Below are 56317 nucleotides of genomic sequence, written 5' to 3'. Positions count from 1 at the left end.
CGCGGTTCCGGAACCGCTCCAGCCGCACGGACACGCTCCACTCGTCGATGCCGTCCCGGTCCCCCACGCCGCTCACCGGTTCCCGGAGGTGGTACTCCGGCCACAACCGCCCCGGTTCACCCGGCAGTTCCTCGATCGGACATCTGTACGGTCCCATGCCGCCGCACGGTAGCCGCGACCCCCGCCTCACCTGCTGAGACGCTGGAACCTCCGCACCGCGAGCGGCAGGAAGACCGCCGTCAGGATCACCGGCCACACCCCGGCCATCAGCAGCGCGTGCTGCTCCACCCACGAGTCGCCGCCGCCCACCGGCGTGCCGAACAGCTCACGGGTCGCCGCGGCCGTGGAGGAGATCGGGTTCCAGGCGGCCACCCAGCCCAGCCAGTCGGGCATGAGCTGCGGGGCGACGAAGATGCTGGAGATCATCGTCAGCGGGAACGCCACCGCGAACAGGCCTCCCGCCGCCTCCGGGTTGGGCACCATCAGCCCCAGCCAGACCCCGAGCCAGATCAGCGCGAACCGCAGCCACAGCAGCAGCCCGAACGCGGCGAGGAACTCCCAGCCGCCGTCCGGCCGCCAGCCCATGACCAGCGCGGTCAGCATCAGAATGGCCAACTCGGCGCAGGCGACGATCAGATCGGTCACCCCGCGTCCGGCCACCACCGCCGACGACGCCATCGGCATCGAGCGGAAGCGGTCGATGACGCCCTTGGTGGAGTCGTAGACCACGACGGTCGCGGTGTTGATGAAGCCGAAGGCCATGGTCATCACGAACATGCCCGGCATCAGGAAGTCCTTGTAGTCCCCGCCGCCCGGCACCCGCATCGCGCTGCCGAAGACATAGCCGTACAGCAGCACCGACAGGATGGGGAAGCCGAGCTGCCAGGCGATGTTGACGGGCTGGCGCTGGTAGTGGGTCAGACCCCGGCGGACGACGTTCCAGCAGTCCGCGAGCGCCCAGTACACCCGGCCGCGGCCGTCCGGTCCGGTCAGGTCGAGCGCGCTCATGCCGCCGCCTCCTTCTCCGTGCGGTGTCCGGTCAGGCGCAGGAACACGTCGTCGAGGCTGGGCCTGCGCAGCCCGATGTCCTCGACCCGCACGCCCTCGTCCTGGAGGGTGCGTGCCACGTCCGTGAGCGCGGCCACCCGGTCGGTCACGGGCGCGTGCACCCGCAACTCGGTCTCGTCCGCCTCGGGTTCGCCGTCGGCGACCCGGGCGACCACCTTCACCACGCGCGGGATGTCCGAGCGTTCGGCCACCACGACCTCGACGCGGTCGCCGCCGACGCGGTTCTTCAGCCCGTCCGGGGTGTCGTCGGCGATGGCCCGGCCCCGGTCGATGACGGTGATCCGGGAGGCCAGCCGGTCGGCCTCCTCCAGGTACTGCGTGGTCAGCAGCACGGTCGTGCCGCCGGCCACCAACGCCCGTACCGAGTCCCAGACTTCGCCCCGGCTGCGGGGATCGAGCCCCGTCGTCGGCTCGTCCAGGAACAGCACGGCCGGCGTGAGGATCATCGACGCCGCCAGGTCCAGCCGGCGCCGCATGCCGCCGCTGTAGTCGCCGACGCCCTTGTCGGCGGCGTCGGTCAGGTCGAACTGCTCCAGCAGCTCCGCCGCCCGCGCCTTGGCGCGCCGGCCGCCGAGGTGGAACAGCCTGCCGAACATCTCCAGGTTCTGCCGCCCGGTGAGCACCTCGTCCACCGCCGCGTACTGCCCGGTGAGGCCGATCCGCGCCCGCACCTCGCGCGCCCGGTGCGCCACGTCGAGCCCGGCCACCCTCGCCCGCCCCCCGTCGAGCCGGATCAGCGTCGACAGGATCCGTACGGCGGTGGTCTTGCCCGCGCCGTTCGGTCCCAGCAGTCCGTGCACCGTGCCCGGCCGCACGGCGAGGTCGAAGCCGTCCAGGGCGCGCTTCTCGCCGTACCGCTTCTTCAGCCCTTCGGCCAGGACCGCGTACCCGTCGTCCTTCATGGGTCCCCCTTCCAGAAACCGGGTACACCGTACCCGATGACGCGTACGACGTACTCAGTTTTTTCGCGCGGACCTAGACTGCCTGCATGAGCAGCGGCGGAAGCGGTACGGAGACCAGCGGCAGCGGCGACCTCGCGCGCACCCTCGACCTGCTGTGGGGCACCGGACAGCGGCCCAGCCGGGGCCCGAAGCCGGGGCTGACCCTGGAGCGGATCGTGGAGGCGGCGATCGAGGTCGCCGACCGGGACGGCATCGGCGCGCTGTCGATGCGCCGGATCGCCTCGGAACTGGGCACCGGCACGATGTCCCTCTACCGCTACGTCCCCGGCAAGGCCGAACTGCTCGACCTGATGCTGGAGCGGGTGCAGCACCCGCACGACCCCGGGGACCTGGGCGACGGCGACTGGCGGTCGGCCCTGGAGGCGCTGGGCCGGGCCACCCTCGCCCTCTACCGGCGGCACCCCTGGCTCCTGGAGGTCAACCAGTCCCGCCCGGTTCTCGGCCCGAACGCCCTGGACGGCCTGGAGACGGTGCTCTCCCGGATCAAGCCGATGGGCCTGTCCGACCCCGAACTGATGTCGGCGATCATGATGATCGACGGATACGTGGCCGGGGCCGCCCGCACCCAGCGCTACCAGGAGGAGGCCGAGCGCAGCTCGGGGCTCACGGACGCGCAGTTCTGGGACGCCCAGCACCCCTACCTGGAGCGGGCCATGAACAGCGGGCGCTATCCCGTTCTGGCCGGGCTCTCCGAGGACACCTTCGGCACCGACTTCGACCACTTCGAGTTCGGCCTCCAGCGCATCCTGGACGGCCTGGAGGAGTTCGTCGCCCGGCGCGCGGCCGGACAGGGGCGCTGAGGCCCCGGGTTCAGCCCTTCCGCCGGCGCCTGCTCAGCCCGAAGAAGGCCGCCACGACGAGGGCGGCCACCACGGCGCCCCCGACCTTCACCGAGTCGCCGGTCCCGTCGCCGGCGGCGCCGCCGCCGTCCGCACGGGAGCCGGGGCCGCCGCTCGCCCCGTCCCCGTCCGCGCCGGGCGCGGGACGGCTCACCACCCCGCTCCGCTCCCCCTCGCTGCCGAACAGCAGCCGGGAACCGTCGGCGGAGAAGGTCACCGACTCGCCCTGGACCTGGAGCGGCACGCTCAGCCGCCCCTTGCGCTCGATCCTCCCGCCGTTCCAGGCGTAGTGGATGCCCCCGAAGTAGCCGCGCACGGCGAGGTGCCGCCCGTCGGGGGAGAGCGCCGCGTCGGTGGTCCACAGCTCGACCGGGGCGATCGGCTCGAACACGTTGTCACCGGACGGCGAGAGCTTCTCCGGCCCCTCGTAGAGGTGCCCGCCGTCCTCGTGCTTGTCGATGATGTAGACCCGCCCGGTCCTCGGGTGCACGACCATCGCCTCGGCGTCGCGCGGACCGTCGGCGTACTTCACGACGTACTGGGTGGCCCGCACGGTGGCGTCCTCCAGCCGCTCGGGCTCGGGGAGTTCGTAGATCCACACGTACGGCCAGGTGCCGCCGAGGTTGTCGCCGATGTCGGCGACGAAGAGGCGGTCGCCGGGGCCCACCGCGATCGCCTCCACGTCCCGGGGGCTGCCGATGCCGGTGAGGGTGAGGCGGGCGACCGTGTCGCCGGAGCCGCCGTCGACGGCGTAGAGGTAGGGGCCGTCGTCGCTGTCGTTGTGGGTCCAGTACACGCCGGGGTGGAGACGGGAGGCGGCGAGCCCGCTGGACTCGGTGATGCGCGGGTCGTTGACGGTGAACCCCTCGTCGTCGGTGTCGGCGGCGGAGGCGGGCACGGCGAGCGCGGCCGTCAGCAGGGCCGCGGCGAGCAGGGCGAAGGGTCGGCGCATGACCCAAGACTGCCATCAGCCGGAGCCCCCGAGTGCGGGTGTCGGGGCTCACATCGCGGTGAACGCACCGATCCACCATGATGATCGGGTGCTCAGGTTCATGCCCGTAGGTGACTCGATGACGATCGGGAGCGCGGGTGAACACACCTGGCGCTACCGGCTGTGGCAGCACCTGTGCACCGCGTACGGCGGCCCCTTCACCCTGGTCGGCCCGCGCGAGACGCTGCACGACCCGTCGACGGACGCCCCCACCTCGTACGCCTACGCCGACCCGGAGTTCCCCCGGGCCCACCTGGCGGGCTGGGGCGAGGGCTGGTGCCACATGGCCCCGCTGGTCGGCGACGCGGTGCGCTCCTGCCGCGCGGACGTGCTGCTGGTGTCGCTCGGCCTGATCGACCTGGGCTTCTACACCAACGCCGAGCAGACCGCGGACAACGTGCGCGCCTTCGTCGCCGCGGCGCGCGCGGCCCGCCCGAAGGTGCGGATGGCGGTGATGCCGGTGATCCGCAACATCCGGGTGGAGGCGGACGAGACCTTCGCGGGGCAGGTCGGCCGGTTCAACGCCCTGCTGGCCGGGACGGTCGCCGACCTGGACACACCGCGCTCCCCGATGCTGCTCGTCCCGCCCCCGGCGACGTACGACTTCCACGTGGACACCTACGACGGCACGCACCCCAACGAGAGCGGCGAGCACAAGATCGCGGGCGCGTTCGCCGAGGCGATGTGGCACGAGTGGTCCCTGGGCGGCCCGTACAAGCCGTCCTGACGCGACGCGCGTGCAGCACTTGCGTCGAGCGCACTCCAAGACGTTGGCTTGACGTCCATGAGGTACACGCAGCTCGGACGCACAGGACTCAAGGTCAGCCGGCTCGTCCTCGGGACGATGAACTTCGGTCCGCAGACCGACGAGGCCGACAGTCACGCCATCATGGACGCGGCGCTGGACGCCGGCATCAACTTCTTCGACACGGCCAACGTCTATGGCTGGGGCGAGAACAAGGGCCGCACCGAGGAGATCATCGGCAGCTGGTTCGCCCAGGGCGGCGGCCGCCGGGACAAGGTCGTCCTCGCGACCAAGGTGTACGGCAACATGGGCCCGGACGGGGAGGCGTGGCCCAACCACGACAAGCTGTCCGCGGTGAACATCCGGCGCGCGGTGGACGCCTCGCTGAAGCGGCTGGGGACCGACCACATCGATCTCTACCAGTTCCACCACGTCGACCGGGCCACCCCGTTCGAGGAGATCTGGCAGGCGGTCGACGTCCTGATCCAGCAGGGCAAGATCCTCTACGTCGGTTCCTCCAACTTCCCCGGCTACAAGATCGCCCAGGCCAACGAGATCGCCGCCCGGCGCGGCGGCACCATCGGCCTGGTCAGCGAGCAGTGCCTGTACAACCTCGCCGAGCGGCGCGCCGAGATGGAGGTCGTCCCGGCCGCGCGGGACTACGGGCTCGGGGTCATCCCCTGGTCGCCGCTGCACGGCGGGCTGCTGGGCGGGGTCATCAAGAAGGAGGCCGAGGGCGGCCGCCGCGCCTCCGGGCGGGCCGCGGAGACCCTGGCCGACCCGGCGGCCCGCAAGCGGATCCAGGCGTACGAGGACCTGCTGGAGAAGCACGGGTCGGAGCCGGGCGAGACGGCGCTGGCCTGGCTGCTCACCCGTCCCGGCGTGACCGGCCCGATCGTCGGCCCCCGTACGCGCGAGCAGCTCGACTCGGCGCTGCGGGCGGTGGAGCTGGAGCTGAGCGAGGAGCTGCTGGCCTCGCTCGACGAGATCTTCCCGGGTCCGGGGCCGTCGCCGGAGGCGTTCGCCTGGTGACGGCGGGCGAGCCCTGACGGACCGGCGGCGGCGCTACCTCCCGAGCGCCGCCGCCAGGGCCACCACGACGAACATCAGCACGAGCGCACCGGCCATGATCCGGTTCCGGGTCTTCGGGTCCACGCGTCGAGCCTAACGGGCCGCGCCGAGTGCCCGGCGGGCGACCGCCTCGTAACGGGGCTGCTCACCGGGAACGCCCGACCGGGGCAGATGGCTGCGCACCAGCACCAGCTCCTGCACGGTCCAGGTGCGGCTGCGGAAGTCCTCCAGCGCCGCGAGGTACGGCCGTACGTCGACGGCGTCCCGGCTGCGGGCCACGGTCAGGTGGGCCTGGTAACGCCGGTGCGTGTCCATGTCCACGCCCGCCTTGCGTCCGGCCGCCTCGGACCGTTCGGCCAGCAGTCGCATCGTCCGCAGGTCGCCCGCGGCCCCGGCCCACAGGGCGCGTCCCCGGCCGAACTGGCCGCCGCCGGAGAGCGCCAGCCGGAACGGCTCGGTCCGCGCCGCGGCCCGTTCCAGCCGCGCGGTCAGCCCGGGCACGGTCTCCTCGTCCACCTCGCCGTAGAACGCGAGCGTGAAGTGCCACCCGGCCCGCTCGGTCCACCGCAGCCCGCCGGCCCCGGGCAGCTCCCGCAGCCCGCCCACCTCGGCGGCCAGCGTTCCGATCACGTCCTCGGGCGGCAGCACGGCGGCGAAGAGTCTCATGCCTCCAGTGTCCCGCGCGTCCTGGTCACCGTGCGTATCGTTGTACCGCGCGGCTGTACGCATCGAGCGTCGGCCGGGGAGGAGCGCCACGAGGACCGTCCTCGAAGACAGGATGGGGATGGCCGAGAGCGGCGACGAACTCACGCTCGACATGATGTTCGAGTGGCTGGAGAAGACGCCCGTCCCCGAGGGTTACAAGGCCGAGATCGTCGGGGGGCACATCTTCATGACGCCGCAGCGGGACACCCACTGGGACATCATCGCGGACCTCTACGATCAACTGCGCGCGAAGTACCCGCGCAAGCGCCTGAAGTCCGGCGTCCGCATCGATCACCCGGGACACCTCAACGGTTTCGCCTCCGACGTGACCCTGCTGGCCGAGGGCGCCACCCGGAACAGCAAGGGACGGTGGCGTTGCGAGGATGTCGTCTTCATCGCCGAAGTGATCTCGCAGAGGACCGCGGACAACGACTACGGGCCGAAGAAGGACGCATACGCCGCCGCCGGTGTGCCCGTGTACCTGATCGTCGATCCGTACACCGGCGAGTGGCACCTGCACACGCTGCCGAAGGACGGGAAGTACCACGGCAGTGTGTGCTTCGGGCTTCGGCACCGAGATCGACCTGACCGGGACGGTCGTCGGTCTCGTGCTCGGGACCGGCGAGTTCCCCCGCGGCTGACCGCGGCCCGGGGCCCGGCGGCGGTCACGCCGCCGGGGCCAGGGTCCTCCGGTGTTCGCGGGGGACCACGCGGACGCTGGGGTGGCCGTGGTTCCAGCCGACCGCGAGGCGCAGGCCTCCGACGCGGGCCAGGATCAGGCCGATGACGGCCGCCGCGGCCATCGCGACGGCGCCGCCGGCCGCGAAGCCGACGCGGGCGCCGTAGGTGTCGGTGATCCAGCCGACGATCGGCGCGCCGACGGGGGCGCCGCCGAGGAAGACCATCATGTAGAGGGCCATGACCCGGCCCCGCACCGACGGGTCGGTGGACATCTGCAGGCTGGTGTTGGTGGTGACGTTGACCGTCATGGAGACCAGCCCCAGCGGGACCATGATCAGCGCGAACATCCACAGCTCGGGCGACGCGGCGGCGAGGATCTCCAGTGCGCCGAAGGCCAGCGCGGCCGTGATCAGCAGCCGCAGCCGGGCCGTGCCGCGCCGGGCGGCGAGCAGGGCGCCGGAGACGGAGCCGATCGCCATCAGCGTGTTGAACATGCTGTAGACGCCCGCGTCCCCCTGGAACACGTCGTCGGCGAAGGCCGACAGGTAGACCGGGAAGTTGAAGGCGAACGTGCCCATGAAGCCGACCAGCACGATCGGCCAGAGCAGGTCGGGCCGTCCGGCCACGTAGCGCAGGCCCTCGCGGAGCTGTCCCTTGCCGCGCGGGGCGCGCTCGACGGGGTGCAGCTCGCGGGTGCGCATCAGCATCAGGCCGGTCAGCGGCGCGACGAAGGACAGGCCGTTCAGCAGGAACGCCCATCCGGTGCCGACACCGGTGATCAGCAGGCCCGCGACCGCGGGGCCGACCAGCCGGGCGGACTGGAAGTTCGCGGAGTTCAGGCTGACCGCGTTCTGCAGCTGTCCGGGGCCGACCAGCTCGGAGACGAAGGACTGGCGGGCCGGGTTGTCGACGACGGTCGCGAGGCCGAGGGCGAAGGCGGCGACGTAGATGTGCCACACCTCGACGGCGCCGGTCAGGGTGAGGGCGGCGAGCGCGAGCGCCGTGAGGGCCATCGCGGACTGGGTGACCAGCAGGGTGGGCCGCTTGCGCAGCCGGTCGACGAGGACTCCTCCGTACAGGCCGAACAACAGCATCGGCAGGAACTGCAGGGCCGTGGTGATGCCGACGGCGGCCGAGGAGCCGGTGAGGCTGAGCACCAGCCAGTCCTGGGCGATGCGCTGCATCCAGGTGCCGATGTTGGAGACGACCTGACCGAGGAAGAACAGGCGGTAGTTCCTGATCCTCAGCGAGGAGAACATGGAGTTCCTGCGGGCGGGGGCGTCGAGGGCGGTCTTGGTGTCGTGGGGGTCAGGTGCGGGGGCGGAAGCTGCTCCGGGTCCCGTACTCAAAGGGTTCGCCTCCTGTGGCTGCCGGGGGTCGTTCAGAGGTGCGCCAGTTTCTCCAGCACGGGGGCGGCGGCGCGCAGGGTCGCCCACTCGTCCTCGTCGAGTTCCTCGACCAGCGTGGCGAGGAACGCGTTCCGCTTGCGCCGGCTCTCCTCGAGCATCGCCTCGGCCCGCTCGGTCCGCGTGACGACCTTCTGACGCCGGTCGTCGGGGTGCGGCTCGAGCCTGACCAGTCCTTTGGTCTCCAGCAGCGCCACGATGCGGGTCATCGACGGCGGCTGGACGTGTTCCTTGCGGGCGAGCTCGCCCGGGGTGGCGCTGCCGCAGCGGGCCAGGGTGCCGAGCACCGACATCTCGGTGGGGCTGAGCGACTCGTCGACCCGCTGGTGCTTGAGCCGACGGGACAGCCGCATCACGGCGGAGCGGAGGGCGTTCACGGCGGCTGCGTCGTCGCCATGGCTGAGGTCCGGCATGTTTTTAGCGTAACTCATTACCTTTACTAAGGAACACTGGAGGTGCGGGATCCCGGCGTGAGTCCCGCCACCCTCGTCCCGCCGTTCCCGTCCCGCCCCGCCGCTCCCGTCCCGCTTCTTCCGCCCCGTCGGTCCGGACCCGCCGGTCCGTCCCCGACGGGTGCCCGGAATCGGGACAGCCTGGGCCTGAGATCACCCATACGAGTGATCGAGGCGTGAAACGCCACGCGCCGCACCCGGAGGTGCGGCGACGCTCGTCCGCATGGGGACCGACGTGCTCAGCCTGCGGATGGACCACGAACTGCTCGAACGGCTCCGCGGCCATGCCGCCAAACGCGGCATGAGCGTCCAGGACTACGTCGTCCGGACGCTCATGCGCGATGACTTCGACCAGCGGTTCCGCACCGCCGTCGAGGAGACGGAGAAGTTCTACGGGGTCACCTGACCCCGCGCTCCCCCGGCGTGGATCAGGTCAGGCCCAGCGCCGGCATCAGGTAGTAGAAGGCGAAGACCGCCGCCACCACGTACATCGCCGGCGGGACCTCCCGGCCGCGGCCGGCCGCGAGGCGCAGCGCGACGAAGGTCAGGAAGCCCATCCCGATGCCGTTGGTGATCGAGTAGGTGAACGGCATCATCACCATCGTCACGAAGGCGGGGATGGCGATGGTGTGGTCGGCCCAGTCGATCTCCTTGATCCCGTTGGCCAGGATCAGGAAGCCGACCGCGAGCAGCGCCGGGGTGGCCGCCTGGGACGGGACCATGGTGGCGACCGGCGTCAGGAAGAGCGCCACGGCGAACAGACCGCCGGTGACGACGTTGGCGAAGCCGGTCCGCGCGCCCTCGCCGACGCCGGCGGTGGACTCCACGAACGCGGTGGTGGCGGAGGCGGAGCTGGCCCCGCCCGCGGCGACCGCGACGCCGTCGATGAACAGCACCTTGTTGATGCCGGGCATCTGGCCCTCGCCGTCGGTGAGCTTGGCCTCGTCCGAGACGCCCATGATCGTGCCCATCGCGTCGAAGAAGCACGACAGCAGCACGGTGAAGACGAACAGGACGCCGGTCAGCACGCCGACCTCGGAGAATCCGCCGAACAGGCTGACCTGGCCGATCAGGCCGAAGTCGGGGGTGGCGACCGGGTTGCCGGGCCACTCGGGCGAGGTGAGGCCCCAGGACGGCACGTCGGCGACGGCGTGGATGACGACCGCGACGACGGTCATCACGACGATCGAGATGAGGATCGCGCCGGGCACCTTGCGCACGATCAGCGCCAGCGTGAGCAGCGCGCCGAGCACGAACACCAGGACCGGCCAGCCGTTGAGGTGGCCGTCGGCGCCGAGCTGGAGCGGAACGGTGGTCTGGGCGGCGTCCGGCATGCGGGAGACGAAGCCGGAGTCGACCAGCCCGATCAGCATGATGAACAGGCCGATGCCGATGGCGATGGCCTTGCGCAGGCCGTAGGGCACGGCGTTCATCACGCGCTCGCGCAGGCCGGTGGCGACCAGGAGCATCACCACGAAACCGGCCAGCACCACCATGCCCATGGCGTCGGGCCAGGACATGCGGGGCGCGAGCTGGAGCGCGACCACCGAGTTCACGCCGAGGCCGGCGGCCAGGGCGATCGGGACGTTGCCGATGACGCCCATGAGCAGCGTGGTGAACGCCGCGGTCAGGGCGGTCGCGGTGACCAGCTGGCCGTTGTCCAGCTGGTTGCCGTACATGTCTTTCGCGCTGCCCAGGATGATCGGGTTCAGCACGATGATGTAGGCCATCGCGAAGAAGGTGGCGAAACCGCCGCGGATCTCGCGCGGCAGCGTGCTGCCGCGCTCGGAGATCCGGAAGTAGCGGTCGAGGGCGCCGGACGCGCCACCGGACCCCGGCTGCTCGGGGACGGGCGCCTTGGCGGGGGCCGACGTGGACATGGGCAGGGACCTCATCACCGGCGGGCTCCCCCCGGAGCCGGGCCTTTGGTGTTTTCTACGAAGGAAAGTGGTCAGAAGCAAACGGATTCAGTATGAACATATAACGTCGCGGACTCCATCTCCGCGCGTAGACCCCTGACGGCCGGTGTGATTCCCGCTCCATCTCCGGGCCGTCCGGTGCGGGGCGTCGCCCCGCCGGCGCTCCTCGTAAGCTGTCCGCATGGCGAAGTGGACCCCCAAGCACGAGGCGCCGGAGCCCCTGGAGGGCCCCGTGGTCGCCACCATCACCGGCGGCACCGTCCTCTGGTTCGTCCTCTTCCTGGCGCAGCTCCCGTTCTACGGCTGGTTCGACGAGCACGGACACACCTGGTGGGTGTGGACCTGCCTGGCCGGCGGCGGCCTCGGCCTCATCGGCATCTGGTACGTCCGCAGGCGCGACGCCGCGATCAAGCGGGCGCGGGCCGAGAAGTCCGGCGCCGAGCCCGGCCGCGGCCCGGCCGCGCGCACCGACTGATTCCGGCCGACCGGCCCCTCCGGCACGGAGCTGACGCGACCACCCCGGCAGTGGGACCCCGGTACGACGGCCGTCCTCCCCTGGTCGGATCTTCCCCACCCCGGTGGGTACGGCACATGATCCGCACGTACTGTCGATTCCATGACGCATCTCGACGCGGGCGACCGGACCGATGCCGTCCGGCCCGCCACGGCCACGTCGCCGGTGACCGGACTGACCTCTGCGGAAGTGGCCGAGCGGGTGGCGCGCGGACAGGTCAACGACGTACCCGTGCGCAGCAGCCGGTCGATCACGGAGATCGTCCGCGCGAACGTCTTCACCCGGTTCAACGCGATCATCGGCGTGCTCTGGGTGATCATGCTGATCGTCGCGCCGTTCCAGGACAGCCTGTTCGGCTATGTGATCCTCGCCAACACCGGCATCGGGATCGTCCAGGAGTGGCGGGCGAAGAAGACGCTGGACTCGCTCGCGCTGATCGGCGAGGTGCGGCCGACCGTGCGCCGGGACGGGGCGGCCGCCGAGATCAGCACCTCCGAGATCGTGCTGGACGACCTCATCGAGACCGGCCCGGGGGACAAGGTCGTCGTCGACGGAGTGGTCGTCGAGGCGGACGGCCTGGAGATCGACGAGTCGCTGCTCACCGGTGAGGCCGACCCGGTGGTGAAGCGGCCCGGGGACCGGGTGATGTCCGGCAGCTTCGTCGTCGCGGGCGGCGGCTCCTTCCAGGCGACCCGGGTGGGCCGCGAGGCCTACGCGGCGCAGCTCGCCGAGGAGGCGTCCCGCTTCACCCTGGTCCACTCCGAACTGCGCAGCGGCATCTCCACCATCCTCAAGTACGTCACGTGGATGATGGTGCCGACCGCGATCGGCCTGGTCATCAGCCAGCTCGTGGTCAAGGACAACGAGCTGAAGAACTCCATCGCCCGGACGGTCGGCGGGATCGTGCCGATGGTGCCCGAGGGGCTGGTGCTGCTCACCTCCGTCGCCTTCGCGATCGGGGTGATCCGGCTGGGCCGCAAGCAGTGCCTGGTGCAGGAGCTGCCCGCGATCGAGGGCCTGGCCCGCGTCGACACGGTGTGCCTGGACAAGACCGGCACGCTCACCGAGGGCGGCATGGACGTCACCGAGCTGCGGGTGCTGGGCGACGCCGACGAGAGGTACGTACGGAAGGTGCTCGGCGAGCTGGGCTCGGCGGACCCCCGTCCGAACGCCTCCCTGCAGGCGATCATCGAGGCGTACCCGGACGCCACCGACTGGCGGCTCACCGACACGCTGCCCTTCTCCTCGGTCCGCAAGTACAGCGGCGCGACCCTCGACGAGGGCGACGGCCGGCCCGTCACCTGGCTGCTCGGGGCGCCGGACGTGCTGCTCGGCCACGACGACCCGGCGCTGGCCGAGACCGAGCGGATGAACCGCGAGGGCCTGCGGGTGCTGCTGCTGGCCCGCGCCCGGGAGGGCGTGGACGTCGACGACCCGGCCGCCGTGGACGGCGTACGGGCGGTGGCGCTGGTGGTGCTGGAGCAGCGGCTGCGGCCCGACGCCGCCGACACCCTGCGCTACTTCGCGGAGCAGGACGTCCGGGCCAAGGTGATCTCCGGCGACAACGCGGTGTCGGTCGGGGCGGTCGCCGCCAAGCTGGGCCTGTCCGGCACGGCGGTGGACGCGCGCCGGCTGCCCGCCGAGCCGGAGGCCATGGCCGGCGAGCTGGAGGCGGGCACGGTCTTCGGGCGGGTCACCCCCCAGCAGAAGCGGACCATGGTGGGCGCGCTCCAGTCGAAGGGCCACACCGTCGCGATGACCGGCGACGGCGTGAACGACGTGCTGGCGCTGAAGGACGCGGACATCGGCGTGGCGATGGGCTCCGGCTCGGAGGCCACCCGGGCGGTGGCGCAGATCGTGCTGCTGAACAACAGCTTCGCCACGCTGCCGTCGGTGGTGGCCGAGGGCCGCCGGGTGATCGGCAACATCACGCGGGTCGCCACGCTGTTCCTGGTGAAGACGGTGTACTCGGTGCTGCTGGCGGTGCTGGTGGTGCTGTCGCAGGTGGAGTACCCGTTCCTGCCGCGCCACCTGACCCTGCTGTCCACGCTGACCATCGGCGTCCCCGCCTTCTTCCTCGCCCTCGCCCCCAACAAGGAGCGGGCGCGACCGCACTTCGTCCGGCGGGTCATGCGGTACGCGGTCCCGGGCGGGGTGCTGGCCGCGCTGGCCACCTTCGCCACGTACCTGCTGGCCCGCAGCCACTACAGCGGCCCGGGCGCGCTGGGCGCGGAGACCAGCGCGGCGACGCTGACGCTGTTCCTGATCTCCCTGTGGGTGCTGGCGATCATCGCCCGCCCCTACACCTGGTGGCGGATCGCCCTGGTCGCCACGATGGCCGGCGGCTTCCTCCTGGTCCTCGTGGTCCCCTGGCTGCAGGAGTTCTTCGCCCTGCGCCTGGTCGGCATGACGATGCCGTGGACCGCGGTCGCCGTCGCGGCGGTCACGGCGGCGGTCCTGGAGGTCCTGTGGCGGTGGGTGGACCGCCGGTTCCCCGTCTGAACCGGACCGGGCGGTCCGGGGGCGACCGAGGGAGACAGCCGGGGGGACGAGATACGCCACTTGTGTGAACAGTGAGGGGGAACGCGGGGAAAGGAAGGAAATGCGGCTCGGGTGACCGGGCGGTATGTCCGGGATGTGGGTGACCATGGAGTCTGCCGCCGCAGGTGATCGGAGACGGAAGACCTCATGAAACTGCCCGGGAAGAAGTCCGCGGAAGCGCAGTCCCGGTCGCGCAGGGGCGAACTGGCGGCCCAGCTGGCCGCTCCGGTGCGCTCCTTCCTGGCGACCGAGGCGGGCAGCTCCGGCCTGCTGCTGATCGCGGTCGCGGTGGCCCTCCTCTGGGCGAACTCCCCCTGGTCGGAGTCCTACTTCTCGCTCTGGCACACCGAGGCGTCCGTCGCGGTGGGCGACGCGCGGCTGTCGATGGACCTGGCGCACTGGGTCAACGACGGTCTGATGGCCCTGTTCTTCTTCGTCATCGGCCTGGAGGTCCGCTACGAGCTCTCCGTCGGCGCGCTGAACAGCCGCGAGCGGATCATGATCCCGGGCCTCGCCGGCCTCGGCGGCATGGTCGTGCCCGTTCTGTTCTACCTGGCGATCACGCAGGGGGGCGAGGCGGCCGGCGGCTGGGGCATCGTCATCGGCACCGACACGGCCTTCATGCTGGGGGCGCTGGCCGTGGTGGGCCCCCGGTTCGCCACCAGCCTGCGGATCTTCCTGCTGGCCATCGTGGTCATCGACGACATCGTCGCGGTCACCGTGATCGGGGTGGTGTACTCCGGGTCCATCCAGGTGCCGGAGCTGATCGCCGCCTTCGTGCTCGGCGTGATCCTGTCGTCGCTGTCCCGCTTCGACGTGTGGCGGGCCTCCCCGTACGTCCTGGTCGTCCTCGTCATGTGGCTGGCCACCCTGAACGCCGGGCTGCACGCCTCCATCGCCGGCATGCTCGGCGGCCTCCTCATCCCCGCCCGGGACCCGTCCCGCGAGGGGGTCGAGCAGGCCGCGCGGCTCTTCCGCGCCTTCCGCCAGTCGCCCCGCGCGGACGTGGGCAGGACGGCCCGCCGGGGGCTGCAGAAGGCCGTCTCGGTCAACGAGCGGCTCCAGATGTTCCTGCACCCCTGGTCGAGCTACCTCATCGTCCCGGTCTTCGCGCTGGCCAACGCGGGCGTCGACCTGCGGGACGGGGTCCTCACCGACGCGCTGGGCTCGGCCCTCACCTGGGCCGTGGTGGCCGGGCTCGTCGGCGGCAAGCTCATCGGCATCTGGGGCGGGGCCACGCTCGGCGCCCGGTTCGGGCTCGGCCGGCTGCCCACCGGAGTGGGGCACGGCCATGTGCTGGGCGGGGCCGCCCTGTCCGGCATCGGGTTCACCGTGTCCCTGCTGATCGCCGGCCTCGCCTTCGAGGACGAGCCGGAACTCCTCGCCCGGGCCACCGTCGGCGTGCTGCTCGCGGCGCTGGTCGCCGGCCTGGTCGGCTGGCTGGCGTTCCGGCTCTCCACCGTCCTCGGCGGGCAGGCGGACGCGGACCTGCCCCGCTACCTGGACCGCCTGGTCGACCCGGAGACCGATCACATCCTCGGTCCCGTCGACGCGCCCCTGACCCTGGTGGAGTACGGCGACTTCGAGTGTCCCTTCTGCGCCCGCGCCACGGGCGTCACCAAGGAGCTGCGGAACCGCTTCGGCGACCGGTTCCGCTACGTGTTCCGGCACCTGCCGCTGCCCGACGTGCACCCGCACGCCGAACTGGCCGCGCGGGCGGCCGTGGCCGCCGACGCCCAGGGCCGCTTCTGGGAGATGCACGACCTGCTCTACCAGCACCAGGACGAGATGGAGTACGAGGACACCGTCGTCTACGCCATCGAGCTCGGCCTCGACATGGAGAGGTTCCTGGAGGACCTCGACTCCGACTGGGCGGCCGAGCGGGTCCGCCGGGACGCCGCCAGCGCCGAGGCCAGCGGCGTCCAGGGCGCCCCGACGTTCTTCATCGGCAACCGCCGCCACACGGGCCCGTACGACGCGGAGACCCTGGCGCGCGAACTGGAACAGCTCCGGCACGAGGGCTCGGGCGCGACGCCCGCGGAGTCGTGACCGCCCCCGGGCTCCGCCCCGGACCCCGCTCCCCGCACGCCGGAGGGGCTGACCTCAGTCCCTCCGGCGTGCGAGGAGGAGGCCCGCCGGGGCCGGCAGGGGCATCCGGGCGGCGGGGCGGAACCCCTCAGTCGAACCAGCGGTCCCGGGCCAGTTCCTCCGTGCGGGACGGGTCCTCCAGCAGCGCCGCCACCTCGAAGCGGCGCGGCCACTGGCCCGCCGCCCAGGCGAGGCCCGCGGCGACGCCCTCCAGGGTCGCCGCGTGCGGCACCCCGTCGTCGGTGAGCCGCCAGTCGATCTCCACGCCGTCCACGACGAGTTCCTCGTGCTCCACGTAGGCGGCCGGCGTGCGCGGCCCCAGCAGCACCCGCACCGCCTCCGGCACCTCGTGCTCCGTCCCCTCGGAGTCCACCCGCCCGGTGACGGACTCGCTCAGCCGCCGCACCTGGAACAGCTCCGCCAGCTCGGCGGCCCGCGCCGGCCGCACCGGCAGCAGCGGCACGCCGGAGGTGAACGGCAGCAGGTCGGGCGAGTCGACGACCACCGCCTCGGAGGCGTCCACCACCTCCACCCGCCCGTCGACCACCGCGCGCAGGTCGTCCGGCAGGGTCACCTGCTCGGGGTCCAGCTCCGCCAGCGCCCCGTACAGGCCGTGCAGCTGGGCCGCCGTGACCGGCCGGCCGGGGTCGGCGAGGCGTTCCAGCAGCTCCGCCGCACCGCCCGGCTCGTCCAGCAGCGCGGCGACCGACGTGCGCACACCCAACGCGCGCAGCACCTGCTCGTCGTCGAAGCCGGTCGCGTCGGCCTCGTCGTACAGGCCGCGCAGCAGCGGGTCGCCGCCCGCCGCGCGCAGTCCGGCCGGGCGGCGACCGCCGAGCACGGGGTGCCCGCGCAGCCACCACGCGGTGTACGGCCGTACGAGCTCGTGGGTGCCGTCGTGCAGCAGGATCCGCACCGGCTGGACCAGCGCGTCCCGCAGCGGCGGCCGGGACAGCAGGGCGAGCGCCTGCGGCCAGCGGTCGTCGTCCACCAGGTCCAGGTCCCGCACGGCGACGACCTCCGTGGCGACGGGCGGGACGGGCGCGTCGGGGAAGCGGTCGAGGATGTCCTCGGCCCACACGTCGACGGCGTCCAGCAGCCCGGGGTCGTCCGGCTCGGCGTAGTCGCTCTCGCGCGGCTCCAGCTCGTCCGGGTCGAGGACGACGTCGGTGGCCCGCACCAGCGCGAAGTCCACCAGCACGCCGCACGCGGCCAGCGGCTGCTCGCCCCACCTCCCGGCCAGTTCCGCGTCCACGGCGGCCAGCTCGCCCTCCCGCATGACCTGCGCGAACGGCCCGCCGGGGAAGACGAGTTCGCAGGCCGGGGAGAGTTCGCCGTCCTCGTCGGGCAGGGCGAGCGCGCCCAGCCAGGGCTCGTCGCCCGGCTCCAGTCCGGCGTCGCGGACCAGGCCGAGCACGGTGTCGGCGAGTTCCTCCGCGTCCGGGGCGTCCTCCTCCCAGTTCACCCCGCCCTCGTCGTCGAGGGACGCGGCGACGGCGGCCCGCACCTGCGGGGTGGTGAGCACGGCGCGCGGGGTCGCGGGCAGCGCGCCCAGCTTCTCCAGCAGCGGGTGCGCGGCGTCCGGGTGGGCGATCTTCAGGCCGAGGCGGGCCAGCGGCCCGGCGTCCAGGCCCGCGTCCGGCGTGGGCAGCAGCACCTGCCGGGGGCCGATGGTGGTGCGTCCTCCCCCGGGGCCGGAGGCCCGGGAGGCGTCCCCGGCCAGCGGCACGGGCAGTCCGGTGAGCCGGTCGGGATCGACCCCGGCGAGGCTGTCGTAGAGCCGCCACCACCAGTCGGGGGACTTCTCCAGGCCGGCCAGCCGGTCGATCGCGTCGGTCAGCGGCACCCGCGCGACCCCGAGGGTGCGCAGCTCGGCGCGCCGCTCGAGACCGGCGGGCAGCAGCGTGGGCAGCACCTCGGCCAGCACCCGCACGGTGTCGGCGCCCGCGCCCTCGACGATCTCGGCGTCGCGCGGGCGCAGCGCCTCGGGCAGCCCGGAGTCGTCGTCGGCGACGGGCGTGGCGGCGGGCGGCAGGAAGGCGGTGCGCGGCAGCCGCTCGAGGACGGCCGCGCGCAGGGCGCCGTCCAGTTCGCCCTTGCCGAGCGGGCCGGGCACCAGGTCGAGGGCGCCGGTGGCCACCGGACGCCAGTCGGCGAGGAGTCCGGCGTAGGCGTCGGCGGCGCGCTGCACGAGGAAGTCGGTGAGCGGCCCGGGGGCCGCGTGCCGGCGGGTGGAGTCCAGCGGCAGGGAGGCGATGAGCAGGGCGGGCACGCCGAGCGGCTCGTCGCTGGGGGTGGGCGCGTGCACGACGGCGGCGGTGCGGGGCCGGGCGGGTCCGCCGTCGGCGCCGACGGGGACGGCCCAGGTGACCGACCAGTGGGGCCGCAGCCGCTCCTCGACGGGCCGGCCGGCGAGCAGGTCGGGGGTGAGCACGCCGTGCGCGGCGGCGGTGCGCCAGCGGGTGACGCCGTCACGGGAGTCGGTGACCACGGTCAGGTCGCCGTCGGTGCGGCGGCTCACCGTGCGGGGCGCGTCGCCGCCGGTGTCGACGACGACCTCCTCCAGGCCGGGCAGGGCGAGCAGCAGGGCGTCGTCGACGGCGTGCAGCAGCCGCTCCGCGAGGTCGGCGGCGGCGGTGTCGCGCAGCGGCAGGATGACGGCCGTGTCGTACGGGTCGGGGGCGGTGCCCTCGGCGGCGAACGGCAGCCGCAGCAGCGGTACGTGACCGTCGCGGCGGCGGATCTCGTCGCCGAGGCCGGGGCTGTGCCGGGCGGTGTCCCGCGCGAGGTCCCGCGCCTCGGCCAGCGACCAGCGCACCCCGCCGTGCCGGCCGACCACGGCGGGCTCGTCGGTGACGGCGAGCACGGCCGCGAAGCCGACGCCGAACCGTCCGACGGCCCGGTCGGGCGCGTCCCGCTTGGCGGAGGCCCGCAGCGTGGACAGCGACTCGACGCCGGCCGCGTCCAGCGGGGCCCCGGTGTTCGCGGCGACCAGCACCCCGTCCCGGAGGGTGAGCCGCAGGCGCCCCGGCACGCCGGCGCGGGCGGCGGCGTCGGCGGCGTTCTGCGCGAGCTCGACGACGAGCCGGTCCCGGTAACCGCCGAGGACGAGGTCCTCCTCGGCGTTGGCGTCCTCGCGGAAACGGGCGGGACTGGTGGCCCAGGCATCCAGGACCCCGCGCCGCAGACGCGCCGTGCCGAACGGGTCGGCACCTTCGGTGGCGGGCCGCACGAACTTGCTCACGTTGACTCTCCTCATCGGGCCCTGATCTGCGTGAGGTCGAAGGTACCGCTCCGCGACACCACGGGGACGCGGTGTCCGGGGCGCACCGCGCCCTGTGGATGATCAGCACTGTGCTGCTCGAAACGCTGTCCGTCGCCGCGCTGGCCGTGGTGCTGGTGTGTGCCGTCGTCCGTCCCTTCCGCTGGCCGGAGGCGGTGTTCGCGGTGCCCGCCGCCGGGGTCGTGGCCGTGACGGGCGCGATCACCACGGACGCGGTGCGGGAGGAGGCCGAGCGGCTCGGCCCGGTGATCGGTTTCCTCGCCGCCGTCCTGGTGCTCGCCAAGCTGTGCGACGAGGAGGGCCTCTTCCACGCCTGCGGGAGCTGGATGGCCCGCTGGTCGCGGCACCGGCCGCGCCGACTCCTCGGCGCGGTCTTCGCGCTCGCCTCGCTGATCACGGCGGTGCTCAGCCTGGACGCGACGGTGGTGCTGCTGACGCCGGTGGTGTTCGCGACCGCGACCCGCATGGGCGCGCGCCCCGCCCCGCACGTGTACGCGACCGCCCACCTGTCGAACACGGCGTCCCTGCTGCTGCCGGTGTCGAACCTGACGAACCTGCTCGCCGTCACCGCCACCGGCCTGACCTTCACCCGCTTCGCGCTGCTGATGCTGCTGCCGTGGCTGGCGGCGATCGCCGTGGAGTACGTGGTCTTCCGCCGCTTCTTCGCCGCCGACCTCGCGGCGGAGCCGGCCGCGCCGGGCACGGCGGACGAGCCGGTGGAGGTGCCGCTCTTCGCGCTGGTCACGGTGGCGGCCACGCTCGCCGGGTTCGCCGTGGCGTCCGCGGTGGGCGTCGACCCGGCGTGGGCGGCGGCGGCCGGGGCGGCCGTGATGGCGGTACGGGCCCTGACCCGCCGCCGCACCAGCGTCGTACGGCTGCTGCGCGCCGTCGACCTGCCGTTCCTGGCGTTCGTGCCGGCCCTGGGCGTGGTCGTCCGGGCGGTCCTGGACCACGGCCTCGGCGACGCACTCGACGCGCTCCTGCCCGACGGCACGGGCCTGCTCTCCCTGCTGGCCGTCGCCGGTCTCGCGGCCCTGCTGGCCAACCTGATCAACAACCTGCCCGCCGTGCTCGCCCTGGTCCCGCTGGCCGCGCCGTCCGGCCCCGGCGCGGTCCTCGCGGTCCTGCTCGGCGTGAACATCGGCCCCAACCTCACCTACGCGGGCTCCCTGGCCACCCTGCTGTGGCGCCGCATCGCCCACCACCACGACCACGAGGTGCGCCTGGTGCGCTTCACCCTCCTCGGGCTGGCCACGGTCCCGGCGGCGCTCGTGGCGTCGACGGCGGCCCTGTGGCTGTCGCTGGAGCTGCTCGGCACCTGAGGCCGGGGGAATCGCCGGAGACCCACGCCACATTCATGGGGGGTGCCCGGTGACATGCTCCACAGGGCCCGCTGGGTGTACTACGCGGAATAGTGAAGAAATGCCCGATTTGAAATCGGACATTTGCCGCACACGGCTGATCGATCAGCTTGAAATGGGGGGTTTCGCCGCGTACAGGGCGACCCGTCAAGAGACGTACATCTCACCCGTTATCTACGGCTTTTCATCGTAGGTCACACCTTTGCGGCTTTTGAGCGGTGGCGGTTACCAAGGAACAGCCAGCGCGGCACGGATCCGTTCCGCCGATGGCATCCCCCGCCCCCTCCCCCATGAGGTTTCGATGTTCGAGCGCGTCATCTCCCGTTTCCCCCGTACGACCGCCACCCGCACCCGCGCCGCCGTCCTGGCCGCCGGTCTGGGCTCCACGGCCGTCCTGGGAGCCGGGGTCGCGGTCGCCGCCTCCGGCACCTCCGCCGCGTCCGGCACCGCCACGACGGTCCAGGCGCAGGCCGCCGCACCGGCCGAGGCCGCGAAGACGCAGGCCGTGAAGGCCTCCACGGTGAAGAAGGCGACCGAGGCCGCCAAGAAGTCCACCGCGTCCTGGGTCTCCCCGGTCAAGAACTACAAGCTGTCCGCGAGCTTCGCGCAGAACGGCGGCATGTGGGCCTCCAAGCACTCCGGCCAGGACTACGCCGTCCCGACCGGCACCCCGGTCGTCGCCGCCCACGGCGGCACGGTCGTGAAGGCCGGCGGCAACGGCGCCGGCGACGGCCCCGCGTACGGCAACGCCGTCGTGATCAAGCACGGCAGCCAGACGTACTCCCAGTACGCCCACCTGTCCTCGGTGAACGTGAAGGTCGGCCAGGTCGTCAAGACCGGCCAGAAGATCGCCCTGTCCGGCAACACCGGCAACTCCAGCGGTCCCCACCTGCACTTCGAGATCCGCACCACCCCGAACTACGGCTCCGCCGTCAACCCGGCGACCTTCCTGCGCGCCCACGGCGTCACCCTCTGACGCAGGCCCGCAGCCTCCCGCTCACGACCCCCGAGACCGGCCCCAGGCCGCCTCGGGGGTCGTCGTGCGTTCAGCGGAGGGGATGCCCTGCCGACGCGATGCCGGGTCAGGCCTCGGATACGTACGGGACGAACTGCGTCCACGCGTCCGAGGCGAAGGAGAGGCGAGGTCCCGTGGCGTTCTTCGAGTCGCGGACGTGGACGGTGCCGGGGGCTGCGGCAATCTCGACACAGGACTCGCCATTGGTACCACCGCTGTAGCTGCTCTTGAACCACGCCAGTTCGGAGGTGTCCCCGGCGGATGCCTTGCGCATCATGTCTCTCCCAGCAGTCTCTCGATGAAGGCGGACGACTCCCGCGGCGGGAGGGCCTGCGCTCGGATGGTGCCATATTGCAGCTCCAAGATGCGGAGCTGCTTGAGGTCAGAGACTGGCCGGCCATTGAACAAGCCATCGGCACGCCCTACCGCCGTACCGTCCGGGAACTTCAGCAGCTCGATCCTGCCGTCCAACCCCGGGTGAGCCTCGGTGTTCGTCGGCATGACCTGAAGTGTGACGTTGTTCAGTCGCCCCATCTCCAGCAGGTGTTCGAGCTGTTGTCGCCACATCACTGTGCCCGCAATCTGTCGACGCAGCGGTGCCTCCTCCACCACGAAGTGGATGGAGGGAGCAGGGTCTCGTTCGAAAACCGATCGCCGGGCCAACCGAGCGGCGACCATGCGCTCCACGTCATCGGGCGTGTACGGGGGCTGTGCTGCCCTGATCAGGGCCCTTGCGTGTTCCGGCGTCTGCAACAACCCCGGGATGATGTTGCACTCGTACAGCCCGATCTCGACCGCCTTCGCCTCCATCTTCCCCAGCTCCCGCACCCTCTTCGGGTACCGGACCTTCTTCACGTCCTCCCAGGCCGCCGCGATGAGGCCGCCCGCGTTCAGGACCTCGTCCGCCTTGTCCAGGAACTCCTGGCGGGGGATCCGCTTGCCGCCCTCGATCTTGTAGACCATGTCCTCGCCGTACCCGACGACCCGGCCGAACTCGGCGGCCCGCATCCCCGCCGCCTCGCGCCGCAGCTTCAGTTGCCGTCCGACCGTCGTGATGACCGCGACGCCCCACTCGTCGTCCGGGTCCACCTCCCAACCGGGCTCGTCCGCCTCTTCCTTGAGCCGACCCGCCCCCGCCTCGACCGCCGTCATGCCGCACCTCTCCCTCGGAACCGTCCGTGACGCACCCGGCGCCTCACCCGTACCAACCGTCGGCACAGCCACGACAGCACCGGACAACCACCGGACAGTGACCGTACGCATGCGCTGGGTCACACTCCACGGTAGGCGGATCCGGCGACGCTGAGTGATGTGAATCAGCGAACTGCCGAACCCGCCGCCTCCATCAGGAACTTCAGCGTGCTGCTGTCCGCCACCCCGCGCAGTGCCCGCCTCGCCCGTCTCCTCACGGACGCCCACCTCCGCGACTGGGGATACGAATCGGAGGCCGCACGCCACGTCGTGGCCGAACTGGCCGCCAACGCCGTCACCCACGGCCGCGTGCCGGGCCGGGACTTCCGTCTTCGGTTCCACGTGGTGGACCACACGCTCCGTATCGAGGTCACCGACGCCCGGGGCGACCACGTGCCCCGGCGCCGACCGGCCTCCCCCGACGCCGAGTCGGGCCGCGGCCTGCTCCTCGTCGACGCACTCGCGGACCGCTGGGGCGTGTCCGAGGACCGTTTTCCGCGCAAGACCGTCTGGGCCGAACTGCGGCTCACACCGCCGGAATCCGGGGAGAAGGAGCACCACCAAGCCCCACCTCTCCGGCCCGAGGCACGCGATCACTCGGGCGGATGAACATCACCGGACCAGTTGGATTTTCGAACCCCGGACACCTCTGCGCTCAGCGCACACGGCCGAAAAGACCCCGGCACCCGCCGGAACGGCGATCCCCGTGCGAGGGCCTGACCACGGGCGGCGCCATCCACCGGAAGCACATGCGCCCCGCCCTCCGCACCCGCGACGGCCGTCACCGCGCCTTCGGCTCCCCGGTGACGGACCCCCACTGCCGCGACTGCCGAACGACCGGACCACTCACCCGACGAGCAAGAGAAAGACGCCGCGATGTTCGTGCACGAGCACCCCGGCCACCCTGGACGCCCCGAACACACCCCCGACGCCCTCCGGGCCGCGCTCGCCGTCGTCGCCCCGGAACGCCTGCCCGAGATGCAGCGGACGAAGGACCAGGCCTTCGCCAGGGCCGTGGAGCGGCACTCCCTCAGCCCGGTGCGGAGCTGGGTCCTGGCCTGGGCGCGGGACATCGAGATCGCCCGCCGCTCCGACCTCTCCACCCGTCACGCCCGCGCCCGGAGCGACCTGGAACACGAGGACGCCGCGACCGCCCGGGAGGCGCCGCGAGAGCTGAGCGCCGTCCTGGACGAGGCGATGAAGGCAATACGCGCTCGAGCTGGACCTGGGAGTACGCCTTCGGCGCGGAGGAGGCTGCCCGCGCCGCCCCACCCGCCTTCCTCGCCGAGGCCGAGCGATCCCGACGTGCTGCGCCACTGGCTCACCCGTGCCGTCACCGTCTCCGGATCCGAGGACATCTTCGGCGGCGCGTGACCGCACGAGCGCGGTGAGGGGCGGCACGCCTCCGAAGCGTGCCGCCCTCGGGTGACAACTACGAGTGCCCCAGCTCCGCCGACGACGCGTCCTCCGTGGCCGGGACCGAACCGGAGTCCGGGGACGGGCGGAGGGGGAAGGGGTCGACGCGGGTCTCGTCGATGACCGGCGGGGCCGGCTGCGGGGGCTTCGGCATGACCGCCGCCTCCGAGTGGCCGCCGCAGCCGTAGGCGAGGGAGACGACCCGGCCGTCGGCCGGGGAGAACTCGTTGGCGCACACGCCGAACGCCTGGCCCAGCGAGCCGCCGATCGGGGCGAGGAAACCGCAGGACACGCAGGAGGCGGGGGCCGCCTGCGCCATCGGGGTCTTCGCGCCGAACGCCTCCTCCCAGCGGTCGGCGGCGGCGTGCAGCCCGTAGCGGGAGAGGACGCGGGCGCGGCGCATGCCCAGCTCCTCGGCGACCGCGGCGATCGAGCCGCGGGACGGGGCGACGGTCTGCTCGGCCGGGGCGCCGCCGGTGACCTCGGCGTCCTCGGCCTCCGCGATGCCGGCCAGGTCCTCGGTCAGCGCGGAGTTCGGCGGCGGCTCGTCCTCGCCGGTGTAGCCGGGCTCCAGGCGCAGGTCGTCGGCCTCGGTGGGCAGCAGGTCGCCGGGGCCCAGGTCGCCGGGGCGCAGCCGCTCGCTCCACGGCACCCACTCGGGCGCGAGGACGGCGTCGGGGCCGGGCAGCAGGACGGCCTCGTCCACCGTGACGATCTTGGCGCGGGAGGCGCGGGCCACGGTGACGGCCCACCGCCAGCCGCGGTAGCCGAGCTCGCGGCACCCGAAGAAGTGCGTGACGACGCGGTCGCCCTCGGAGACCATTCCCTCGTGCTCGCCGACGACCCCGGGCGCGGCGGCCTCCTCGGCTGCGGCGCGGGCGAGGTCGACGGCCTCGGCGCACAGACGGTCGGGGGTGCGGCTTCGCGTTGTCGCTGCGCTCACAGGTATCGCTTCTCTCCTACGCCGTCTCACGAGTGCGCCACTCCCAGCGCGGGGGGCGGACGGAGCGGACCGGGGGACCGCGTCGACGTCCGCGCCGCATCGTGCTCGGGCGCGCCACCATCCATTCTGCGGGATGGCTGAGATACGCACGCTACCTGCTCGCGTGCGCTGGGCCTACACCGACGGTTGTTACGGAACGGCGCGCGCCGGTTTCCCGGGCGGGCGGCGGCCTCCCGCGACGCCCCGGCGCGTTCGGCCGTACCGCGGAACCCGGTGGGGCACGTCCCCGGTGTTACGGCACTACCTTCCGCCATCTCGGGGCACTATGACGTCGTGGCTACCGCGCGCACCCCCCAGGGCGCCACCGGAACCGGTGGGCCCGCGGGGAACAAGGAACGCGGCCGGCGCCTCGGCACGGTCCGGGCGGGCGGCCGCCTTCGCACGTTCGGCCGGGCCCTGCACTTCCCGGTGACCAGAACCGCCCGCGGCATCCGCAAGGTGACCCACGCGCACGGCGCCGGCGAGTCCGGCCTGGGCAAGCTGATCGAACTGCACGGGGTGAACGGCGCCGGCGACGTGATGATCACGGTGGCCCTGGCGTCCACCGTGTTCTTCTCCGTCCCCACCGACGAGGCGCGCGGGCGGGTCGCCCTGTACCTGGCCATCACGATGGCGCCGTTCACGCTGCTCGCCCCGGTCGTCGGCCCGCTGCTCGACAAGCTCCCGCACGGCCGCCGGGCCGCGATGGCGGGCGCGATGCTCGCCCGTGCGCTGCTCGCGCTGGTGCTGTCCGGCGCGGTGGTCAGCGGCGGCCTGGAGCTGTACCCGGCCGCGCTGGGCGTGCTGGTGGCGTCCAAGGCGTACGGGGTGGTCAGAAGCGCGGTCGTGCCACGGCTGCTGCCGCCCGCCTTCTCCCTGGTGAAGGCGAACTCACGGGTGACCCTCGGCGGGCTGCTCGCCACCGGCATCGCGGCGCCGATCGGCGCGGGCCTCCAGCAGATCGGGCCGCGCTGGCCGCTGTACGGGGCGTTCGTGCTCTTCGTGACGGGCATGCTCCTGTCGTTCCGGCTGCCGCCGAAGGTGGACTCCGCCAAGGGCGAGGACACCGCGCTGCTCGCCGCCGACGAGCAGCATCTGCACGGCCCGCACCGCAGGACGGAGAAGCCCGGGCTGCGCACGGTCGGCCCGGCGGTCACCCACGCGCTGGCCGCCAACGCCTCCATCCGCTGCCTCACCGGCTTCCTCATCTTCTTCCTGGCGTTCCTGCTGCGCGAGCATCCGATGACCGGGCAGAGCGCGGCGGTGTCGCTGGGCATCGTCGGTGTGGCGGCCGGCGCGGGCAACGCGCTCGGCACGGCCGTCGGCGCGGGCCTGCGGTCCCGCGCGCCGGAGATCATCATCGTGACGGTGGTGGCGGTGGTGCTGGGGGCCGCGGTCACGGCGGCGGTGTTCTTCGGCGCGGTGCTGGTGGCGTGCCTCGCGGCGGTCGCCGGGTTCGCCCAGGCACTCGCCAAGCTGTCGCTGGACGCGCTGATCCAGCGGGACGTGCCCGAACAGGTGCGGACGTCCGCGTTCGCCCGGTCGGAGACGCTGCTCCAGATGGCGTGGGTGCTGGGCGGCGCGATCGGCATCGCGATGCCGCTGATCGGCACGCTGGGGCTCGCGGTGGGCGCGGCGATCGTCGGCACGGGCTGGCTGACGACCGTCCGCGGGCTGCTCCGTTCGGCCCGCCAGGGGCGCGCGGGAAGCCCGCGGGTGGTGTGAGGCGGGACCGCACCGGACACCCGTGAGCGACAGGGCACGGGACCGCACCGCACCCCCGCGAGTGGCGTAAGGCGGGGCCACGCCGCACCCCACGTGGGGAGCGGGGCACACCTGCCCGATAGCCTTCCGCCATGACCACGTTGCCCCGCGGCGCAGCCGCTAAGACACACCGCGCTGTGCGACGCCGCCGTGCCGTCGCCGCCGCCGGCGCCGTATCCGCAGGACTGCTCGTCCTGACCGCCTGCGACAAGCCGACGGCGATCTCCACCATCACGGTGGGCAGCGACTCGGTGAGCTCCGAGGCGACCTGCGGTGGCGAGGGCAAGGCCCTGACCACCGAGTCCCTCAACAAGTGCCTCCAGGACAAGGGCATCGACGAGATCAAGGTCGACCCCACCAAGACCGTGCGCTTCGGTGTCGACCCGGAGATCGCCGACAACAGCTGGACGATCCTGCTGAACGGTCAGCCGCTCGTCGAGCCCATGAAGAAGAAGACCTACCAGACCATTCCGGCCAGCGTGTTCTTCAACGCCCAGTACGGCGCCCAGGGCGACTCGACCCTGGTGTCGATCAAGGAGGGCGAGGACGAGGCCACGGGTCTGTGGTCCTTCCGCCTGAAGAAGGACGAGGACTGATCACGTCCCTCGCACGCGTCCTCGTGGCCACCGCGGTCCCCGCCGAGCGGGACGCGGTGGCCCAGGCGTTCCCGGGCCCGGTGCGGGAGCGGAAGCTGCCCGGCGCGGTCGTGCACGCGGTCGCCGGCGGGCCCGGCCTGCTCGCCGCCGGGGTCGGCCCGGCGCTCGCCGCCGCGTCCACGGCCGTCGCGCTGACCGCCGCCGCCCTGGACGGCCGCCCCTACGCCCTCGTCGTCTGCGCCGGGATCGGCGGCGGCTTCGCGCCGCACGCGCCCCTCGGGTCCCTCGTCGTCGCCGACGCGATCACCGCGGCCGATCTCGGTGCCGAGACGGCCGACGGATTCCTGCCGGTCACCGAGCTCGGCTTCGGCACCGTCACCCACCGTCCGCCCGCGCCCCTGGTGGAGGCGGCCGCCGCCGCGTCCGGGGCGCGCACCGGCACCGTCCTCACCGTGTCCACGGTGACCGGCACCGCCGCCCGCGCCGCCGCGCTGCGCGCCCGGCACCCGGACGCCCTCGCCGAGGGCATGGAGGGCTTCGGCGTCGCCGAGGCCGCCGCCGCCCAGGGGGTGCCCGTGCTCGAGGTGCGGGCGGTGTCGAACCCCGTCGGCCCCCGCGACCGTGCCGCCTGGCGCATCGGCGACGCCCTCGCCGCCCTCACCGCGGGCTTCGGGAAGCTCGCACCCGTATTGGAGAGTTGGAACCGGCATGACCACCGTTGAGCAGCAGCGGCTGCGCATCGCCTACTCGCCCTGCCCGAACGACACCTTCGTCTTCGACGCCCTCGCCCACGGCCGCGTCCCCGGCGCGCCCGCCCTCGACGTCACCTTCGCCGACATCGACCTCACCAACGGCATGGCCGAGCGCGGCGAACTGGACGTGCTGAAGGTGTCGTACGCGGTGCTGCCGTACGTGCTCGACGCGTACGCGCTGCTGCCCTGCGGGGGCGCGCTGGGGCGGGGCTGCGGGCCGCTGGTGCTGACCCGTGAGGCCGGAACGGACCTCACCGGGCGCACGGTCGCGGTGCCGAGCGAGAAGTCGACGGCGTACCTGCTGTTCCGGCTGTGGGCGGCGGACGTGGTGCCCGGGAAGGTCGGGAAGACCGTGGTGATGCCGTTCCACGAGATCATGCCCGCCGTGCGGGACGGGAAGGTCGACGCCGGTCTCGTCATCCACGAGGCGCGCTTCACGTATCAGGACTACGGGCTGCACAAGCTCGCGGACATGGGCGAGCACTGGGAGGACACCACCGGGCTGCCGATCCCGCTGGGCGCGATCCTCGCCCGGCGCTCGCTCGGCGAGGAGACGCTGACCCGGCTCGCGGACGCGATCCGCGCGTCCGTGCGGGCGGCCTGGGACGACCCGGAGGCCTCCCGCCCGTACGTGATGGAACACGCCCAGGAGATGGACCCGGCCGTCGCCGACCAGCACATCGGGCTGTACGTCAACGAGTTCACCGCCGACCTCGGCGAGGACGGCTACGCGGCCGTGCGCGGGCTGCTCACCCGCGCGGCGGCCGAGGGGCTGGTGCCGCCCCTCGGCCCGGACGCGCTGCGGTTCCCGTAGGACGGGCGGCCCGGCGCCTCAGACGTCGAGCTGGTCGGCGACCGCGCGGAGCAGTCCGGCGATCTTCTTGCCGGCCGCGCGGTCGGGGTAGCGGCCCCGCTCCAGCGACGGCGTGATGTTCTCCAGCAGCGTCGTGAGGTCCTGCACGATCGAGGCCAGTTCGTCGGGCTTCTTGCGCTGGGCGGCCGCGACCGAGGGGGTCGGGTCCAGAAGGGTCAGGGAGAGGGCCTGGTCGCCGCGCTGCCCGGCGACCACGCCGAACTCCACGCGCTGGCCCGGCTTCAGGGCCTCGACTCCGGCGGGGAGGACCGAGGAATGCACGAAGACGTCGCCGCCGTCGTCACGGGAGAGAAAGCCGAAGCCCTTCTCGATATTGAACCACTTGACTTTGCCGGTGGGCACGTCTGTCCTCGTCCTCGTACTCGTCGGGAAACTGCATCGGAAAACGGCTCTCGATAGCACTCGGGCGGGCCCGATCACCCGCCGGTACCAAGGCTAATGGTCTTCGAGCCGGTGACAAGACGTCACCGCGTCGTTCCCTCGCGCAGGGAACTACCCTGGTCCGGTGCGTGACAAAACCCAAGCGAATTCCGCCGCGCCCGGTGACGGTCTGGTCCGTGCCGGCGCCATCGTCTTCTTCATCGGCGCCGTGGCCACTCTGGTCACGGTCGCCCCGCTGTTCCTCGGAACGACACCCTTTCCGACGTACATGTTCGGGCTGAGCATGCTCATGGGGGTCGGATTCGCCGTCGCCGGTGCCGGAGTGCTGCGTTCCGCCGCCGCGGGACGGCGGCGGGCGCGCGCGGGTGCGGTTTCCGGTCAGCTGTCCGAGCAGTAGTCCGAGAACCAGCGGGGGAATTCCGTCAGATCGGTGAGGACGGCGTCCGCGCCGGCCTCCCGGAGCTCCGTGGCGTCGCACGGGCCGGTGGCGACCGCGACCGACACCGCGCCGGCGGTGCGCGCCCCGCGCACGTCGCCGGTGTGGTCGCCGACGTACACGGACGCGCCGTGCTCGCGCAGCGCCAGCGCCTTCTGCTCGGCCCACAGGTCGCCGATCACGGCGTCCGGCTCGATGCCGAGGTGCGCCAGGTGCAGTTTGGCGTTGGGCTCGTACTTCGCGGTCACCACGATCGCCCGTCCGCCCCGTGCCCGCACGGCGGCCATCGCCTCCCGCGCGCCGGGCAGCGCGGGCGTCGGCGTGATCGCGTACTCCGGGTACATCGCCCGGTACAGCTCCGCCGTCTCCGCGATCCGCTCGGCCGGGAACCAGTTCGCCAGTTCGTCCGCCAGCGGCGGCCCGAGCCGGCTGACCGCGAGATCGGCGTCGACGTACGTCCCGGTCCGCTCGGCCAGCGCCCGGTAGCAGGCCCGGATCCCGGGCCGCGAGTCGATGAGCGTCATGTCGAGGTCGAACCCGACGGTGGGCGGGGCGGACGGAGCGGGCGGGATCGTGGAAGCCATATGCGCCATTGTGCGACACCGTGGGTCGCGGTCAGCGTTCGCGTTGGGAGCGCCAGACCAGGAACAGGGCCGAGGTGATCGCCGCCGTGCGGATGATCCAGGGCCAGGTCTCGGTGAGGGCGGTGTTCATCTGGCCCTCGGGGACGGGGGCGCCCCAGCGGCCTGCGGTGCGGCCCCAGAGCCAGACGACGCCGCCGATGAGGGAGAGGCCCGGGAGGACGACCACCGCCGCCTTGACCTCTGCCGGGGTGAGGCGGCGGGAGGCGTAGGCGATGAGCCAGCCGAGGATCAGGGCGAACCAGTTGCCCAGCACCGCGCCCACGACCAGCAGGGCCGCGGCGACCAGCAGCAGGGGGTTGCTCCAGCGGCGGGACGGCAGGCGCGGCAGGCGGCGGCGTGCGAGGGCGGGGGCCGTCTCGGGCGCGTCGGTGACGGCCGGTTCCTCGGGGGCGGGCTTCTCCCGCGTCGTCGGGGGCTGCTTGAGGAGTTCGGGGATCTCCACGCCGCCGATGAAGCCGGGCACCTCGTCGCCCACGCCGAACGGGCTGTCGTCCACCCGCCACCAGTCGGGCTGGGCCGCGCTGTCGCCGAGTTCGTCGGTGCCGGCGCGGTGCGGCGGGGACGGCGCGTCGGCCGGGGCGGCGGGCGGGGGCGCGGGGGTGGACGGGCGGGGGCGGGGGACGACCTTGCGCAGCATGCCGCCCATGGAGCCGCCGGGCCTGGACGCGGCGGGCTTGGACGCGGCGGGCCGGGGCGCGGCCGGTTCGGCGCTCCGCTCCGGTTCGCGCTGCACCGGCACGGCCGTCGGCTGCTGCGACGCGCCCGGCGCGGAGCCGGACGTCGGGTCCTCCGCCGCGGCGACCACCTCGGTCGGTGTGCCGATGCGGGCGATGATGCGGCGGACGGCCGCGGGCGAGTCGACCACGGCCCTGGCGCGGCGCCGGTCGATCTCGTCGCGCAGCTCCGCGACCAGCCGCATCCGTGCCGCCGACGGCAGTTGCCGTTGCTGCGCCACGTCGCCGACGCGGCTCAGATACTCGTAGACGACCTGGTCACTCTCGATACCCACGAAGTCCCCTCCGGGACGGATGCGTCGGGACACCGTCGCCCGACGGTACCGCGACGGCGGCGGGCCGGCCCAACTCCCGGCACGCCACGGACGTGCCCACCCGCTAACGTGAGGCGGATGAGCACCGAGGAGAACCCCGCGGCGACCCCCCGATCCCTCGCCGAGGCGCTCCGGGGGCGGGACGACGCCTCGCTGGCCGCGCTCCTGCGCAGCCGGCCGGATCTCATCACGCCCGTGCCCGCCGACCTCACCCAGCTCGCCACCCGTGCGGGCACGCGTGCCTCGGTGGTCCGTGCGCTGGAGCGGCTCGACCGGTTCGTGCTGCAGACCGCGCAGGCGCTGGCGGTGGCGCCGGAGCCGGCGACGTACGGGGAGCTGCTGGGGCTGATGGCGGGTGACGACGGTGACCCGGCGGTGTCCGCGGCGCTGCCGCACGCTCTCGGCACGCTCCGTGAACAGGCCCTGGTGTGGGGCGGTGACGACCGGCTGCGGCTGGTGCGCACCGCCCGTGAGCTGCTCGCGCCGTCACCGCAGCACCCGTCGCCGACCGGTCTGGGCCCCACCGTGCGGGAGGCGGCCGCGGGGATCTCGCCGGGCCGCATCCAGGAGATCGTGGCGGCGGCCGGGCTGCCGTCGACGCACGACTCCGTCTCCGCCGTCGCCGCGCTGACGGACCTCTTCAGCGATCCGGCGCGGATGTCCGCGCTGCTCGACCAGGCGCCGAGCGAGTCGCTGGAGGTGCTGGAGCGGCTGGTGTGGGGCCCGCCGTACGGGCAGGTGACCGCCGATCCGGCGCCCCGGCTGCGGTGGCTGCTGGACCGGGGTCTGCTGCTGCCGACGGCGCCCGGCACGGTGGTCCTGCCCCGCGAGGTGGCGCTGCGGCTGCGCGCCGGCCGGGCGCACCGGACGACGGAGCCGGTGCCGCCGCCCGTGGAGGCGGCCGCCGCGTACCGTCCCCAGATCGTGGACGCGACGGCGGCGGGTCAGGCGTACACGGCGCTGGCGACGGTCGAGGAGCTGCTGAAGGACTGGCACGAGGGCGGCCCCGCGGTGCTGCGGGCCGGCGGGCTGAGCGTGCGGGACCTGAAGCGGACCGCCGGGGCGCTGGACGTGTCCGAGCCGGTGGCCGCGTTCTGGGTCGAACTGGCCTACGCGGCGGGGCTGCTGGCGTCCGACGGGGGTGCGGGCGCCTCCCGCTCCTCCAAGGGAGCGGGGGAGGACGAGCGGTACGCGGCGACCCCGGCGTACGACGAGTGGCTGGAGCGGCCGGCCGGTGAGCGGTGGGCGGGGCTGGCGACGGCGTGGCTCGCGGCGACCCGGACGCCGGGGCTGGTCGGGGAGCGGGACGCGAAGGACCGCACGCTGTCCGCGCTGGGCCCGGGTCTGGACCGTTCGGCCGCTCCGGAGGTGCGGCACCGGGTGCTGGCCCTGCTGGCGGGGCTCCCCGAGGGCGCCGCGCCGCACACCGGGTCGGTGCTGGCGCGCCTGCGCTGGGAGCGGCCGCCACGCGTGGCCCGCACCGGAGGCGGCGCGCCCGCTCCGTACGCCCGCCGGACGCCGGGGCAGCCCGCCGAGGGGGCGCGGGAGCACCCGGACGAGCAGGGGTACGGGGGCGGCGGGGACGACGACGACCTGCGGTCGCGGCTCGCCCGCTGGACGCTGGCCGAGGCGGAGATGCTCGGCGTCACCGGGCGCGGCGCGCTCTCCTCGCACGGGCGGGCGCTGATCGGCGCGCCCGCGCTCCGGCACCCGGAGGCGGAACCCGAGCCGACGGGGCCGGGCGACAAGCTGCCCGTGCACCACCGGCGGGTCCCGCCGCCGCCCGCCCTCTCCCCCGCCGAGCGGGCGACCGCCGCCGCGGCCGCCGCCCGGCTGCTCGAACCGCTGCTGCCCGAGCCGCTGGACCACGTGCTGCTCCAGGCCGACCTGACGGCGGTCGCGCCGGGCCCGCTGGAGCGGCCGCTCGCCGACATGCTGGGCGTGCTGGCGGACGTGGAGTCGAAGGGGGGCGCGACCGTCTACCGGTTCACGCCCGGCTCGGTACGGCGCGCCCTGGACGCCGGGCGGTCGGCCGCCGACCTGCACGCCTTCCTCGCCGCGCACTCCCGCACGCCGGTGCCGCAGCCGCTGGCGTACCTCATCGACGACGTGGCCCGCCGGCACGGGCACCTGCGGGTGGGCGCCGCCTCCTCGTACGTGCGCTGCGACGACGACGCGGTGCTGGACGAGATCCTCGCCGACAAGCGCGCCGCCGGGCTGGGTCTGCGGCGGCTCGCCCCGACGGTGCTGGCCGCGCGGACCGACCCGGTGGGGCTGCTGGAGGGGCTGCGCGCGATGGGGTTCGCGCCGGCCGCCGAGTCGGCGGAGGGCGACGTGCTGATCACCCGCGCGGACGCCTACCGCACGCCCCCGCGCACACCCCCCGAGCCGGTGCCGGACGGGCCGCCCGTCCCGGACGACACGCTGCTCTCGGCGGCGATCCGCGCCGTCCGCGCGGGCGACCTCGCCTCCACCGCGCCCCGCAAGCCGGCCGGCGGCGGCCCGGCGGGCGCGGAGCGCGGCGAGCCGCCCCGCACGACCGTCGCCGAGACCCTGGCCACCCTCCAGGCCGCCGTCCTCACCAACGACACCCTGTGGATCGGCTACGTCAACGCCGAGGGCGCCGCCAGTCAGCGCGTCATCGCGCCCGTCCGCGTCGAGGGCGGCTTCGTCACGGCCTACGACCACACGGCCGACGAGGTCCGGACGTACCCGCTGCACCGGATCACGGGGGTGGCGGAGCTGACGGACGACGCCGGCTGACGACCGGCCGGGGCGCCCGGTGGTGAAGGTCACGTGCGCTCCGGGGCGCGGGGTCGCGCGACGGGCGGTCCGGGTGGAATGCCGTCAGGCAAACTGGACGTTTGGCCGTGCAGTGCCCGTGCCGAGCCCGTCGCAGAAAGGCAGCCGCGCGTGAATGGTCCGCTCATCGTCCAGTCCGACAAGACCCTGCTCCTGGAGGTCGACCACGAGCAGGCCGACGACTGCCGTCGCGCCATCGCGCCGTTCGCCGAACTGGAGCGGGCCCCCGAGCACATCCACACCTACCGGGTGACCCCGCTCGGTCTGTGGAACGCACGGGCCGCCGGACACGACGCCGAGCAGGTCGTCGACGCGCTGGTGCAGTACAGCCGCTACCCCGTGCCGCACGCGCTGCTCGTCGACATCGCCGAGACGATGGACCGCTACGGCCGGCTCAGCCTGGTCAAGCACCCCGCGCACGGCCTGGTCCTCACCACCACCGACCGCCCGGTGCTGGAGGAGGTGCTGCGTTCCAAGCGCGTCGCCCCGCTCGTCGGCGCCCGCCTCGACCCGGACACGGTCGCCGTGCATCCCTCCGAGCGCGGTCAGATCAAGCAGACCCTGCTGAAGCTGGGCTGGCCCGCCGAGGACCTCGCCGGGTACGTGGACGGCGAGGCGCACCCGATCGAGCTGGCCGAGGACGGCTGGGCGCTGCGCCCGTACCAGAAGCAGGCCGTGGAGAACTTCTGGCACGGCGGCTCCGGCGTCGTCGTCCTCCCCTGCGGCGCCGGCAAGACGCTGGTCGGCGCGGGCGCGATGGCGCAGGCGAAGTCGACCACGCTGATCCTCGTCACCAACACCGTCTCGGCCCGCCAGTGGAAGCACGAGCTGGTGAGGCGGACGTCGCTCACCGAGGACGAGATCGGCGAGTACAGCGGCACGAAGAAGGAGATCCGCCCCGTCACCATCGCCACCTACCAGGTGCTGACGACGAGGCGGAAGGGCGTCTACCCCCACCTGGAGCTGTTCGACTCCCGCGACTGGGGCCTGATCGTCTACGACGAGGTGCACCTGCTGCCCGCGCCCGTCTTCAAGTTCACCGCCGACCTCCAGGCCCGCCGCCGGCTCGGTCTGACGGCCACCCTGGTGCGCGAGGACGGCCGCGAGTCGGACGTGTTCTCGCTGATCGGCCCGAAGCGGTTCGACGCCCCGTGGAAGGAGATCGAGGCGCAGGGCTACATCGCGCCCGCCGACTGCGTGGAGGTCCGCGTCAACCTCACCGACTCCGAGCGGCTGGCGTACGCGACGGCCGAGCAGGAGGAGAAGTACCGCTTCTGCTCGACGACCGCCACCAAGCGACGGGTGACGGAGGCGATCGTCCGCCGGTTCGCGGGGCAGCAGATCCTGGTCATCGGCCAGTACATCGACCAGCTCGACGAGCTGGGCGAGCACCTGGACGCGCCCGTCATCAAGGGCGAGACGTCCAACGCCCAGCGGGAGAAGCTGTTCGAGGCGTTCCGGCAGGGCGAGCTGAGCGTGCTGGTGGTCTCGAAGGTCGCGAACTTCTCGATCGACCTGCCGGAGGCGACGGTCGCCGTCCAGGTGTCCGGCACCTTCGGGTCACGGCAGGAGGAGGCGCAGCGGCTGGGCCGCGTGCTGCGGCCGAAGGCGGACGGCCACCAGGCGCACTTCTACTCCGTGGTCGCCCGCGACACCGTCGACCAGGACTTCGCGGCGCACCGCCAGCGGTTCCTGGCCGAGCAGGGGTACGCCTACCGGATCGTGGACGCGGAGGAACTCCTCGCCGAGAGCTGACCGGTCCGTCGTCGCACGTCACCCCTCGGGCAGGTGGAACACCAGCGCGAGGACGGCCAGCCAGGGCAGCAGCGACAGTCCGGCCAGCCAGAGGCGCGGCACCGTCCAGCGGCGGGTCCGGGGCAGCAGCCACGCGGCGGCGCAGGCGGCCACGCCGAGGAGACCGCCGAAGAGCAGGGTGCCGTGCACGACGTCGAGGGCGGTCGTCAGGGCCGGCGAGCAGTCGTCGGGGCCGCAGCTGTCCGTCGCCATGACGGAGAGCGCCCCGAACAGCAGCGCGAGCGGCGCCAGCACCGCCCCGAGCACGGTGGCCACGGCGGGCGCCACCCACGCGCGGGGGTCCCGCTCGGCCCGGTACCGCCGGTCCGGCGGGACGGCGGGTGCGGCGCTGTTCCGGTTCATACGGCCAGTGAAGCGGCCCCGGGGCGACAGGCGCACCGGGGCCGCTACTCATTCCGGCGGGCGTACGCGTACTCAGACGGTCCGCCCGCGGGGTCGTCCTCGTTCCGGGTCGCGGATGCCCCACTCGGGATCGCGGATGGCTCACCTCGGGTCGCGGGCGGCTCACTTCGGGTCGCGGGCGAACGAGGACGTCGACCAGACGTGGCCGAGCACCACCAGCACCGCGCACCAGGCCACGGCCAGCCACCCGTTGTGTCCGATCCCGAGGGAGAGGCCGCACGGGCGGGCGGGACCGCGTACACCCGCGGAACGAGCCGTCCCTCTCAGGCAGGACGGGGTCACCCCTAAGGGGTGGCCCCCGGGGCGCCCCCGATCGTGTCGAGGGCGGCCAGGTCCTCCTCGGTCAGGGTGAGGCCCGCGCCGGCGACGTTCTCCCGCAGGTGCGCCACCGACGACGTGCCCGGAATCAGCAGGATGTTCGGCGAGCGGTGCAGCAGCCAGGCGAGGGCGACCGCCATCGGCCGCACGCCGTGCCGGTCGGCCACCGCCGACAGCGTGGCCGACTGAAGGGGCGTGAACCCGCCGAGCGGGAAGTACGGCACGTACGCGACGCCCTGCTCCGCGAGCCGGTCGATCAGGTCGTCGTCCCGCCGGTGGGCGAGGTTGTAGAGGTTCTGCACGCAGACGAACGGCGCGATGGTCTCCGCCTCGGCGACCTGGGCGGCGGTCGCGTTGCTCAGGCCGAGGTGCCGGATCAGGCCCTCCTGCTGCAGTTCGACGAGGGTCTCGTACGCCTTCGCCGGCGAACCCGGCCGCGGTCCCGTGGCGTCGCCGAGCCGCAGGTTGACCAGGTCCAGGGTGTCGACGCCGAGGGTCTCCAGGTTCTCGTGGACGGCGCGGCGCAGGTCGTCGGGCTCGCGGGCCGGGGGCCAGCCGCCGTCGGCGTCCCGGCGCGCGCCCACCTTGGTGACGACGTGCAGCGTCTGCGGGTACGGGTGCAGGGCCTCGTGGATCAGCCGGTTGGTGACGTGCGGGCCGTAGGCGTCGGCGGTGTCGATGTGGGTGATGCCGAGGCGCACGGCCTCGCGCAGCACGGCGAGGGCGCCCTCGTGGTCGGCCGGCGGGCCCATCACGCCGGGCCCCGCGAGCTGCATGGCGCCGTACCCGAAGCGGGTGACGGTCAGGTCTCCCATCGTCCAGGTGCCGCCGGGGAGGGTGGTCGGGTCCGTGGTTGTGGTGCGCGATGTGGTCATGTCCCCACGGTCCGCCGCGGGCGGCGGTCCGCCCAGTTCCCCGCCGATCCTGGGAGTGACGGGACCAGGATCGGAACGCTCCGCCCCCTTACGCTGGAACGCATGTCTGAGGAGAACCGGCTCGGCGACTATCTCCGGGCGCGCCGCGAGCAGGTGACCCCGGCCGACCTGGGACTGCCGTCCCACGGCGTACGCAGGGTGCCCGGACTGCGCCGCGAGGAGGTCGCCCTGCTCGCGGGCATCAGCTCCGACTACTACCTGCGGCTCGAGCAGGGCCGCGACCGCAATCCGTCCCCGCAGGTCCTCGACGCGCTCGCCCGGGTGCTGCTGCTCGACGACACCGCCACGGCGTACCTCCACCAGCTCGCCGCGCCCCGGCCGCGTGCCCGGCGCCGGCCGTCCCGGCGGCCCACCGTCCCGCCGGCCACGGCGCACCTGCTGGAGTCGATCGGCCTGCCGGCGTTCGTGACGGACCGGACCCTCGACGTGATCGCGGTGAACCCGCTGGCCGCCGCGCTGGTGCCGACCGTGCGGGTGGGGGAGAACCGGCTGCGGTCGTTCTTCCTCGACCCGGCCGAGCGGGATCTGCACGCGGACTGGCCGGCCACGGCCGCGCAGTGCGTCGCCGTGTTCCGGAAGCGGCTGGGGCCGGACGCGGACGATCCGCGGGTGGTGCGGCTCGTCGGCGAACTCTCGCTGGCGAGCGCGGAGTTCCGGAAGGTGTGGGCCCGGCACGACGTGCGGCCGGTCGTGGACAAGCCGATCCGGATGAACCATCCGCAGGTCGGCGAGCTGAGCCTCACCCTGTCCAAACTGGACGTCGACGGCCCGGACGGGCTGATGCTCGCGGCGTACCACGCGGCGCCGGGCAGCGAGGACGCGGAACGGCTGGCGCTGCTGGCGTCCCTGACGACGGGGCCGGCGCGCACGACGGGACCGGCCCGGCGCGGGGCGTCCGGCGCGGACCGCCGTCCGGGTCGCGCCGAAAACGGTTTGGACCGCCCCCGCCCCACGACCTAGAATCTCCGCTCTCTTCCCGCCTCCCTCACGGAGCGCCGCCGTCCGGACGGAAACCGGCCGGCATTCCTTCCTCGCCGCACACCCGCAGCAGGTCTTTCGGAGGCACCCCCTTGTCCGCGTCCACGCCCGTAGACGAGCCCGTGAACGACCCCGTGGCCGGTCCCACCGCCCCGGCCGACGGCCCCCTCGCCCGCGAACGCGCCCACCTCACCGCGTCCCGCTCCGCCCTGCGCGCCATGCGGGAGGACGTGGAGGCGCTCGACATCCGCGACGTCACGGCCAACTGGGTGAACGCGGAGGTGCTGCAGCACCAGATCGAGGAGCGGATCAAGGCGCTGGCCGACCTCAGCGACACCCCGCTGTTCTTCGGCCGCCTCGACTACCTGCACGCGCCGGGCGCGGAGCGGGCCGGGGGCGCGGAGCGGGCCGGGGGCGCGGAGCGGGAACGCTTCTACATCGGGCGCCGGCATGTGCACGACGCGGACGGCGATCCGATGGTGATCGACTGGCGTGCGCCGGTGTCGCAGCCGTTCTACCGGGCGTCCAAGAAGGACCCGATGGACATCGGGCTGCGCCGCCGCTTCGGCTACACCGGCGGCGACCTCACCGCGTACGAGGACGAGCACCTCTCCGACCCGGCCGAGGCGGCGACCACCAGCAAGCTGCTCCAGCAGGAGATCGAGCGCCCGCGCGTCGGCCCGATGCGCGACATCGTCGCCACCATCCAGCCGGAGCAGGACGAGATCGTACGGTCCGGGCTGTCGGGCAGCGTGTGCGTGCAGGGCGGTCCCGGCACGGGCAAGACGGCCGTCGGCCTGCACCGGGTCGCGTACCTCCTCTACGCCCACCGCGAGCGCCTGGCCCGTACGGGCACCCTGGTCGTCGGACCGAACCGCTCCTTCCTGCACTACATCGAGCAGGTGCTGCCCGCGCTGGGCGAACTCACCGTCGCCCAGGCCACGGTGGACGACCTGGTGGCGCACGTGGAAGTACGCGGGACGGACGACGCGACGGCGGCGACCGTCAAGGGCGACGCGCGCATGGCGGAGGTCCTGCGCAGAGCCCTCTACTCCCACGTCACGATGCCGGCGGAACCGGTCGTGGTCGTGCGCGGCTCCCGCCGCTGGCGCGTTCCGGCGTACGAAGTCGAGGAGATCGTGCGGCAGTTGCTCGACCGGGACATCCGCTACGGCGCCGCCCGTGAGGCGCTGCCGCAGCGGATCGCGCACGCGGTGCTGGTGCGGATGGAGCGGTCGGGCGAGGCGCCGGACGACCGGGTGCAGGACGCGGTGGCGCGCAACGCGGCGGTGAGGGCCGCGGTGAAGGCGGTGTGGCCGGCCGTGGACCCGGCGAAGCTGGTGCTGCGGCTGCTGGGGGACGCGGAGTTCCTGGCGGAGCACGCGGAGGGGCTGCTCGACGAGCAGGAGCAGAAAGCGATCCTCCGGGCGAAGCCGGCGCGTTCGGTGAAGTCGGCGAAATGGTCGGCCGCGGACGCGGTGCTGATCGACGAGGCGGCGGACCTGATCCAGCGCACGCCCTCGCTGGGGCACGTGGTGCTGGACGAGGCGCAGGACCTCTCCCCCATGCAGTACCGGGCGGTGGGGCGGCGCTGCACGACCGGCTCGGCGACCGTGCTGGGCGACCTGGCGCAGGGCACCACCCCGTGGGCGACGCGCAGTTGGGAGGAGGCACTGACCCACCTGGGCAAGCCGGACGCGGTGGTCGAGGAGCTGACGGCGGGCTTCCGTGTCCCCACGGACGTCATCACGTACGCCTCCCGCCTGCTCCCGCACATCGCCCCGGGCCTCACCCCGGTCGCGTCGATCCGGGAGAACCCGGGCTTCTTCGAGGTACGCCGCTGCGAGGGCGGCCCGGACGACGTGGTGGCCGCGTGCCGCGAACTGCTGTCCCGCGAAGGCTCGGTGGGCCTGATCGCGGCGGACCCGCGCATCCCGGACCTGACCGAGGCACTCAGGTCGGCGGGCCTGCCCCACGTCGCCCCCGGCGAGGAAACGACGGCCACCACCCGCCTCACCCTGGTCCCGGCTTCCCTGGCGAAGGGTCTGGAGTACGACTACGTCCTCCTGGACGAACCCCAGGCGGTGGTCGACGCGGAACCCGACGAACGCACGGGCCTCCGCCGCCTCTACGTCACCCTGACCCGAGCGGTGTCGGGCTTGGTCATCACCCACTCGGCACCGCTGCCGGCGCAGTTGACGTGAGCAGCCCGCCCTCAGCGGGCAGTCGTGCCTCCCCCCGGTGCTCCGGGCTCCGGGAGGCGCAGCCAGGCGGTACGGGTGGGCGCGGACGGCACTCGCGAACGCCGCCCGGCCCGGCGCCAGAAGGGCCTCAGCTCCCCAGCGCCCCCCGCCACCGCGCCACGGTCTCCGCCGACACCGGCCCGCTCCAGCCCTCCGGCCGGGCGGCCCCGCCGATGTGGAAGGCGTCCACCCCCGCGTCCAGCAGCCCCGGTACGTGTTCCAGCCGCAGGCCGCCGCCGACCAGCAGTTGCTGGCCGTACCCGGGCTCGCCGCGCCGGCCCGCCTCCGCGCACAGGACGGGCAGGCCCGTGTCCACGCCCTCCGCCGAGCCGGCGGTCAGGTAGGTGTCCAGGCCGGGGAAGTCCGCGAGCTGCTTGCGCACCGCGTCGCGGTCCGCCGCGTGGTCGATGGCACGGTGGAACGTCCACCGGCACCCCTCCAGCTCGCCCGCGACCCGCTCCACCGCCGCCAGGTCCACCTGGCCGTCCGCGTCGAGGAAGCCGAGGACGAACTCCTCCGCCCCCGCCTCCCGCATCTCGCACGCCGCCGCGGCCAGCCGGTCCACCGCGCCCGCCGCGAAGCCGTCCGCCAGCCGCAGCATGACCCGGACCGGGATGTCCACGGCGGCGCGGATCGCCGTCACCGTCGCCGCGGCCGGTGTCAGGCCGTCCGCCGCCATGTCGGTGACCAGCTCGAGACGGTCCGCCCCTCCCGCCTGGGCGGCGACGGCGTCCTCGACGTCGAGGGCGATCACCTCCAGCACTGCACGCTTGCTCATGGGGCCCCATTCGTCGGTTCGGAACGACTCCTACAGGTCTAGTCCAATCTAAGCCTACGCTCGGCCCCCGACCTGCGGTTCACCCACCCGCCGACCGCGCCCGGTCACTCAGCCGTCCGGTCCGCTCAGCCGAAGATGTTCAGCTCCGCCGCCTCCACCCCCGCCAGCTCGTACGGCACCCCGTCCGCCGGGCGTCCCGCGTACAGCCGCATCAGCGTCGGCCCGTCCCCGATGAAGCGCGCCGGGGGCCGCTCCCCGGAGACGTCGCCCAGCCGCACCGGCTCGTCCACGTCGTCCAGGTCGGCGTGCAGCGGCAGGTGCCCCCGCGCACGGGTGACCTGCGCCAGCAGGGCGAGCGCGGACGGCAGCCCCGCGCCCGCGTACGCCCCCGGCTCCCCGAGTGCGACGCGCACGTCCCCGGCGTGCACCCACTCGCCGAGCGCCACCGCGTCCAGCGGTCCGTCCGCCTTCGCGATGACCGGCCCGGCCTCGGTCATGCCGCGTTCCAGTTCGTCGAGGATCCGGGCGTTGCTCCAGCCGGCCCGCTCGTCGATGTCCCGCTGGTTGCTCGCGGGCGAGAACACGTCCTTGTCGTACCGGCTCTCCACCACCCGGGACAGCGCCGCCGCGCAGTGCGCCAGCACGTCCCGCACCGTCCAGCCCGGACACGCCGTCACCGGCAGCACGAAGTCGCCCTCGTCCCTCCCCCGCAACAGCGGGAGCAGCACGTCCCGCTCGACGCTCAGCAGCCGTCCCGGCAGTTCGGGGTCCCGTACCTCGTGCACATCCGCAGGAGTCGTCATGCCGTCCACGCTAGGCCCTGCGCCACCGCCGAGACGGGAATCGCCCGGGAACGGCCGCGGGAGTCACCCCGGCCCGCACCGGTCACGAGCGGGCGGACGGGACCGTGAGAGCCGCGAGTTCACCGAGGAGCCGGGCCGCCGGCGCCGGGTCCACCAGCCACTTCAGGTGGCTGCTCGGGAGGGTGCGGACGTCGTACGGGTTGTCCGGCGTCAGCTCGTCGCCCTCGCGGATCAGCCGGTCCTGCAGAGCGAGCGGCATGCTCGCGTCGTCGGCCAGCCGGACGAAGGTCTTCGGGATCCTGCCCCAGGTCGCGGCCTGCGCCCGGTCGGCGGAGGTGCCGACGTCCAGGTTCTCGTCGGGCTGGAAGGTGCTGAGGAAGGCCAGGAGCTCCTCGTCGGTGCCGTCGGCGAGGAAGGCCGCCTTGAACGCCGCGAGGGCGGCCGGGTCCGCGGTGCGGAAGTTGACCCGGAGCAGGCCGAGTTCGGCGGGGTTCCCGGCTGCCGCCAGGGCCAGGGAGGCCGCGTCCACCTCGGCCATCTCCGGCTCGGCGTAGTAGTCGCCCGCGTCGAGCGCGACCGGGCACCAGGCCGCGACGTAGACGATGCGGTCGATCAGGTCGGGCCGCGCGTTGGCCGCCGCGGTGGCCGTGACGCCGCCGCGGCTGTGGGCGACGAGGACCACCGGGCCGTTCCGCTTCGCCCGCTCCAGGATCCCGATCAGGTGCGCGGCGTTGTCGGCCAGCGTGACGCCCTTGATCACGCCGGGCGCGGTGGCGAGCCCTTCGGGGTCCTGCGGCGCCTGGTAGGCGCGGGTGTAGGTGGCTCCGAAGCCGTGGCCGGGCAGGTCGACGGCGACCGAACGGTGCCCGAGGAGGCCGAGTTCGGCCTGGAGCGGCGCGAAGGAGAAGGAGTTGGCGAAGGCCCCGTGGACCAGCACGAACGTCGGTTGCACCTGGCTGCTCACTTCTTGCGGTCTCCTTCAGGTCGGGGCCCGCGCGGCGTGCCCCGGCGAGGAGCCGCCGGGGTGGTGTGCGGGCGGCGATCCGCGCTCCGGCGGGTCACACTACTCAGTGGAAGATCGTCCGCACCAGCAGTTATCAGCCCTTCCGCTTGTGTACGCCGCCCTGACGTGCGGGCGGGGACGCCCCGCCGAGCGGGAACGCACGTCGGCCGGCGCACTGCAACGTGCTCGGCACGCCGCCGGCGTCCGCCTGTCGCGCGGGAAGGACGACCACCCCGGCCGTGACGTGCTTCCCCGGTCCGCACATGCGTTCCGGCTCACCCAGGGGGACCACGACGGGGCCGGAGGCGGGCGTTCCCGCCCGGCGGCGCCCCCCGGGGAGCCGCCGGGCGGGAGGCCGGACGCACGGCGCCGCAGCCCCCGTGCGAGGGCTGCGGCGCCGGGCCGTCCGGGTCTCCCGGCGCGTCGGGAGACCCGGACCGCCGGGTCAGTGCGCCAGCGCGGGCTCCGCGCCGTCCACGTCGTCGGCGTCGTCCTTCTTCGGGGCGCCGGCGGTGGCGCCGTCATCGGGCGTGCCGGAGCCGGCGTCGCCGGAGGCGGCCGGCGGGTGCGGCGCCTTCTTCTCCCGGCGGGCCAGCCACAGGTCCACCAGGAACTGCAGGACCAGTCCGGCCCCGCCCCAGACGGCGACGGTCAGGAGGTTGCCGCCGATGCCGTGACCGTCGAAGTAGACCAGCGAGCGGACGGTGTCCACGGCGGCCGGCAGCGGCAGGACGTCCTGGAGGGGGCGGAACACGTCCGGCACCATGTAGACGGACATGCCGCCGCCCGAGGCGGGAACGCCGGCGAGCATCAGGACCAGCATCACGGGGACGATGGCGGCGAGGCCGAACGTCCGGGTGAAGACGCCGGTCACCAGGGAGACGCAGAAGATGGTGGCCGCGCCGAAGCCGATCATCTCCGGGGCGTGGCCGTTGACGGCTCCGATCAGGACGTCGAAGAGGAACCACAGCCACAGCGCCATGCCGGCCGCCCAGCCGGCGAGCTTCACCACGAAGTGACGCAGCCGCGTCAGCTCCGGCGCCCCGCCGCGCAGCACCGCCATGATCAGGAAGCCCGCCATGATCCACGACATGCCGACGTACATGCTGTTGCTGCCCATGGTGTCGTTCTCGGTCAGCGGCTTGACGTCGGTCAGTTCCAGGGGGACCTTCTGGCCGGCGGCCACCTGCTGGAACACCGCCCGCAGCGCCGTCTGCTGGCTGGATCCGGCCGCCGAGGAGCTGTAGAGAACGGCCGGGTCGTCCGCCGTGGCCGGCAGGACGTAGGCGCCGACGATCTCCTGCTCGAGGATCTGGTCCCTCGCCGCTTCGGCGGAGGTGCCGGTCCGGATGTCGAGCATGGCGCCGAGCTGCGGCTTCAGCCCTTCCGCCGTCCGCTCCGCCTGTGCGGCGTCGGCGGCGACCACCACCACGGGCATGTCATGGAGCTCCGGGCGGTGCATCGCGGCGCTCATGCTGCCGACCACGCCCACCAGAATGGCCAGCGGGAAGGCGATCGCGGCGAAGTAGCGGACCTTCGGCGACCGCACGGGTCCGCCGGCCAGCGCGGGCAGCGGGGTGCTCACGTCGTCGACCGGAGGCGCGGCCGGGATCACGGTCCCGGAGCGGCGCTCCTTCAGCAGCGCGAGCAGGAAGGCGACCACGATCCACACGGCCAGCGGCGTCAGGTAGCCGACGACGCCTCGGTCGTCGAAGTACAGCAGGGAGCGCAGGGCCTCACCCGCGGCGGGCAGGGGCAGCACCCCGTGCAGCCACTGGAAGAAGCCCGGCATGCTGTGGACCGGGAGCGCCAGGTTGGACGCGGGCATGCCGAAGACGACCCACAGCAGCATCCCGAACAGGACGGCCAGCGGCCCGACGAGCTTGGTGAAGAGGAGCTGCGTCATGCCGACCGCGCCGACGGCCAGCATGCCGACGCCGAGGAACTGCAGGTAGTGGCCGTCCACCGCTCCCACGACCGGACCGAGGATGATCCAGATGACGGTGCTGGTCACCGCCGCCCAGCCGATGAGGAGCGGGACGAACCGCCGCAGGGTCAGCAGGAACGGCAGGGACATCGTCAGCACGCTCAGCGGCACGTAGCCGGCCAGCATCATGCCCATGCCCGCGAAGAGGACCGCGACGCCCGACAGGTCGCCGTCGGGGAGCGGGGCCGCGTCCTTGGTGGTGATCTGCCACTGGTTCTCGGCGGCCACCGGAGTCAGCAGGTGCTGGACCGTGCTCGCCGCGGAGGCGCCCCCGGCCGAGGCCGTGTGGATCACGGCCTCGCCCCGGCCCCCCGCGGGTATCTCCAGGGCACCGGAGACCTCACGGTCCTCGATCAGGTCGAGCGCCTCGCCGGCGGTGGCGACCAGCCGCGGTTCGAGGGGGTCGCCCGGCAGGGAGTCCAGGGCGGCGACGGTCTTCTCCGCCACCTGCCCCGAGCCCACGACGGCCACCGGGACGTCCTTCGGGGCGGGCGCGTGCATGGTCCCGACGTAGGTCGCGTACATCATCGTCACCATCAGGAAGGGCATGGCGAAGAGGGCGACGTAGCGGCCGATCCGGGTCTTGCGGTCTTCCACCCGGGGCGCGCCGGGCAGGCCCGGGCCGCTGGTCGGGGCGGCGGCGGACCGGCCGGGTGAGGGGCCGCCGGCGGGCGGGGCGGGGGCGGAGGGTTCCACGAAGTCTGGCTCCTTGTCGGACTCGTCGTAGGCGGGCGGGGCCGGGGGAAGGCCGGTCGGCCGGCTCGGCCGCGGAGAGGTGCGGTGATCGCGGGCCCCGGGCCCGGCAGCGGACCGGACCCCAAAGCTAAGTCACACGACTTACGAACAGGGTTCTAATGTAAGTCATGTGCCTTACGTTCGCGGACGTGGGTTACGTTGGCGATTCCGCAGGGCGCGGTCAGCAGGAGATGACGACTACCGATGGCCAGATCAGAGGCGGCGCGCACCGCGCTGCTCGACGCCGCCGAACGCCTGTTCGTGCAGGTGGGCATGTCCCACGTCTCGGACCGCAAGATCGCCGAGATCGCGGGGAACACCAACCACTCGGCCGTGGGCTACTACTTCGGCGGCCGCGAGGGTCTGCTGCGTGCCCTGCTCACCCGTCATCTGAGGGACCTCGAGGAGCCCCGCCGGGCGATGTTCGAGCGCTCCGACTCACTCCTGGACGACGTACGCGCCCTCGTGGTGCCGGTGACCGACGCCCTCGCCGAGCTGCCGCAGCCGACCTGGCGGGCGCGGTTCGTCAGCCAGGCGATGCACGATCCCACCGCCACGCACCTGCTCCACGGCATGGCCGAGGACGCGCCGACCGCCACGCTGATCGTCCGGTCGGTGATCTCCCGCCTGGACCACCTGCCCCGGGAGATCGTCCGCGGCCGGGCGCTGCTGATGACCCGCGTCGTCATGACGTGCTGCGCCGACATGGAGGAGCGCGCCGAACGGGACGGCCGGACACCGCACTGGCACGCCGCCGGCGACTTCCTGTCGGACGCCCTCACCGGGATGCTGACGGCTCCGGTGAACAGGCGCCCGGCCGGGGCCGAGGGGGGACCCGTCTTCTGAGGCGCTTCCGGGGAGCCCGGGGAAGGAGCCGGGCCGCGACGTCCGTCCGACCCTGGCGCCGAGCGCCGGCCGCGGCCTCGTCCGCGTCGAGGTGACCGGCGCCCGGGACCGCCGGCCGCCCGCGGACGCGCCCCGCCCGCCCGCCGGTCCGGAGGCGGGGACCGGCGGGGGCTGCGGCTGGTGTCGCGGCCCGTGAGCCGGGTCCGCGTCGTGCCGCGCACGGACGGCGGGCCCGGGAAGACCGTGCGGGCGGAGCCGCTGCCGTGACGCCCGGGGCGCGGACCGGGAACAATGGGCTCATGGCCGACACCGAGGATCTCCGTGCCCGTTTCGTCCGTGCGCTGGAAGGGGTCCGGGGATCCGCGGAGGGTCCGGACCCGTTGCCGTACGCGGACCGTCTGATCGCGCGCTGGCAGGAGCCGCAGCGGCGGTACCACACGCTCGATCACCTCACCGCGGTCCTCGACCGCGTCGACGAGCTGGCGGACCACGCCGACGACCCCGACGTCGTACGGCTCGCCGCGTGGTTCCACGACGCCGTCTACCTGCCGGACCGGTCCGAGAACGAGGAGCGGTCCGCCCGTCTCGCCGAGCGCGCGCTGCCCGAGGCCGGGGTGTCGGCGGCGAAGACCGAGGAGGTGGCCCGGCTGGTGCGGCTCACCGTGACGCACGACCCCGCCGACGACGACCGCGACGGCCAGGTGCTGTGCGACGCCGACCTCGCGGTGCTCGCGTCCGCGCCGTCGGCGTACGCCGCCTACACCGCCGCGATCCGGGAGGAGTACCAGTTCGTGCCGAACGACGCCTTCCGCGAGGGCCGCGCCGACATCCTGCGTCGGCTCCTCGGCCTGCGCAGCGTGTTCCGCACCCCGTACGGCCAGGAGCACTGGGAGGCCACCGCCCGTTACAACCTGCGCGGCGAGCTGGACATGCTGTCGACCCCGCTGCCGCCCTCCGCCTAACCTCTCCCCATGCATGCCTCGGGAGCGGACCAGGTGGAGGCGGCCGTCGCGCACAGCGTGGCGGTCCTGGGGGCGGTCACCGGCCGGGACTGGACGAAGGTGCGGGCGGGCCGGCTGGAGTGGGACTGCCGGGAGACGGCGGAGCACGTCGCGGGCGACCTCATCGGGTACGCGACCCAGCTCACGGGCCGGGGCCGGCACGTGTACGCGTCGTTCGACTTCTCGCTGCGGGCCGACGCCGGCAACGACGGCGCCCTCCACGTGATCTCCGCCATGGGCGCCCTTCTCGCCGCCGCCGTCCGCACCACCCCCCGCTCCGTGCGCGCCTTCCACCCGTACCCGTTCCGGCACGCGAACCGTGAGGGTTTCGCCGCGATGGGCGTCGCCGAGGTGCTGCTGCACACGCACGACATGGCCGAGGGGCTGGGCATCGCGTACGAACCGCCCGACGGGCTCTGCGAGTTCGTGCTGACGCGGATCTTCCCGCACGTCCGGCCGGGGCCGTCGCCCTGGCCGACGCTGCTGTGGGCGACGGGCCGCGGCGAGCTGCCCGGGCGGGAGCCGGTCACCACCTGGCGCTGGTACAACAACCCGGTGCTGCGGTCGGAGCGGCTCGACCTGGAGGGCGTCACCCCGGCGGTCGCCGCGAGCCTGTCCCTCGCGGGCGACGGCGGTTTCACCTGGGCGGGCGGCGCGCCCGCCGACGGCACCCGGGTGGGCGCCGGGTTCGGCGTCACCCAGTACGAGGAGGGCGCGTACCGCCCGGAGTGGGGCATGTACGTGCTGGTCCGCCGGGAGGACGACCTCGCGGTGGGCGCGATGGGCTTCCACGGCGCGCCCGACGGCGACGGCCGGGTGGAGATCGGCTACGACCTCGTCGCGGAGGCGCGCGGGAACGGGTACGCGACCGAGGCGCTGCGCACCCTGTCGGCGTGGGCGCTCGGCCAGGACTCCGTGCACGCCGTGACGGCCGTCGTCGAGGAGGACAACGTGCCGTCGCGGAAGGTCGTCACCCGCGCCGGGTTCACCGAGGTGTCCCGGCAGGAGGGACGCATCACCTACGAACTGCGCGCCTGAGCCACGCATTGCGCCCTTGGCCCACGGACCGCGCCCCCGGCCCACGGACCGCGCGTCTGAGCAACGGACCGCGCCCCCGGCCCACGGCCCCGCCCCCGCCCCACGGACCGCGCCCCTGACCTACCCCGAACCGCCCGTCCGGTCCGCCCGCTTGCGCCGCCGCAGGCCCGCCCCGTGCAGCAGCCGCACCACCTCGCGGCTGCTGACCTCGACCGCGCCCGCGCGCACCGCGTCCGCGTACCGGTGCGCCGGGATGTCGTAGTGGTCGCGTTCGAAGGCACGGCGGGGCACGCCCAGACCGGCGGCGAAGAGGTGCAGCTCGGTGTAGGAGACGTCACTCACCAGGTGGGACCACAGGCGGCCGTGCCCCGGCCAGGCGGGCGGGTCGATGTACACGGTCACGACGAGGGGCCCGCCTCGCCCAGTCCGCCCACCGCCGCGACCTTCACGCCCGCCTTGTGGCACACCCAGTGCGGGTCGGGGCCCAGCTCCGGCTCGACCTCCAGCGCGTGCGGGCCGCCGCTGCCGCACACCGGGCACAGCGGCCAGCGTCCGTACCGCTCCAGCAGGGCGTCCTGCACGTCCTGCGCGACCAGCCCGGCCAGGAAGCTCGCGCCCTCCGGCCACTGCTCGACCCACCAGCGGCGGTGCGCGACGGAGTCCTCGACCAGGGACACCACGTCCGCCTCGGCGACCCCGCGCGCCACGAGATCGGCCAGCACGAGGGCCCGCGCCGCGTGCAACGCTTGTTCCAGGGGGCCGACCGGGGGGGTGCCGGGTTCACGCTCGGGGTGCATGTCCCCCATTGTGCGCACTCTTGACCGGAAGCCCGTGCCGAAAATATCTTTCATACCGTGACCCATGAAGTGAAGGAAATTTTCGGGAGCGCCGGCGCCTCACCCACTCCCCCCGCACCCGCCGCCCTCGCGGCCAAGGTGCGCACGCTGGCCCCGTCGATGACCCGCTCCATGCAGCGCGTCGCCGAGGCCGTCGCCGACGACCCGGCCGGCTGCGCGGCGCTCACGGTCACCGGCCTCGCCGAGCTGACCGGCACCAGCGAGGCCACCGTCGTCCGCACGGCCCGCCTGCTCGGCTACCCGGGCTACCGGGACCTGCGGCTCGCCCTGGCCGGCCTCGCCGCCCAGCAGCAGTCGGGACGCGCCCCCGCCATCACCACGGACATCGCGGTGGACGACCCCATCGCCGACGTCGTCGCCAAGCTCGCCTACGACGAGCAGCAGACCCTCGCCGACACCGCCGCCGGACTGGACACCGTCCAGCTCGCCGCCGCCGTGACCGCCCTCGCGGGCGCCCGCCGCACCGATGTGTACGGCGTCGGCGCGTCCGGGCTGGTCGCCCAGGATCTCACCCAGAAGCTGCTGCGCATAGGCCTGCTGGCGCACGCCCACAGCGATCCGCACCTCGCCGTCACCAACGCGGTGCAGCTGCGCGCCGGGGACGTGGCGATCGCCGTCACCCACTCCGGCACCACCGGCGACGTCATCGAGCCGCTCCGGGTGGCCTTCGAGCACGGGGCCACCACGGTCGCCGTCACCGGCCGCCCCGACAGCCCCGTCACGCAGTACGCCGACCACGTCCTGACCACGTCCACGGCCCGCGAGAGCGAGCTGCGCCCGGCCGCGATGTCCTCCCGTACGGGTCAACTGCTGGTCGTGGACTGCCTGTTCGTGGGCGTCGCCCAGCGCACCTACGAGGCGGCCGCGCCCGCCCTGTCGGCGTCGTACGAGGCGCTGGCGCACCGGCACCGGGCGACCCGCAAGGGCCCGTGAGGGAAGCACGCCCTCCCGGCCGCGCGCCCCGCGCACCCCCGTCGTACCCCGTCCGTGCCGTCCGGCCCGACCGAAAGAACACCGCCCATGACCTCCACCTCCCGCGACCGTGATCTGCGCTCCCAGCTCGAGACCCTGACCACCGAGGCGTTCCGGCCCGAGCTGGCGGAGGTCGACCGGCTGCCCACGCTCGAGATCGCACGGCTGATGAACGCCGAGGACGCCTCGGTCGCGGGCGCCGTGGCCGAGCAGGTGCCCGCCATCGCCGCCGCGATCGACGCCGTGGCGGAGCGGATGGCGCGCGGCGGGCGGCTGGTCTACGCGGGCGCGGGCACGGCGGGACGGCTGGGCGTGCTGGATGCCTCCGAGTGCCCGCCCACCTTCAACACCGACCCGGCGCGGGTCGTCGGCCTGATCGCGGGCGGCCCGGACGCCATGGTCAACCCGGCCGAGGGCGCCGAGGACTCCCCCGAGCTGGCCGAGTCCGACCTCGCCGCGCTCGGCGTCACCCCCGACGACACGGTGGTCGGCGTCTCCGCCTCCGGCCGCACCCCGTACGCGGTCGGCGCGGTCGCGTACGCCCGCGAGCGCGGGGCGCTCACGGTGGGGCTGTCGTGCAACCGGGGCAGCGCGCTCGCGGCGGCGGCCGAGCACGGCATCGAGGTGGTCGTGGGCCCGGAGTTCCTCACCGGCTCCACCCGCCTCAAGGCCGGCACGGCGCAGAAGCTCGTGCTGAACATGCTGTCGACGATCACGATGATCCGGCTGGGCAAGACGTACGGGAACCTGATGGTCGACGTGCGCGCCTCCAACGAGAAGCTGCGCGCCCGCTCCCGGCGGATCGTCGCCCAGGTGACGGGCGCCGGCGACGAAGCCGTGGAGCGTGCCCTCGCCACCACGGACGGCGAGGTCAAGAACGCCATCCTGGTGCTGCTGGCCGGGGTGGACGGGCCGACGGCCGCCCGGCTGCTGGACGAGGCCGACGGACATCTGCGGGCGGCGCTGGCGGCCGCGGGGAGCTGACCGTCCGGCGCTGGGATACTGGAGCGGTCCCCCACCCGGAGAATCCACCATGAACCACGCACAGCTCACCGCCCTCGGCCGGGCCCTGCGTGTGCTCGGTGAGCACGGCGAGGCGCTCTCCGCCGACACCCCGGACGCCCGGCTGCACGAGGTGCGGGCCGACCTGCGGCGGGCGCTGGACCTGCTGGAGGACAGCGTCACCACCGCCCCGCCCAGCACCCGCTGCGCCGAGCACCCCACGGGACCGGTCGACGAGAGCGCCCCGGACCTGTGCCTGCTCTGCGAGACCCGGCGCCGCGCCGCCCGCCGCGCCGAGTTCAACGGCCCGGCCCCGCAGGCCCGCCCCGCCGATCCCGCGCCCTCCCGGTACGGGGTGCGCGGCGACCGCCCGCAGCCGCAGCAGCGCTGGCTGCCGGAGATGTGGAACGGCCAGGCCTGGCAGCTGTGCGGCACCCCGCGCCGCGACCGCCGCGAGGCGGAACTCTTCGTCAAGGCCCAGCTCCGCGGCCCCCGCCCGGCGGTGGCCTACCGCGTCGTCCACGAGTTCACCGACTACGAGGTCCTGCGGATATGGGGCACCCCGGTGCGAATGGACATCGAGCCGATGGGCAATGTCTGAGGCGCGCGGGCCTCACGGCTCCCCGATCCGGAGCGGGGCCGGGCCGTCCCGGCACACCCACGGCCGGCACGGCCGCCAGGGCCACGCACGAAAAGGCGCGGCGCCCCTGGTGAGAGGGGTGCCGCGCCTCGGCTGCCCGGACCGGGCCCGGACTCAGCTCAGCGACGTCAGCGAGGACGCGTCGTACGACGTCAGCTCGTCGAAGCGGCCGGCCAGGACCTTGGCCGCCCACTCCGGGTCCTGGAGGACCGCGCGTCCCACCGCGACCAGGTCGAACTCGTCGCGCTCGAAGCGGTCGAGGAGGTCGTCGATGCCGCGCGTCGCGGCGCCCTCACCCAGGAAGGCGCGGCCGAACTCGCCGTCCAGGCCGACCGAGCCGACCGTGATGGCCGGCCTGCCGGTCAGCTTGCGGGCCCAGCCGGCCAGGTTGAGGTCGGAGCCGTCGAACTCGGGGAGCCAGTAGCGGCGCGTGGACGCGTGGAAGGCGTCGACGCCGGCCGTGGCGAGCGGGGTGAGGATCGCCTCCAGCTCCTGCGGGGTCTCGGCGAGCCGGGCGCCGTAGTGGTCGGCCTTCCACTGCGAGAAGCGGAGGACGACCGGGAAGCCGGGCGACACGGCCGCGCGCACGGCCTGCACGATCTCCACGGCGAACCGGGTGCGGGCCACCGGGTCGCCGCCGTAGGCGTCGGTGCGGCGGTTGGTGCCCGCCCACAGGAACTGGTCGATGAGGTAGCCGTGGGCGCCGTGCAGCTCCACGCCGTCGAAGCCGATGCGCTCCGCCGCGGCCGCCGCCTCGGCGAACGCGGCCACGACGGCGTCGATGTCGGCCCGGGTCATGGCCCGGCCGCCCTCGGAGCCGTCCAGGCGCAGTCCCGACGGACCGACCGCCGGCGCCTGCGGGAAGGGCGGCTGTCCCTCCTCGCGGACCATGCCGACGTGCCACAGCTGAGGCATGATGCGGCCCCCCGCGGCGTGCACGGCCTCCGCGACCTTCGCCCAGCCGGCGAGCTGCTCCTCCCCGTGGAACCGGGGGATGCGGTCGCTGACACCGGCGGACGGGTGGTCGACGTACGTGCCCTCGGTGACGATCAGCCCGACCCCGGCGGCGGCCCGCCGGGCGTAGTACGACGCGACGTCCTCCCCCGGCACCCCGCCCGGCGAGAACTGACGGGTCATGGGCGCCATGACGATGCGGTTGGGCACGGTCAGCCCGTTGAGGGCGACCGGCCGGGCCAGGACCTCGGCGGCACGTCCGGTGGCCTCGGAGGCGGTGACGGTCATCAGAGAGACTCCTCGAGCATACTGAACGGTATGTGTACGTGCATGCAACGCTCATCTCGTCGAACCGGCGCGAGGCGGCGGGCATTCCCGCCCCTCCCCCGCCCGCCCCTGTGACGCCCGTCACCCGTGAGGCCCTCTGCGGGACCCGGACACGCCGGAGGGCGGCACCCCCCGCACGGGGGGTGCCGCCCTCCGGACCGTCGGACGGGTCCGAACCTGACGGATCAGGCTCAGAAGTCCATGTCACCGCCCGGCATGCCGCCGCCGGCCGGGGCCGCGGCCTTCTCCGGCTTGTCGGCGATGACGGCCTCGGTGGTGAGGAACAGCGCGGCGATCGACGCGGCGTTCTGCAGCGCGGAGCGCGTCACCTTGGCCGGGTCGATGATGCCTTCCTTGACCAGGTCGACGTACTCGCCGGTCGCGGCGTTCAGGCCGTGGCCCGGGGTCAGGTTGCGCACCTTCTCCACCACGACGCCGCCCTCGAGGCCGGCGTTGACGGCGATCTGCTTCAGCGGGGCCTCCAGGGCGATGCGCACGGCGTTGGCGCCGGTCGCCTCGTCACCCTCGAGCTCCAGCTTCTCGAACACCTGGGAGGCCTGCAGCAGGGCCACGCCACCACCGGCGACGATGCCCTCCTCGACGGCCGCCTTGGCGTTGCGCACGGCGTCCTCGATGCGGTGCTTGCGCTCCTTGAGCTCCACCTCGGTGGCGGCGCCGGCCTTGATGACGGCCACACCGCCGGCGAGCTTCGCCAGGCGCTCCTGCAGCTTCTCGCGGTCGTAGTCCGAGTCGCTGTTCTCGATCTCGGCGCGGATCTGGTTCACGCGGCCCTGGACCTGGTCGGCGGAGCCGGCGCCGTCGACGATGGTGGTCTCGTCCTTGGTGATGACCACCTTGCGGGCCTTGCCCAGCAGGTCGAGGGTGGCGTTCTCCAGCTTGAGGCCGACCTCCTCGGAGATGACCTCGCCGCCCGTGAGGATGGCGATGTCGCCGAGCATGGCCTTGCGGCGGTCGCCGAAGCCCGGGGCCTTGACGGCGACGGACTTGAAGGTGCCGCGGATCTTGTTGACCACCAGGGTGGACAGGGCCTCGCCCTCGACGTCCTCGGCGATGATCAGCAGCGGCTTGCCCGACTGCATGACCTTCTCCAGGAGCGGGAGCAGGTCCTTGACGTTGGAGATCTTGGAGTTCGCGATCAGGATGTACGGGTCGTCGAGGACGGCCTCCATACGCTCCATGTCGGTGGCGAAGTACGCCGAGATGTAGCCCTTGTCGAAGCGCATACCCTCGGTGAGCTCCAGCTCCAGACCGAAGGTCTGGGACTCCTCGACGGTGATGACGCCTTCCTTGCCGACCTTGTCCATGGCCTCGGCGATGAGCTCGCCGATCTGGGTGTCGGCGGCGGAGATGGAGGCCGTGGAAGCGATCTGCTCCTTGGTCTCGACGTCCTTCGCCTGCTCCAGCAGAGCGGCGGAGACCGACTCGACGGCCTTCTCGATGCCGCGCTTCAGGGCCATCGGGTTGGCGCCGGCGGCGACGTTGCGCAGGCCCTCCTTGACCAGGGCCTGGGCGAGAACGGTCGCGGTGGTCGTACCGTCACCGGCGACGTCGTCCGTCTTCTTGGCGACTTCCTTGACCAGCTCGGCGCCGATCTTCTCGTACGGGTCCTCGAGCTCGATCTCCTTGGCGATGGAGACACCATCGTTGGTGATCGTGGGGGCGCCCCACTTCTTCTCGAGGACGACGTTGCGGCCCTTGGGGCCGAGCGTCACCTTCACGGCGTCCGCGAGCTGGTTCATGCCGCGCTCGAGGCCGCGCCGCGCCTCCTCGTCGAACGCGATGATCTTGGCCATGTGAAGTGGTCCCTCCAGGACTGGGGGTGATTCCTTCGGACCGCGCCCGCGCCCGCGACGGACGGCTCGCCGGCCGTGTGGTTCCTTGCCCCACGTGACCTGGCGGGCCTCACCGACCCGGTCCTTCGTTGTCACTCTCACCTTCAGAGTGCTAACGCCAATGATTAGCACTCGACCCCCGAGAGTGCAAGGCGCGCTCGCGAAGCGAGTGCTCGTTGAGGGGTGGCGGTCGGGTGACGGGAGGGCGCAAGGCGCGCTCGCGAAGCGAGTGCTCGTTGAGGGGTGGCGGTCGGGTGACGGGAGGGCGCAAGGCGCGCTCGCGAAGCGAGTGCTCGTTGAGGG

The 56317-nt window shown here is 73.5% G+C and carries 50 protein-coding genes and 2 pseudogenes (1 of these 52 only partly in view); 27 read left to right on the top strand and 25 right to left on the bottom strand.

The annotated features are described in order from the left end of the window. The 3 genes in view from ACIQ8B_RS08715 to ACIQ8B_RS08705 are tightly spaced (at most 29 nt apart) and all read right to left on the bottom strand, a layout consistent with a single transcriptional unit that may run on beyond the window. Positions 1–157, bottom strand: partial view of a hypothetical protein gene (locus ACIQ8B_RS08715; protein ID WP_403546244.1) — the 5' portion only. It extends 80 nt beyond the left edge of the window; 157 of the gene's 237 nt are visible here — the first part of the coding sequence; it begins with the start codon at positions 155–157; the stop codon falls past the left edge of the window. A gap of 29 nt (positions 158–186) precedes the next feature. Beyond that, positions 187–1008 carry an ABC transporter permease gene (locus tag ACIQ8B_RS08710; protein WP_290001431.1) on the bottom strand — a complete coding sequence of 274 codons (822 nt, stop codon included), beginning with the start codon at positions 1006–1008 and terminating at the stop codon, positions 187–189. Further along, the gene (locus ACIQ8B_RS08705; RefSeq protein ID WP_403546243.1) at positions 1005–1970 is read right to left on the bottom strand and encodes an ATP-binding cassette domain-containing protein; all 966 of its coding nucleotides are present in this window, start codon (positions 1968–1970) and stop codon (positions 1005–1007) included. The genes ACIQ8B_RS08710 and ACIQ8B_RS08705 overlap by 4 nt, the downstream gene beginning before the upstream one ends. An 86-nt stretch (positions 1971–2056) precedes the next feature. Here ACIQ8B_RS08705 and ACIQ8B_RS08700 point away from each other — a divergent pair, with 86 nt between their 5' ends. Then, on the top strand, positions 2057–2830 hold the full coding sequence (locus ACIQ8B_RS08700; protein WP_290001436.1) for a TetR/AcrR family transcriptional regulator: 774 nt from the start codon (positions 2057–2059) through the stop codon (positions 2828–2830). A gap of 10 nt (positions 2831–2840) precedes the next feature. On the opposite strand, the gene ACIQ8B_RS08695 is transcribed toward ACIQ8B_RS08700, so the two are convergent. Then, complete coding sequence (locus tag ACIQ8B_RS08695; RefSeq protein WP_403546242.1) at positions 2841–3821, bottom strand: WD40 repeat domain-containing protein; 981 nt, start codon at positions 3819–3821, stop codon at positions 2841–2843. A gap of 118 nt (positions 3822–3939) precedes the next feature. Between ACIQ8B_RS08695 and ACIQ8B_RS08690 the strand changes: the two genes are divergently transcribed. Beyond that, positions 3940–4587, top strand: a complete 648-nt coding sequence (locus tag ACIQ8B_RS08690; protein ID WP_403546241.1) for a GDSL-type esterase/lipase family protein — start codon at positions 3940–3942, stop codon at positions 4585–4587. Positions 4588–4644: 57 nt separating this feature from the next. Continuing rightward, positions 4645–5637 carry an aldo/keto reductase gene (locus ACIQ8B_RS08685; protein ID WP_290001443.1) on the top strand — a complete coding sequence of 331 codons (993 nt, stop codon included), beginning with the start codon at positions 4645–4647 and terminating at the stop codon, positions 5635–5637. A gap of 132 nt (positions 5638–5769) precedes the next feature. Here ACIQ8B_RS08685 and thpR read toward each other — a convergent pair whose 3' ends face one another. Next, on the bottom strand, positions 5770–6342 hold the full coding sequence (gene thpR / locus ACIQ8B_RS08680; protein WP_403546240.1) for an RNA 2',3'-cyclic phosphodiesterase: 573 nt from the start codon (positions 6340–6342) through the stop codon (positions 5770–5772). A gap of 118 nt (positions 6343–6460) precedes the next feature. Between thpR and ACIQ8B_RS08675 the strand changes: the two are divergent. Then, positions 6461–7022: pseudogene (locus ACIQ8B_RS08675) on the top strand (Uma2 family endonuclease). A 24-nt stretch (positions 7023–7046) separates the two neighbouring features. Here the strand turns inward: ACIQ8B_RS08675 and ACIQ8B_RS08670 are convergent. Both ACIQ8B_RS08670 and ACIQ8B_RS08665 read right to left on the bottom strand, forming a co-directional pair. Further along, entirely contained in the window at positions 7047–8411 is a 1365-nt protein-coding gene (locus ACIQ8B_RS08670) for an MFS transporter (RefSeq protein ID WP_403546239.1), read from the bottom strand. 32 nt (positions 8412–8443) lie between these two features. After that, positions 8444–8881, bottom strand: a complete 438-nt coding sequence (locus tag ACIQ8B_RS08665) for a MarR family winged helix-turn-helix transcriptional regulator (RefSeq protein ID WP_290001451.1) — start codon at positions 8879–8881, stop codon at positions 8444–8446. A gap of 262 nt (positions 8882–9143) precedes the next feature. Here ACIQ8B_RS08665 and ACIQ8B_RS08660 point away from each other — a divergent pair, with 262 nt between their 5' ends. Continuing rightward, a complete protein-coding gene (locus ACIQ8B_RS08660; RefSeq protein WP_106413692.1) occupies positions 9144–9326 on the top strand; it encodes a ribbon-helix-helix protein, CopG family in 183 nt (60 codons plus the stop codon). 22 nt (positions 9327–9348) lie between these two features. Here ACIQ8B_RS08660 and ACIQ8B_RS08655 read toward each other — a convergent pair whose 3' ends face one another. Further along, positions 9349–10800, bottom strand: a complete 1452-nt coding sequence (locus ACIQ8B_RS08655; RefSeq protein ID WP_403546238.1) for an NCS2 family permease — start codon at positions 10798–10800, stop codon at positions 9349–9351. A 220-nt stretch (positions 10801–11020) separates the two neighbouring features. Between ACIQ8B_RS08655 and ACIQ8B_RS08650 the strand changes: the two genes are divergently transcribed. The 3 genes from ACIQ8B_RS08650 to nhaA all read left to right on the top strand — a co-directional run bounded on the left by ACIQ8B_RS08650 (position 11021) and on the right by nhaA (position 15943). Next, entirely contained in the window at positions 11021–11314 is a 294-nt protein-coding gene (locus ACIQ8B_RS08650) for a DUF2530 domain-containing protein (RefSeq protein WP_403546237.1), read from the top strand. A gap of 141 nt (positions 11315–11455) precedes the next feature. Further along, entirely contained in the window at positions 11456–13855 is a 2400-nt protein-coding gene (locus ACIQ8B_RS08645; RefSeq protein ID WP_403546236.1) for an HAD-IC family P-type ATPase, read from the top strand. 186 nt (positions 13856–14041) lie between these two features. Then, a complete protein-coding gene (gene nhaA / locus ACIQ8B_RS08640) occupies positions 14042–15943 on the top strand; it encodes a Na+/H+ antiporter NhaA (RefSeq protein ID WP_403546235.1) in 1902 nt (633 codons plus the stop codon). A 127-nt stretch (positions 15944–16070) separates the two neighbouring features. Here nhaA and ACIQ8B_RS08635 read toward each other — a convergent pair whose 3' ends face one another. Beyond that, entirely contained in the window at positions 16071–19226 is a 3156-nt protein-coding gene (locus tag ACIQ8B_RS08635) for a sacsin N-terminal ATP-binding-like domain-containing protein (RefSeq protein ID WP_403546234.1), read from the bottom strand. Between the two features lie 98 nt (positions 19227–19324). Between ACIQ8B_RS08635 and ACIQ8B_RS08630 the strand changes: the two genes are divergently transcribed. Continuing rightward, a complete protein-coding gene (locus ACIQ8B_RS08630) occupies positions 19325–20587 on the top strand; it encodes an SLC13 family permease (RefSeq protein ID WP_403546233.1) in 1263 nt (420 codons plus the stop codon). 340 nt (positions 20588–20927) lie between these two features. Further along, positions 20928–21602 (top strand): M23 family metallopeptidase, encoded by a 675-nt coding sequence (locus tag ACIQ8B_RS08625; RefSeq protein WP_403546232.1) that lies wholly within the window; start codon positions 20928–20930, stop codon positions 21600–21602. Positions 21603–21708: 106 nt separating this feature from the next. Here ACIQ8B_RS08625 and ACIQ8B_RS08620 read toward each other — a convergent pair whose 3' ends face one another. Continuing rightward, positions 21709–21918 carry a DUF397 domain-containing protein gene (locus ACIQ8B_RS08620; RefSeq protein WP_366252460.1) on the bottom strand — a complete coding sequence of 70 codons (210 nt, stop codon included), beginning with the start codon at positions 21916–21918 and terminating at the stop codon, positions 21709–21711. Next, on the bottom strand, positions 21915–22793 hold the full coding sequence (locus ACIQ8B_RS08615; protein WP_403546231.1) for a helix-turn-helix transcriptional regulator: 879 nt from the start codon (positions 22791–22793) through the stop codon (positions 21915–21917). Before ACIQ8B_RS08615 ends, ACIQ8B_RS08620 begins: the two co-directional genes overlap by 4 nt. Before the next feature lie 150 nt (positions 22794–22943). Here ACIQ8B_RS08615 and ACIQ8B_RS08610 point away from each other — a divergent pair, with 150 nt between their 5' ends. Next, a complete protein-coding gene (locus ACIQ8B_RS08610; RefSeq protein WP_403546392.1) occupies positions 22944–23441 on the top strand; it encodes an ATP-binding protein in 498 nt (165 codons plus the stop codon). A 267-nt stretch (positions 23442–23708) separates the two neighbouring features. Then, positions 23709–24044, top strand: a pseudogene (locus ACIQ8B_RS08605) (hypothetical protein); the annotation flags it as partial. A gap of 220 nt (positions 24045–24264) precedes the next feature. On the opposite strand, the gene ACIQ8B_RS08600 reads toward ACIQ8B_RS08605, so the two are convergent. Continuing rightward, entirely contained in the window at positions 24265–25191 is a 927-nt protein-coding gene (locus ACIQ8B_RS08600; protein ID WP_106413683.1) for a DUF3027 domain-containing protein, read from the bottom strand. A gap of 333 nt (positions 25192–25524) precedes the next feature. On the opposite strand from ACIQ8B_RS08600, the gene ACIQ8B_RS08595 reads away from it, so the two are divergent. The 4 genes from ACIQ8B_RS08595 (at position 25525) to ACIQ8B_RS08580 (ending at position 29156) form a co-directional block, all read left to right on the top strand. Beyond that, on the top strand, positions 25525–26955 hold the full coding sequence (locus tag ACIQ8B_RS08595; RefSeq protein WP_403546230.1) for an MFS transporter: 1431 nt from the start codon (positions 25525–25527) through the stop codon (positions 26953–26955). A 176-nt stretch (positions 26956–27131) separates the two neighbouring features. Further along, positions 27132–27590 carry a DUF2771 domain-containing protein gene (locus ACIQ8B_RS08590; RefSeq protein ID WP_106413681.1) on the top strand — a complete coding sequence of 153 codons (459 nt, stop codon included), beginning with the start codon at positions 27132–27134 and terminating at the stop codon, positions 27588–27590. Positions 27591–27613: 23 nt separating this feature from the next. Beyond that, entirely contained in the window at positions 27614–28312 is a 699-nt protein-coding gene (locus tag ACIQ8B_RS08585; protein ID WP_106413680.1) for a futalosine hydrolase, read from the top strand. After that, positions 28299–29156 carry a 1,4-dihydroxy-6-naphthoate synthase gene (locus ACIQ8B_RS08580; protein ID WP_403546229.1) on the top strand — a complete coding sequence of 286 codons (858 nt, stop codon included), beginning with the start codon at positions 28299–28301 and terminating at the stop codon, positions 29154–29156. The genes ACIQ8B_RS08585 and ACIQ8B_RS08580 overlap by 14 nt, the downstream gene beginning before the upstream one ends. A gap of 18 nt (positions 29157–29174) precedes the next feature. Here the strand turns inward: ACIQ8B_RS08580 and ACIQ8B_RS08575 are convergent, their stop codons facing one another. Next, entirely contained in the window at positions 29175–29558 is a 384-nt protein-coding gene (locus tag ACIQ8B_RS08575; protein WP_106413678.1) for a cold-shock protein, read from the bottom strand. Positions 29559–29721: 163 nt separating this feature from the next. On the opposite strand from ACIQ8B_RS08575, the gene ACIQ8B_RS08570 reads away from it, so the two are divergent. Continuing rightward, positions 29722–29994 carry a hypothetical protein gene (locus ACIQ8B_RS08570; RefSeq protein ID WP_290001492.1) on the top strand — a complete coding sequence of 91 codons (273 nt, stop codon included), beginning with the start codon at positions 29722–29724 and terminating at the stop codon, positions 29992–29994. Here ACIQ8B_RS08570 and ACIQ8B_RS08565 read toward each other — a convergent pair. Further along, positions 29976–30617 carry an HAD family hydrolase gene (locus ACIQ8B_RS08565; protein WP_403546228.1) on the bottom strand — a complete coding sequence of 214 codons (642 nt, stop codon included), beginning with the start codon at positions 30615–30617 and terminating at the stop codon, positions 29976–29978. The genes ACIQ8B_RS08570 and ACIQ8B_RS08565 overlap by 19 nt on opposite strands. A gap of 31 nt (positions 30618–30648) precedes the next feature. Next, positions 30649–31686, bottom strand: a complete 1038-nt coding sequence (locus ACIQ8B_RS08560; RefSeq protein ID WP_403546227.1) for a hypothetical protein — start codon at positions 31684–31686, stop codon at positions 30649–30651. A gap of 117 nt (positions 31687–31803) precedes the next feature. Here ACIQ8B_RS08560 and ACIQ8B_RS08555 point away from each other — a divergent pair, with 117 nt between their 5' ends. Both ACIQ8B_RS08555 and ACIQ8B_RS08550 read left to right on the top strand, forming a co-directional pair. Further along, positions 31804–34488: a helicase-associated domain-containing protein gene (locus tag ACIQ8B_RS08555; RefSeq protein WP_403546226.1), complete on the top strand. Its 2685-nt coding sequence runs from the start codon at positions 31804–31806 to the stop codon at positions 34486–34488. A 150-nt stretch (positions 34489–34638) separates the two neighbouring features. Continuing rightward, on the top strand, positions 34639–36282 hold the full coding sequence (locus tag ACIQ8B_RS08550) for a DNA repair helicase XPB (RefSeq protein WP_403546225.1): 1644 nt from the start codon (positions 34639–34641) through the stop codon (positions 36280–36282). Positions 36283–36300: 18 nt separating this feature from the next. On the opposite strand, the gene ACIQ8B_RS08545 is transcribed toward ACIQ8B_RS08550, so the two are convergent. Together ACIQ8B_RS08545 and ACIQ8B_RS08540 are read right to left on the bottom strand one after the other, a co-directional pair. Continuing rightward, positions 36301–36684 carry a hypothetical protein gene (locus ACIQ8B_RS08545; RefSeq protein WP_290001500.1) on the bottom strand — a complete coding sequence of 128 codons (384 nt, stop codon included), beginning with the start codon at positions 36682–36684 and terminating at the stop codon, positions 36301–36303. Between the two features lie 344 nt (positions 36685–37028). Next, a complete protein-coding gene (locus tag ACIQ8B_RS08540) occupies positions 37029–37937 on the bottom strand; it encodes an aldo/keto reductase family oxidoreductase (RefSeq protein WP_403546224.1) in 909 nt (302 codons plus the stop codon). A 102-nt stretch (positions 37938–38039) separates the two neighbouring features. Here ACIQ8B_RS08540 and ACIQ8B_RS08535 point away from each other — a divergent pair, with 102 nt between their 5' ends. Both ACIQ8B_RS08535 and ACIQ8B_RS08530 read left to right on the top strand, forming a co-directional pair. Then, positions 38040–38957: a helix-turn-helix transcriptional regulator gene (locus tag ACIQ8B_RS08535; RefSeq protein ID WP_403546223.1), complete on the top strand. Its 918-nt coding sequence runs from the start codon at positions 38040–38042 to the stop codon at positions 38955–38957. 110 nt (positions 38958–39067) lie between these two features. Next, a complete protein-coding gene (locus ACIQ8B_RS08530) occupies positions 39068–41179 on the top strand; it encodes a HelD family protein (RefSeq protein ID WP_403546222.1) in 2112 nt (703 codons plus the stop codon). Positions 41180–41306: 127 nt separating this feature from the next. Here ACIQ8B_RS08530 and ACIQ8B_RS08525 read toward each other — a convergent pair whose 3' ends face one another. The 4 genes from ACIQ8B_RS08525 to ACIQ8B_RS08510 form a co-directional block, all read right to left on the bottom strand. Further along, positions 41307–41996, bottom strand: coding sequence for a copper homeostasis protein CutC (locus tag ACIQ8B_RS08525; protein ID WP_403546221.1), 690 nt, complete (start codon positions 41994–41996; stop codon positions 41307–41309). 125 nt (positions 41997–42121) lie between these two features. Continuing rightward, positions 42122–42799 carry a maleylpyruvate isomerase family mycothiol-dependent enzyme gene (locus ACIQ8B_RS08520; RefSeq protein WP_403546220.1) on the bottom strand — a complete coding sequence of 226 codons (678 nt, stop codon included), beginning with the start codon at positions 42797–42799 and terminating at the stop codon, positions 42122–42124. A gap of 82 nt (positions 42800–42881) precedes the next feature. Continuing rightward, the gene (locus ACIQ8B_RS08515; protein WP_403546219.1) at positions 42882–43763 is read right to left on the bottom strand and encodes an alpha/beta hydrolase; all 882 of its coding nucleotides are present in this window, start codon (positions 43761–43763) and stop codon (positions 42882–42884) included. A 484-nt stretch (positions 43764–44247) separates the two neighbouring features. After that, positions 44248–46485 carry an ABC transporter permease gene (locus tag ACIQ8B_RS08510; protein ID WP_403546218.1) on the bottom strand — a complete coding sequence of 746 codons (2238 nt, stop codon included), beginning with the start codon at positions 46483–46485 and terminating at the stop codon, positions 44248–44250. A gap of 243 nt (positions 46486–46728) precedes the next feature. Between ACIQ8B_RS08510 and ACIQ8B_RS08505 the strand changes: the two genes are divergently transcribed. The 3 genes from ACIQ8B_RS08505 (at position 46729) to ACIQ8B_RS08495 (ending at position 49409) form a co-directional block, all read left to right on the top strand. Then, positions 46729–47370 (top strand): TetR/AcrR family transcriptional regulator, encoded by a 642-nt coding sequence (locus ACIQ8B_RS08505; protein WP_106413664.1) that lies wholly within the window; start codon positions 46729–46731, stop codon positions 47368–47370. Positions 47371–47669: 299 nt separating this feature from the next. Continuing rightward, positions 47670–48332, top strand: coding sequence for a hypothetical protein (locus ACIQ8B_RS08500; RefSeq protein WP_403546217.1), 663 nt, complete (start codon positions 47670–47672; stop codon positions 48330–48332). 33 nt (positions 48333–48365) lie between these two features. Next, on the top strand, positions 48366–49409 hold the full coding sequence (locus ACIQ8B_RS08495; RefSeq protein ID WP_403546391.1) for a GNAT family N-acetyltransferase: 1044 nt from the start codon (positions 48366–48368) through the stop codon (positions 49407–49409). A gap of 120 nt (positions 49410–49529) precedes the next feature. Here the strand turns inward: ACIQ8B_RS08495 and ACIQ8B_RS08490 are convergent, their stop codons facing one another. Beyond that, on the bottom strand, positions 49530–49811 hold the full coding sequence (locus ACIQ8B_RS08490; protein WP_106413661.1) for a DUF4031 domain-containing protein: 282 nt from the start codon (positions 49809–49811) through the stop codon (positions 49530–49532). Continuing rightward, positions 49808–50206, bottom strand: a complete 399-nt coding sequence (locus tag ACIQ8B_RS08485) for a hypothetical protein (RefSeq protein WP_106416353.1) — start codon at positions 50204–50206, stop codon at positions 49808–49810. The genes ACIQ8B_RS08490 and ACIQ8B_RS08485 overlap by 4 nt, the downstream gene beginning before the upstream one ends. 57 nt (positions 50207–50263) lie before the next feature. Between ACIQ8B_RS08485 and ACIQ8B_RS08480 the strand changes: the two genes are divergently transcribed. From ACIQ8B_RS08480 to ACIQ8B_RS08470, 3 genes are all read left to right on the top strand, one after another. Next, positions 50264–51199 (top strand): MurR/RpiR family transcriptional regulator, encoded by a 936-nt coding sequence (locus tag ACIQ8B_RS08480; RefSeq protein WP_106413660.1) that lies wholly within the window; start codon positions 50264–50266, stop codon positions 51197–51199. Positions 51200–51286: 87 nt separating this feature from the next. Further along, positions 51287–52222 (top strand): N-acetylmuramic acid 6-phosphate etherase, encoded by a 936-nt coding sequence (murQ, locus tag ACIQ8B_RS08475; RefSeq protein WP_403546216.1) that lies wholly within the window; start codon positions 51287–51289, stop codon positions 52220–52222. Positions 52223–52271: 49 nt separating this feature from the next. Further along, complete coding sequence (locus ACIQ8B_RS08470) at positions 52272–52841, top strand: hypothetical protein (RefSeq protein ID WP_403546215.1); 570 nt, start codon at positions 52272–52274, stop codon at positions 52839–52841. A 153-nt stretch (positions 52842–52994) separates the two neighbouring features. On the opposite strand, the gene ACIQ8B_RS08465 is transcribed toward ACIQ8B_RS08470, so the two are convergent. Together ACIQ8B_RS08465 and groL are read right to left on the bottom strand one after the other, a co-directional pair. Continuing rightward, positions 52995–54122: an NADH:flavin oxidoreductase gene (locus tag ACIQ8B_RS08465; protein WP_106413657.1), complete on the bottom strand. Its 1128-nt coding sequence runs from the start codon at positions 54120–54122 to the stop codon at positions 52995–52997. 230 nt (positions 54123–54352) lie between these two features. Next, complete coding sequence (gene groL, locus ACIQ8B_RS08460) at positions 54353–55975, bottom strand: chaperonin GroEL (protein ID WP_106413656.1); 1623 nt, start codon at positions 55973–55975, stop codon at positions 54353–54355. Positions 55976–56317: the final 342 nt, after the last annotated feature.

The sequence above is a fragment of the Streptomyces sp. NPDC096105 genome, assembly GCF_044763335.1.
GTDB lineage: Bacteria > Actinomycetota > Actinomycetes > Streptomycetales > Streptomycetaceae > Streptomyces.
The sequence above is the reverse complement of the archived record's forward strand: the minus strand, read 5'-3'. Positions and strand labels throughout refer to the sequence as shown.

Coding starts and splice junctions, on each gene's coding strand:
- ACIQ8B_RS08710 (WP_290001431.1), bottom strand. CDS start 1,008: ATGAGCGCGCTCGACCTGACCGGACCGGACGGCCGCGGCCGGGTGTAC.
- ACIQ8B_RS08705 (WP_403546243.1), bottom strand. CDS start 1,970: ATGAAGGACGACGGGTACGCGGTCCTGGCCGAAGGGCTGAAGAAGCGG.
- ACIQ8B_RS08700 (WP_290001436.1), top strand. CDS start 2,057: ATGAGCAGCGGCGGAAGCGGTACGGAGACCAGCGGCAGCGGCGACCTC.
- ACIQ8B_RS08695 (WP_403546242.1), bottom strand. CDS start 3,821: ATGCGCCGACCCTTCGCCCTGCTCGCCGCGGCCCTGCTGACGGCCGCG.
- ACIQ8B_RS08690 (WP_403546241.1), top strand. CDS start 3,940: ATGACGATCGGGAGCGCGGGTGAACACACCTGGCGCTACCGGCTGTGG.
- ACIQ8B_RS08685 (WP_290001443.1), top strand. CDS start 4,645: ATGAGGTACACGCAGCTCGGACGCACAGGACTCAAGGTCAGCCGGCTC.
- thpR (WP_403546240.1), bottom strand. CDS start 6,342: ATGAGACTCTTCGCCGCCGTGCTGCCGCCCGAGGACGTGATCGGAACG.
- ACIQ8B_RS08665 (WP_290001451.1), bottom strand. CDS start 8,881: ATGCCGGACCTCAGCCATGGCGACGACGCAGCCGCCGTGAACGCCCTC.
- ACIQ8B_RS08660 (WP_106413692.1), top strand. CDS start 9,144: ATGGGGACCGACGTGCTCAGCCTGCGGATGGACCACGAACTGCTCGAA.
- ACIQ8B_RS08655 (WP_403546238.1), bottom strand. CDS start 10,800: ATGTCCACGTCGGCCCCCGCCAAGGCGCCCGTCCCCGAGCAGCCGGGG.
- ACIQ8B_RS08650 (WP_403546237.1), top strand. CDS start 11,021: ATGGCGAAGTGGACCCCCAAGCACGAGGCGCCGGAGCCCCTGGAGGGC.
- ACIQ8B_RS08645 (WP_403546236.1), top strand. CDS start 11,456: ATGACGCATCTCGACGCGGGCGACCGGACCGATGCCGTCCGGCCCGCC.
- nhaA (WP_403546235.1), top strand. CDS start 14,042: ATGAAACTGCCCGGGAAGAAGTCCGCGGAAGCGCAGTCCCGGTCGCGC.
- ACIQ8B_RS08630 (WP_403546233.1), top strand. CDS start 19,325: ATGATCAGCACTGTGCTGCTCGAAACGCTGTCCGTCGCCGCGCTGGCC.
- ACIQ8B_RS08625 (WP_403546232.1), top strand. CDS start 20,928: ATGTTCGAGCGCGTCATCTCCCGTTTCCCCCGTACGACCGCCACCCGC.
- ACIQ8B_RS08620 (WP_366252460.1), bottom strand. CDS start 21,918: ATGATGCGCAAGGCATCCGCCGGGGACACCTCCGAACTGGCGTGGTTC.
- ACIQ8B_RS08615 (WP_403546231.1), bottom strand. CDS start 22,793: ATGACGGCGGTCGAGGCGGGGGCGGGTCGGCTCAAGGAAGAGGCGGAC.
- ACIQ8B_RS08580 (WP_403546229.1), top strand. CDS start 28,299: ATGACCACCGTTGAGCAGCAGCGGCTGCGCATCGCCTACTCGCCCTGC.
- ACIQ8B_RS08565 (WP_403546228.1), bottom strand. CDS start 30,617: ATGGCTTCCACGATCCCGCCCGCTCCGTCCGCCCCGCCCACCGTCGGG.
- ACIQ8B_RS08555 (WP_403546226.1), top strand. CDS start 31,804: ATGAGCACCGAGGAGAACCCCGCGGCGACCCCCCGATCCCTCGCCGAG.
- ACIQ8B_RS08545 (WP_290001500.1), bottom strand. CDS start 36,684: ATGAACCGGAACAGCGCCGCACCCGCCGTCCCGCCGGACCGGCGGTAC.
- ACIQ8B_RS08540 (WP_403546224.1), bottom strand. CDS start 37,937: ATGACCACATCGCGCACCACAACCACGGACCCGACCACCCTCCCCGGC.
- ACIQ8B_RS08535 (WP_403546223.1), top strand. CDS start 38,040: ATGTCTGAGGAGAACCGGCTCGGCGACTATCTCCGGGCGCGCCGCGAG.
- ACIQ8B_RS08525 (WP_403546221.1), bottom strand. CDS start 41,996: ATGAGCAAGCGTGCAGTGCTGGAGGTGATCGCCCTCGACGTCGAGGAC.
- ACIQ8B_RS08520 (WP_403546220.1), bottom strand. CDS start 42,799: ATGACGACTCCTGCGGATGTGCACGAGGTACGGGACCCCGAACTGCCG.
- ACIQ8B_RS08505 (WP_106413664.1), top strand. CDS start 46,729: ATGGCCAGATCAGAGGCGGCGCGCACCGCGCTGCTCGACGCCGCCGAA.
- ACIQ8B_RS08500 (WP_403546217.1), top strand. CDS start 47,670: ATGGCCGACACCGAGGATCTCCGTGCCCGTTTCGTCCGTGCGCTGGAA.
- ACIQ8B_RS08485 (WP_106416353.1), bottom strand. CDS start 50,206: ATGCACCCCGAGCGTGAACCCGGCACCCCCCCGGTCGGCCCCCTGGAA.
- murQ (WP_403546216.1), top strand. CDS start 51,287: ATGACCTCCACCTCCCGCGACCGTGATCTGCGCTCCCAGCTCGAGACC.
- ACIQ8B_RS08470 (WP_403546215.1), top strand. CDS start 52,272: ATGAACCACGCACAGCTCACCGCCCTCGGCCGGGCCCTGCGTGTGCTC.
- ACIQ8B_RS08465 (WP_106413657.1), bottom strand. CDS start 54,122: ATGACCGTCACCGCCTCCGAGGCCACCGGACGTGCCGCCGAGGTCCTG.
- groL (WP_106413656.1), bottom strand. CDS start 55,975: ATGGCCAAGATCATCGCGTTCGACGAGGAGGCGCGGCGCGGCCTCGAG.